This is a genomic window from Methylobacter sp., from assembly GCF_036845245.1.
Lineage (GTDB): Bacteria > Pseudomonadota > Gammaproteobacteria > Methylococcales > Methylomonadaceae > Methylobacter_A.
In genome coordinates this window covers 1-56,578 of record NZ_DAIUEH010000042.1, presented here as the reverse complement: position 1 = coordinate 56,578, position 56,578 = coordinate 1, and the positions used below count along the sequence as shown (strand labels likewise).

Below are 56,578 nucleotides of genomic sequence, written 5' to 3'. Positions count from 1 at the left end.
CGACGGAAGCTGGCTCGGCTTTATCCTTGTACTTCATCATGACTGACTACTAGTAACCATTTTATTGCTGGACTAACATTCTCTGGCATATTTGGGTTATCACTGGAGTTACTTAATTCTTCTATAACATTATGATTCTGCCGGATGAAATTTACAATAGAACGTTCAATTTCTGCAAAATCCTCAACTCTTTTCACCAATGAAAAATAATTCCGCTTGCTAGCTATAAGTTCCTCAAGCTTTTTGTAGCTTGGAGAGTTCTTGTCTCCGCTCGACAATTCAATATATCTATGCCGCAATAAAGTTATAAGCCAATGATCATCCCATCCGAGATAGACTTGATTTAAAAAATTTCGTCCACTAAAGCTCTGGTCCCTAAAAATTTCCCATAACCAAGAGATTTCTTCTGGCTTGCGATCATTAGAGGTTGTAGAGTGGTTCTCGTGTTTGCTCAGATATTCAGTAATCAGTTCCTCTACAGCACCCTGTAAAAATGCGTCAGTTTTCACCACATGATGGTGGAAAATGACATTCCGATAAAGCGTATACCTCGCCTGAAAGAATTCTTCTAAATTTCGCAAGGCCCGAACACTTGGCAAAAACATCGGGACATTTGATGTCGACACTGTTTCTTGCGTTTGCTTTGAATCGACATATTTTAATTGGTAAAGGTATATGAGCCGCTGCAATCCTAAATTGTCGTTTCTAATACCCGAAAGTAAGGAATCACGCTGAATGTAGTCGAGTCTATCTGCATCTAAATCGCTTGCAACTAAATCGTGCAAACTTTTTAAAAGATTCTTTTCTTCTGGCGTGGACGCATTATCTCCGTTGGACAAAATTAACTTCGCGAGCGTCAAAGAAAACCATACGGTAGTCAAAATATCAGGATCCCTATTTTGATCGTTGATCTCGTCAAGAATCTGTTTTTGGAGAGAGTCGAACAAATTTAACGTCAAAAACTCATGAGGTGGGAGGTCTTTGGGTAAATTGTTGGGGCGATTTCCAATGGCTGAAATAAACTCCTCTTCAACAGCGCTGACGGGGCCTTGTTTTTTTTTCTCATTAAGTTTTAGTAAGACCTCATTGAGCGCATGCTCTGTTACATGAGAGAACGGAGGGTGTCCTAGATCATGGACCAATGCTGCAATTCTTACTGCCTGCATTGAAATTAAGAATGCTGCCCCCTCATCCTTATCTTGAATGTTTATTACGTTTTCTCCATGCGCAGTGATCCAAGGTAACCCATTGAGATGGATATATGACTCAGTTACGCTCTGGAAGTTAACTTGCGGCTTGTTGGTTAAGCATCCAAAATTATTTGCTGGAACATATCGCTTTTTTAAACAAGCTGTTAAGTCTTTTAGGAAATTATCTCTATCTTGCCTAGTGGCATTCTGAATACCGAAGGAGAACAACTTACTAGCAATCGCAGCGGCACCGAGAGAGTGACTAAAGCGGACATGATTTAACGCAGGGAAGGTTAAATATGCAGTTGAATTTTGCTTAACACCATGAAGCCTATTAAATACCGTTGTTCCAAGTATCTTCTTCTCCAACCAAGTTAATGAAATCGGGTTCTGGAGAATATCGGCAATAAAAATAGGCTTATATTTTTCTTTATTTTTCTCAACTACTTCTTTCGAGCTAACCATATGATCCTCCGATCAATCTGAAAACCAGCACAATCGGGCAACAGATTTCCGATGTCTGGTATTTAGTACGTTTGATGATGCGGTGGTAGACAAAATCAAAAACCATCGTCATGTTGGAGCATGGAAATGTCGAGTATAAATACTTGACCTTCAAGTTTTTAATTCTTGATTTACTGAAAGTCAGTTAAATCGAGAATTAGAATGACGGGTTCAGTTGTTTATCGCCTATACGCTGGCGGCAAGGCTCTGTCTATCTGTGTTTTTAAAAGCCAAACTATAAAAACTTGAATATTGAGTAAATAGCATGCCTGACTACAAGATTGCATGCTTAATCAAAGCTTTAACCGGTTTTTAGTATACTGGCTTTTGATGCAAATAACTAACGGCTAAAATTAATATCTTTTAGTAGCGGATTTGATAGATAGCTTCATACGGAACCGGTGAGTGAGGCAGAATCAGGATCGTTTACTTAGCAGTCGCCAGATACAGGAAAAATGGTTTTCTTGTGGCGTTAGTTCCATCTCCACATATTTAACATATCTCCTTTCCTTATATTGCGCTTGCAATGCATACTCTTTTTTAAGATCATTCAAGGTTGAGAAAGTACCGCGTGTGCTTACGCTCACCGTGCCGAAGTAAAGCCCCTTTACCCACTAAATCCTGCAAATCGCGGGTAACGGTGACTCTGGGCGCGCCGGTAATGCCGATGTATTTCTCCGCGCTCAATCCGCCTATGAAGCCATCCGGGCCTTCTCGAAACATTCTGGTCAAAACCTTTTCCTGGCGCGGATTGATTTGCCCACGCAGCCGGTCATAGAGCTTGGCTTTCTTAATCAAGAAATCAATCCAGGTTGAGGTATAACTTTGGGCGTTTATCACCGTGTCTGCAAAATAGAGCCGCCACGCAGTTATTTCAGTCTGCTTGTTTGCCTGTTCAAGGGCGCTGTAATAGGTTTTTTTGTCGCGTTCGATTGTGTAGGAGATGGCAATCAGCGTTGGCTGACCCAAACATTGAGAGAGCGCTTTTTCGGCAAGCGCCCGTCCGATTCGGCCGTTGCCGTCTTCGAATGGGTGGATGCTGACAAAATAAAGATGGGCAATAGCAGCGCGTAATAAAGCCGGTAGTGGCGTTTTTCCATTCGATGCGGTGGCGTTAAACCAGTCGATGAAACGCTCCATTTCCGGCATCATTTGCGCTGACGGCGGGGCTTCAAAATGTACTTTTGGGGCATAGATAGCGCCGGATACGATTTGCATCGGTTCGGCATGTGTACGGTATTGACCTATGTCAGCTAGGTCGCGGCGACCGTTAGTCAGCATTTTGTGCCATTCGAACAGCATGGTGTGGGAGAGCGGAGACTCAAAATCCCGATACACATCAACCATCATTTCCGCGATGCCTTGTTCGGCAGGAGGAATTTTGCGGTTGTCAGTGATCAGGCCGAATTGACGGCGAATAGATGACTGAAGGCTATCGCGATCAAGATATTCGCCTTCAATCTCCGATGTTTTTAACGCCTCGTTGCTGATGAGCTCGACTGTTAATTGCTGCTTGTCCCCTTCATTAAGGTGTTTGAATGCGCCGAACACAAGACCAGAACCCAGCAGAAATTGTTTCTCGCTTTCATCAAGCAGGGATTTGTCGTAGCTAAAATAAGGCCAGTCAGGTTGTTGCCAGTTCCAGATCATGAGTTATACGCCATTAGTCTATAACTCATAATATGTTCAATTATGAGTTATAGCAACTTGGTTTATAGCCCATGCCCGCATGCTAAAAACAATTCCAAACCATAGTCGCGCGAAAAGTTAGCTTGACCGAGACAGGAGCGAGCGTGTCAATCCGGCTCATAGCGAATATAAAGCTGCCCGGTAGGGATAAAACGAAAACCAACATTGTCAGCATCAATGACTGGGTTATTTTAGTTAAGCAAGCAGGCAAAAACTGTAATAAGATAGCTGCAGTTTTTATTTTTAATAAGAGTCTCTTTATGCGACGTTTTATCTTACTGAGTTTGCTTGCCTTTCCGGCTTATGCTGTCGATGAGCAACCGCCGAGGCTTGAGGCTGTGCCGGAGGTTCCTGAACCGCCTTTGCCGGTGCAAAACGGTGAAACCATGGAGCCGGATATTACCATTATTCGTAAAGGTAAAGACACGATCCAGGAATACCGGCGCGGCGGCAGGCTTTATATGATAAAAGTCGTGCCCGCTGTCGGCCCGCCTTATTATTTTCTCGATACCAATGGCGACGGCAAAATGGATGTACGCCGCAACGATTTGGATAATGGCTCTGACATTAATATGTGGAAGTTGCTGGAATGGTAAGCGCTTAAATCAGTGTCGGTATTTACTCGCATAACACGCCCGCAACTCGATCAATTCTTTAGCGCTTATACCCTCGGTGAAGTTATCGCTTTTGAGGGTATAACGGACGGCATAGACAATACCAATTATTCGGTCACCACCACGCAGGGCGGTTTCGTTCTGACTCTGTTTGAGTCGTTGGCTGCCGATGATTTGCCGCATTTTGTAAAGCTATTGTCGCATCTGGGCAAAAACAATCTGCCTTGTCCCTGTCCTCAAAACGACCGGCAGGCGAATGCGTTGCGTCAGCTTAACGGCAAACCGGCTGCGGTATTCAGACGTTTGCCGGGCATAGCAACGGCATCGCCCTCGATTTTACATTGTCAGGAAATCGGCTTGCAGCTGGCAAGTTTGCATCGTTGCACGCAGGATTATGTTTTTCCGGTAAAAAATAGTAATGATTTAAACTGGTGCGAAATGGTGTCGAATAAAATAGGCGCTCATTTGTCGGTCACAGATCGTGAGCTGATTAATGATGAGTTGGTTTTTCAGTCTGAAAACAGTCCGGTTAATCTGCCGCTAGGCGTCATTCACGCCGATCTGTTCAAAGATAATGTATTGTTTGTCGATGACCGGCTCAGCGGGCTATTGGATTTTTACAGCGCCTGCACCGATACGTTGCTGCTTGATGTTGCGATAGCGGCTAATGATTGGTGCTGCGATAACGGCATCGTTAATGCCGAAAAGCTCACTGCGTTGTTAGCGGTTTATGAAAGTCTGAGGCCATTGGAAGCGCTGGAAAAAAGACATTGGTCGATTATGCTCAGGGCGGCGGCGTTGCGTTTTTGGCTATCGCGCCTGGAACATCAGTGTTATCCGAGGCCCGGCGAACTAACCCAGCAAAAAGATCCGCTGACTTTTCGACGTATATTGCTGCAACATCGGCAACAGACTTATTTATCGAGTAATGAAAATATTTTTAACCTCAGGAGTACAGCATGATTAAGTCTTTTCACATGATCTTTATTTTATTATCCATCTCCAGTTTTGTCGGCAGGGTTTATCTGGCGGAAAAACGCCCGGAAATGCTGGAGCAGAAATGGATTAAAATCGGGCCGCATATCATCAACAGTTTATTGCTGATTACCGGCTTTACGCTGGTTTTTCAAGGCTCATGGCTGTCGGGCGAGTACGGCTGGATTGTCGCTAAACTAATAGCTTTATTGGGATATATCGGTCTGGGTATTGTTGCTATCAAGAGTCAGGGCGACTTGCGTTGGAAAGCATTTGCAGGCGCTATTGCCTGCTTTATTTATATCGGGATAGTCGCGGTCACCAAGAACGCATTTTTCTTTTTATAGTAGATTGAAAAAACGTTACAAACAAAATTCAACTTTACTGATTTGTTGATCCAGCCAAAACAAGAGATCTTTGCCTTTGCGAAACCGGGTTTCATCAAACTCAAGGGCTTGGTTGTCGGTTAATGTCACCCAGCGGGACAGCTGATTTTTTAGCTGTCCCTGTTCGCTGACCGTAAAATGATAGCGCTGCGTCAGCTGTTCGAATAACTTGGGTTCAGGCACAGTTATTATCTTCGCCAGACGGCTTAATTCAGCCAGTAAGGTTTCAATCGTTGAGACATGGGCGCCTATTAATGCAGCAACCTGCTTGGGTTGGATGTTTTCCGCAGGCGATGCTTCATTATCTGAAATAACTTTGAGGCAGTGGATCAATTCGCCGGACGAAAACCGTACCGCGGTTTCATAAAATGCCGACGCTTCCATATCGCAAAGATGTTGCGAGTCGTAACCAAGCTGCGGCCTTGATACCGTTTGAATGCATGCGGTTGGGCAAGGTGGTGTGAAAACCAGCGGCGGGTAGTAGCTTTTCCGGCTATCGACATCGGTGATTTTGTCGATTAAAAACAGGCGGCCTAAGGCATGGTCAATATGCCCGGCGATACCGATATTAACCAGCACCGGATGTTCAACTGAAGCAAACAAAGCCTGGGTATAAGCCAATCCGGCAGCCATTGCGCTTTTTCCCAAGCCGGTTACCGTCAGGCAAATGTCCTGACTGAAATAAACCGCAAACGGTTGAACTGTCGTATTTTTCTTTAATTTGAAATGCTCGATCAGCGGCTTGGCCTCGCAGGGTAGCGCGGCGTAGATAAAAATTTGGGGCGGCTTTTGTCGCGTCATTCAGAGGGTCAGCAGCATTTTATTAATGATAGGTGGCAAAAAGCGGCAAGGCCGCGCGGCATAAAAGTCGAAACGGTGAGTTATCAGGCGTTCCAATTTCGAACGTAATTATCCATTAAATAAAGCATTGGTAACACAATAATAAAAGCAACATCACCGAGAAATATTAGAGCGGTTAGTGGTTACCGATTCGGGATATCTGCAATTCGGTTCTAATGGATCGTCTTTTTGACTCAAATTATCCATAATAATCGATTGCGCCGTGGCTTCCGCATCGGTGATTTCATCGGTAAAGATATCTGTCTGATACTCCGGTGTAGTCACTGCCGCCAGTGAAGCACTCAGGAGCTGCCCCGATTCCTTGACGTCGATTGAGGTCACGGTGGAGAGTCCCGGGCGAATGGGGTTTTTCAGTATTTCATCTTTCCGTAATGCGATACGTACGGGAATACGTTCTACGATATGAATAAAATTTCCGACTGCGTTATCCGGGGGCAATAACGCGAAGACACTGCCGGTACCGGGTATCAGCCCTTCTACCGTTCCATGATAGATGTAGCTGTTCCCGTAGAGATCGACACTAATCTCTGCCGGCTGGCCGGGCCGTATCCGCCCTATCTCTGTCTCCCGCAAGTTCGCCTCTACCCACAGATGCTCCAAAGGAACAAGGGTCATGAGCTGATCACCCGGTTGAACCCGGTTGCCGACCTGAGCCTTGCGCATGGACACATAGCCGGAGACGGGCGCATGGATTTGCTGCCGCGAATATTCAAGATAGGCGGCAATGAATTTATACTTAGCCGCCTCGACGTCCGGATGCAAAATCTTACTGGTTCCTCCTACTTTCGCTTCTATGGATTTGAGTTCCGCCTCGGCCTCTCGCATCTCGGCTTCGAGGGTCAGCGCCTGATCTTCGGCGTTTTGCATGACCTGCTCGGATACTGAACCGGTTGGAAGTGCTTGCCGAAACCGAATCACATCATGGCGCACACGGGCAAGCCGAGCCGAGCTGGCAATGAGTTTTTGGCATATTTGCCGGTGCGTAGAAAAAACAGCGCCGATCTCGCGCACGGCCTGCCCCAGCTCGCCTTTACGCTGGCCTAAAGCGGTCTGCGCGCGATGCTGATCGAGACTCACCAGCAGATCGCCCTTGTTTACATACTGACTTTCCTCGACCAATACCTGCGTGACGATACCCGTTGCATCCGCTTCCACCGGAATAAGATTGCCGGTAATGAATGCATTATGGCTTACAACCCGGAAACGGCTGCAGTGCCACCAATAAACAGCAAACGTTAAAGCACTTATGACCATTACTAGCAAGACTATCAATAGATAGCGTTTGCGGCGGGTACGAATAATCTTGGAATGAGTTTTCATAGTTATTAATATTGGCAGTACCGGATTTTAATTTCGATTCGAATCTATACTCGCCCAAAGGCTGCGATGACTTACCATGGCAACCAACTGAGCTGTTTTTGTTCGTGTTTCTGCTGGATAGGCTGGAGATCATTGAGGTACCCGCCGCCCAATGCTTCCATCAAATCGACCATCGCAATCAGTTGATCGGATTCCAAATTCTTCAAAGCATATTCCTGGTCCAGCACGGTATGCCGGCGGGCCAACATCGCCCGGCGATCATCCAAACCGCTACGAAAACGCACTTCAGCGAGACTCAGCTTTTCATGTTGCGCAGATAGCAAGCGGCCGTGTGCTTCGAGGATGGCATGTGTCTCCCGCCAACGGCTCAGGCTATCGGCCACCTCCTGTACGGCGCGTAACAAGGTTTCATTGTAAAGCTCCACTGCGCCATCGTATTCCGCTCTTTGCGCCGATAATTCCCCGCGTAGACGTCCGCCTTCAAACCAAGGGAGCCGTAGACCAGGCGCGATCCCGTAAGAGAAGCTGGATCCTGAGAACAGAAGATTGGCGAGAGAACTTGCACCCTTCGTCATTCTGAGAGCGTTCACGCCGGCAAATGCAGTCAGATCGATGGTAGGCAAAAAGCTGGCTTTAGCGACCTTGACCCGTTGCGCCGCCGCCTCGGTTCGGTGAAGGGCGGAAGCGAGATCAGGGCGCTGGCTGAGCAGTTCCAGCGGAAGTTGCAGAGGCAAGCGCACTTTATCCGGGCTAATCGCGGTGTCTGCGAACAGGTTTTGTGTCGAGTCGGGCCCTTTGCCTATCAACCGGGCCAGCAGGTTGCGCTGAATATCCAATTGATCCCGGATACCGGCTTCGCGCTTATTTATCTGCTCTAATTCAATAGTCGCCTGTTTCACCGGATCGGCGGAATCCAAACCCAGCTGCAGCCGGGTCTCGTCCATGCTGAGTAAGTCGCGCCGCAACTTAGCCATGTCATGCGCCAGATCAAGTTGTTGCCGTAGTGCGATTCCATGGATATAAGACCGCGCAATTGCGGTAGTCAACTGAAGCAGAGCTTCGGCCAGTTCCGCTTTCTCGGCTGCCGCTTCGCCCAGCGCCGCTTCCATTGCGGCGCGATTTTTCCCCCAGAAATCGAATTCGTAGCGGAAGTTGAAGGGATTAATTTTGCCGAAGACGATATTCGCTCCCGCCGCCTCTTGGCGGTTGAGCGCGGCAAAAACGCCATTCTCTGAAATACGCGTATTCTCAAACTCCGCTTCAGCATCCAGGAACGGCAACAGCCTTGCGCCTTCTACGCGAACCAGGGCTTGCGCTTGACGCAATCGCGCCGCCGCCATCTTGAGGCCGATGTTATTCTTCAGCGCGGCATCGATCAGGCCGTTCAGCTCTGAGCTGCCGAATTCCCGCCACCAGCGTTCGGGCGGCCAATGCCCTGCAGCAATAAGCGACGGATCGTGACCGGTATCGGATAGCGTATGTTCCATGGGAGGGGATTCCATGAACTCGGCCGATTTCTCTCCTGAAGGTATCCAGGCGCAGCCGGACGTTAACAAGAGCATAAACCCGATAGTGAACCCAAAAAGGAACAATCGATACAGCGTAATTTGACGAATCATGGTTCCACCATAATCTCTTCCGCCCGAATATCCCCTAGTTCTTTCACCGGAGTTGGATGAAGCGGTTGATAGGTCGGATAAGCCAGCCACACCAGTCCGGCCAATCCGGTGAAGAGGAGGCTTGCCAGCAGAAAGGCGTCGTTCAATGCCAGAATGCTTGCATGCTGTTTGATGAGGGTTAGGAGTTTGCCATTGATCATGGCTTTATCAAGGCCGGAGGCCTCCAATCGCGAAGAAAACCCTTGCAGCAAATCAATAGAAGCAAATTTTCGTCCCCCGAAATGATCCGCCAATTGAAGCTGATGAAAAGGAGTGCGCCGAAACAGCACGACGCCTTGTAAGGTAATGCCGAATACACCAGCCACAACCCGCAGAAACCCCGTCTCTTCAGCCGCACGTATTTCGTTGCTTCCAGATAGTCCGTGAAGAGTCAGCCGGGTCAGCGGCGTGAAAAACGAACCCAGAAAAAAGCCGAGCAGCAACATGGGCCAAAAAATTTGATCGAATGAGCCGGGATCATCGAACAAGCCGATCCAATAAAAAGTCAAGGCGAAACCTAGCAGATTCAGGCTGACCAGCAACCGAGCGTCGAGGTTTTTTGGCAGCTTGTGCATCGCTAAAGTCACCGGCAACGCAAGCAGGATCATGGGGAGGTAAGCCATGCCCGCCAAAAATGAAGAATACCCTAGCAATACTTGAAGCTGAACAATGAATACAGAAAGTAGTCCCTGAATTGAAAGAAATCCGGCGGAAAGACAAATCACTCCTATCGTAAAATTACGGTGAGAGAAAAGCCGTATGTTGAACGCCGGGTGGCGTTCATCGAATTCCCAAATAATCAAACAGGGCAACGCTACGATGAGGACGATCAGCATGCTGCACACGAATGGCGAATTAAGCCAGTCAAAATCGTTACCCAGATTCAGCATGGTCTGTATGCTGCCGAGCACCAAAGCGAGGAGAACAAAACCGATGTCATCGAAACGCATGTATTTACGCTCGAAGCCCCGTCCGGCCAACAATGAACCTGTAATCCCGGCGATGACCAAGGCAAGGGGGACATTCAGATAAAACAGGTAGCGCCAACCAAGTTCGTCGGCTATCAGGCCGCCGATCGGAAAGCTGATCGTAAAAGGCATCAGAGTGATAAGCCCCCATATTCCCAGGCCTAATAGTTTCAGTCGGTCGGTATACTCTTTCAATAACAGGGACTGTCCGATATAGAGAGTAATTCCACCCGAAAACCCGAGAAGAATGCGCGCCGGAACAAACAACCACAAGGTTTGGCTGATCGCACATAAATATGAAGCAAAGGCATACACGACAAACGCCGCGATAAACAAACGATAGTCACCATATCTGCCGGATAGCCAACGTGCGATAGGAAAGGCCAACGCCAAGGCAATGATGAAGTATGTCTGACCCCAGGTACCAAAACTCGGGAACACGCCTCCCAGATCACCGGCAACATGAGGCAACAACGCAATATAGGCCCCGACATTGAACAGCACTATTATGTGTCCCAGACCGAGCACGATATTAAACAGGATAAAGCGCCAACCGCGCAGGCGTTTTGCGTAGGCGGTGGTCATGGGGTTAACCTGGCAGCTGCTGATTGGCCGGATGCCTTAAGCGGCAGCCCAAGACGACTTAACCCATCAGCGACCAGTTGTGCGCCCATATCGGCCACCAGCAGCTTGAATTTTTCGGCTTCAGCATTGAGCAGGCTTTCCGGCGAGTTTTCAGCAGAGAAGGTTCTCGCACTGATTCTTCCGATGACTTGCCGGGTATTGGGATCGATCAGTTTGATCAACACCTGCAATGATGTTTGTGCATTAAAAATTCTATAAGCATCGATACCCACTTCTAATACCGCATCGACATGTTCCAATCCATGCTGTCGATAATCAACGGTTGACCTATTCTGGTCGTACCATTGCTCTATGGCATTACGCCAATTACCGAGGTTGGCGGTACGATCCCCGCTTGCAATCGGCAGAGGGTAATAATACTTGCTCAGCATTGCTCTGATTCTTTCGCCATTCAGTTGCGAGACCGCTTTCTCCGCCAATATGAAAGTTGGCATCCAACTCTCTCGAAACGATACTGTCGGTTCCAGGCCGGCGGTTTTTTCCATTGAGGCCGGAGCTTGGGGAATATCGGCTATCGGCACAATGTCATCTTTACTCACCAAGCCGGCGATGAGTACTCCGCCGGGATTCTTGTAGATATTTTCTTTCAGAAACAGATAGTCTGGCATGGATTGGTACTCATATTGACTGTACACGGGAAATCGGGTTTCAATCAGATCAGGAATGACCTCCAGAGGTGGCGATTCCACCGGTACCACAAGCATCGTGTGTATTTCAGCGATTTTGTGGGTCGAAGGTTTGATCGGTACAGCGGTGCAACTACTCAATATAAAAAGTAGTGTAAGTAATACGTCGCAGCGATTCATAGTTGCCAAGGATTGCTGTGCATGAAGCAATTTTTCATATAGCGCGTTACTCTTTTCAGTCCGCCAGGCAGTAAGATTGTTTTGCATCATTTTTTCCTCTAGGCAGCGTTAAGGGCACAAGCATTAAGGAAGCGCTGATTAAATCCTTCGACAGGCTCAGAACGAACGGTAAGTTGTTGATTCTGTTTGTGACAAGCTTGTCGAACCATGAGTGGAATCGATTTGTTCAGTGCTTCCTTAAGAGAAGTGGAATTATTCGTCGGCATTCATTTTCTGCCTTATCGCTTTTCAGGGCGATTAAAGCAGGACTGCTGGAAATTTATTCATCTTCATGCTGCTAATATAAAAACTTCCTGTCGTATAAGACAAACGATATTTATTGGACATTAGTATCGATATATCCGATATTAACGACATGGACATAGATCAGATCAGAACTTTTTTGGGGGTAGTCGCCAATGGCAGTTTTCTGGAAGCGGCCAATAGACTGCATGTCACTCAATCGACCGTGAGTACCCGGATACAGCGGCTGGAATCCTATCTGGGCGTTACCCTGTTTGTGCGCAATCGCTCCGGCGCCGCGTTGACGCCGCCAGGACATCGCTTTTTGCGTCATGCCAAATCCCTGTTATTAACATTGGAGCAGGCGCGACATGACATTGGCTTACCCAGCCGTTTTCGCGCCAGTATCACCGTGGGGGCTCGCATCGCTTTATGGGAAGGACTGTTGCCTCAATGGGTCGGCACACTGCGGGAGCAGGTCCCGGATATTTCCATTCGTAGCGAAATCGGCTTTGAAGAAGATTTAATGCGGGCGCTGATCGAAGGCAGGATGGATGTGGGTTTGATGTACACGCCACAACATAATCCCGGCCTTCAGATTGAGCATTTATTTGATGAGACGCTGGTGCTGCTGACCACCGATCCGGACAAACCCTGGCCGAATGATGATTACATTTATGTAGACTGGGGGGCGGCATTTTACGCGCAGCACAGTATGAGTTACCCTGACCTGGAACGCCCACCTCAGGTGGTCAATATCGGCTGGTTGGGTGTTCAGTTAATCCTCAGCAATGGCGGCTCATGTTTTCTGTCTATGCGTATGGCAGAGCCTTTAATCCAGACCAAAAAGTTGTTTCATGTGCCTGGCAGTCCGCAATTTAAATTACCCGCTTATATGGTTTTTCCGCGCGACAGCGATTCCATTGTATTAGGGCAGGTGCTCGATAGCTTGCGTTCATTGGCCCTTATCGAGCAACAAAAAGCGATGACGAAATAGACTGCATTTGAGGCGGGCGGTTATCCGTTAGTCTCCAACATGCAGGCAACGAATCGATTTCAGTTTTAACGGCCAATCGTTTTAGTAGGCGATGAAAAATGAAGAAAGTGGATAGGTCCCGAATGCTCTTGCGCCAAAGCGTCGGCATTAAAGGCTGCTCTTCGCGTTGCGGCAGATAATGACAAGAACCTTGCGCTTCAGAGATGGCTAATTGAGCGCCTATTTCCAATTCATCGTAGACCCAGCTGCTGAATTGACCGTGGGGCAAGCGGCGAATATGAAATTCCGGGGTGTTCTTGGGTAGCTGGATATTTGCAATCGAATAGCTGCGGGCCAAGCCATCGGGGCGTTTTAAATTAAAACTGAGCGGCGAAAACTGAGTTTCATATTCCAAAACCAAATGTACGATATCGGGCGTTAACAGCTGTTTTTTGATAACGAGGGCTTCAATTGAGGCGCCCTGCCGGTTGGGTAAGGCAACGGTCATAGCTAGCCTGCTGAGCATGACAAATACAAGCCAGAAAATAGTTTAAGGTATCTTTAAGGCCGACTTGAGCCGAGACAGGTGGAGAGTTATCAAGACTGCGTATCATGCAGGCTTGGCAAAGACCTTGGCGGCAACCATTAGGCACCTGTATGTTTTCCCTTAACAGGGTTTGCAATACAGTCTCATTCGGTTGACAGGGAAATGTTGATCCATCAACAGTTATGCTTCGCATGGTCTCCACCTGGAGTTTCAGTTATTTGCCTAAAACATCGTTACGTGTGCTTTCTGCAATGGCGGCAGCTTGAGCGATCAGTTCTTGCGGTACGTTTAATTCGGTTAATGTTGCGCCAAGGTGTTCCATGACGGCATCAAAATGACTTGCATTCAAGCCCATTTTGACAAGACGCGCATGTGCAGAGCGCATATCGGTACCGCTATAATTATTTGGCCCGCCGAATGCCATAGTCAAAAAGGCTTTTTGTTTGGCAATTTGCTTTTCCATGTCGGAATTGTCGAAAAAACGGTTAATGCGATAATCAGCCAATACTTTACGATAAAAAATATCTACAGCGGCATTAACAGCCGCTTCGCCGCCGAGTTGTTCATATAGTGATTGGCTTGAAGTTGTTTCTTGTGAATCGCTCATTATTGTCTCCAGTGTTGTGTAGTGTCATTATTCTTATCTAAGCAAACTTGCTCATAGAGAAGTTTATAACAACAGACGATTTTTTGCTATATAAAACTTTTACAAGTTATATGTGTCATAATGAGTTATTATTACTATATGTTCAACGATAAAGTCATGACAAAAGGATAATCCGCTAATGCTTCAAAAGATAAGTTCCCGCCAACATCAGATACTTGAGCGCTTGCTGGAAAGCAGGAATGGCTTGAGTGTTGATGAGCTGGCTAAAGCGCTGGATATTTCCAGAACGGGTGTGCAGCAGCACTTCGTTGTTCTGGAACGGGATGGTTACATTAAGAAAAGCACGCTCAATAAAACGGCCGGGCGTCCGGTGACTATTTATGTGATAACCGACAAAGGCAATAATTATTTTCCAAAGCAATATGCCTGGTTTTCAGAATTAATTCTTAGCGATTTATTGGAGGAAATAGGCCCTGATCGATTTAAAGCCTATATGCAAAAACTGGGTAGTAAGCTGGCGGATAAACTGCGTAGCAAATTTGAAGGAAAAAATTTGAACGAACGCGTTGATGAGCTGGCTATGGTCATGACCGATCTGGGTTTTCAAGTGAAGTTGGATATAGAGCCCGAAACGGAAAGCCCAAAGATGGAGGCTTATAATTGCATTTATCACGATCTGGCACAAAAACATCATGAGATTTGCGAGTTCGACCTAGCGCTTATGTCCTCATTGCTGGACAAAGAAGTTGAACAGTCAAGTTGTATGGCTAAAGGCGATTGCAACTGTAGTTTTAAAATCAAATAATCTAAACGGCGTCTACTGCATAACGTTTAATCAGTTGTCGGTAATAGTCGGCTTCATCGGTTTTGCCGCGTTTTATAACGCCGTTGAGGTAAATATTCGTCTTCTTTAACAGCATATTGACCGCCGCCTGCCGGTTTTGGTCGGACAATTGCCCTGCATCGATAATTTTCTGTAAGGCTTCGATCCGAAACCGGTCCATGCCCCAGAATGCGTGGGATAGCTGGTCTGCATGGCCGCCATGTTTGTTGATTTGCGGTTGCTCGACCAATAAAACCGGGTAATTGGCGGTGATCCTGAGCCACAGGTCATAATCTTCGCAGGCTGGCAGTTGGGCATCAAACAGGCCAATGTCGGTGAATACCGTGCGATGAATCAACATCGTGGACGGCGACATCGCGCAGAGCGGCAAGCAATGGTTAAATATCCAGCCGCCGGTTTTCGCGTATTTTTGAGGCACGTCGACCTGAATTCCATTTCGCACCCAATTTTCTTCGGTATGGCAAATCTTGTATTCAGGATTGATAGCCAGTGCCGCCTTCTGTTTTGACAGCTTTTCAGGTAGCCATTCGTCATCGGAATCCAGAAAAGCCAGCCAGTCGCCTGTTGCTTGTTGTATGCCAAGATTGCGTGCCGCGCTGACTCCGTGGTTCCGCTGATAGTAATAATTTACCTGAGGAAATTCCTGACGGAGCATGACTTCTGTGCCATCGGTCGAGCCGTCATCGATTACCGCAACTTCGGCCGGTAATAAAGTTTGGGAATATACGGATGACAGCGCCCGTTTGAGTAAATGGCAGCGGTTGTAGCTGGGAATAATAACTGAAATATTTATAAAATTACCTTATTTTTTAATTAATTGTTGCGATTTCATGATAATCGACATAAATTAAAGTCACTAACTCAATATAGGAGGTGCTCATGTCGATTGCAGTGCAAGCTAACCCGGAAAAAAAACAGCAGGCCTATCAACTGATAGCTGAATTACAAAATGAAAGGCAAGAGGTTTGGTCTTCATATTGTCATATTGCCGAGCTAATACCTAAAGCAGCGAATCAGGCGGTAAGGAAGAAGCTGGCCCAATTTTCAGAAATACTGATTGATTATATTTCTCTTGGTCATTTTGGTGTTTGCGAATGTTTGTTCGCAGACGCGGACAGTCAAAATCCTGCGTTATCATCGGTCGCAAAAGAAATTTATCCGGCATTGTCATTTACTACGGAAGCGGCGGTATCGTTTAATGACAAATATGAAAATGATACAACTGCAACTATTTCTGATGACCTGAAACAGGACCTGTCCGCCTTAGGTGAAAGTTTGGCAAAAAGAATCGATTTGGAAGACCGGCTTTGTGAGTTGATGCTGCAATAGGGATTTTGATGCTGATCACAAAAAGACCAGCAGAGCTTCCGCTGGTCTTGCCGCTATTTTGATTTAAGGCTGCGTCGGCGTTACGATTGCTTTGGGGGTTTCCGTTCCGTCGCTTTCGGCGGCGTTTTTGAGATAAATTTGCTTTAAACGGCTAAAAGCCGACCATAAGGTTTTATCCATCACAACCTGATTGCCGATAGAAACGATGACCCGTGTTAATTCGGGTATTTTGTTTTTGGTCGATGCCAGATAAATCGGCTGCACATAAAGGACGGTATTGCCCATCGGCAGGATAATCATCCGTCCCATTTCAACCACCGAGCCATATTGGCCCCATAAGGTGAATTGCGCCGAAATTTCCGGATTTTGGTTAATTAACGCCTCAACCTGCGCGGGCCCGTTAACCTGGACATCCTTACCGAATTTGTAAACGGTAATGCCGGGCTTGTAGTCGGAGCTACAGTTGGTTTTATCCAGCGTCCCCGCAACACCTATCATGCTCAGATTGCTCCTGTTAACCGGTGTCATCGGGTTAATCAATACAAACTCTTCCTTATCATTACAATTGCCGAAGTCCATCGTCTGGTAATAAGGCAAGACCGGTTGCCCGCGGACATTGGCAAACTGCCAGGTTTCGGCCTGTTCGTAGAATAATTCAGGGATTCGTTGATGATATTTTGCGTATACCTTCATTTGCAGATATTGAAGATCGCGAGGATAGCGCAAGTGTTGCTTTAATTCGGCCGGCATTTCATCCAGGTTTTTGAACAATCCGGGATAGGCGTTGCTGTATGCCTTAATAAGCGAATCCGATGGATCGGCAATATAAAAATCAACGTCGCCGTCAAAGGCATCTACAACAACCTTAACCGAGTTGCGGATGTAGTTGAAATCTTGGTGTCCTTCCAGAAAATCATCGTCTGCGGGTTTGGACACCGGATATTTGTTGGATAAAGTGTAGGCATCCACTATCCAGTAGAACCGTTCCTTGGTGATAACCAGATAGGGATCTTTATCCAGATGCAGGAACGGGGTTAACCGATTAATACGCTCGGTTATATTTCTGCGTATCTTGACTTTGCTTTCTGTTGAAATGTTGGTGGAAAAGAATATTTTTTCGTCTTTTAAATAAAAAGAAAATAAGGCTTTTCTGAACAGTGATGGAATAGGAATGCCGCCTTCGCCATGGTAAGCCGCTTCCATGGTGGGATCAGCGGAACCGGCAATGCCTACGACGTTGAGCTTATTCGGGACTATGGCATAGTCGAATTTTTCCTGGCCGTAATAGATGTCAGGGTGTTCGACTTTGAAGCCGACATCTGAATACAGGTTTAAATCGCGTAAATACCAGACCAGAGGGCTATCGGCATCTTGGGCGGCGGGAGTGACGACGGCGCCATAGCCGTGGGTATAGCGCAAATGTATGTTTTCCCAATTTTGCGCTTCAGGCGGTAATTTCGAAACGTTGATTTCCCTGGCGGCCAGATTAACCTGTCTGGTATGGTCAAGAATAAAATAGCGGTCTTCATCGACAGACAGGATTTTGTAATAAGGCCTGATCTCCTGTAGCTGCTTATAGCTGTCAATGATAAATTCCCTGTCCCAAACCGGAATATTCTCAAAATGTTTTTGCGTGCTCCAGGTTTCAATGTCCTTGGCTGCATCCAGTTTAATCGTTGTATCAACCGTTTTAATATTCTTCAAATCGTAAGCATCCAGCGTCGCATCAATGTTGTATTGCATGAACGACTTATTGGTTTTGACCGGATTCGGGTTGACGATATATTTTTGGATTAAATCGGGGATAAATTGGATTTTCGGCAAACCCGCAACGCAAAGGAATAGGGTCAATGAAATTAAGAAGGGCGCTTTGACCCGATGTTTTTCCGAGAAAATAAACAGGCCCGCCGTAATCGCAGTGGCTATGAAGGTAATAATTTCCAGCCAGATCAGCGGCAATTGATAGCGTATTTCTACAAACCCCGGACCATAAAATATCGGCTCGTGCTTGTCGGCATAAAGCAGCGTAAAACGATCCAGCATGAATCCCCAGACCACAAAAGCAACCACAAAGCCGATAAGAACGGTTAAATGAACTTTGGCGCCCAACGGGAATTCCGAACTTTGGTTGGGTATAAAAATATGTTCCAGCCAATATAAGACGCCGACCATACAGAAAATCAGCGAGGCGGTCGTCAGCAGTTCCTGCTGAATCAACATATAGGTCGGATAAGACAGCATATAAAAGCTGACATCCTTGCCGTAAACCGGTTCGGCTACGCCCGAATCGCTGCCGAAAAAATACAGCAGCGTCGTTTCCCACTGATTATAAAAAGGAATAGCGATAAATATGGCCAGTATCAGGGATACCGGCGTGTATATGGTTGCCGAGCCGTTCATAAAGATATCGGCAAAACGCTGGAAGCGTCGGCGTTTATCCAAATTGCTGAGAATTTCATCCGGCGGGTTTAAGCCGAGATAACGCGAGGCCACCCAAAAATGAAAAAAGAAAATGGCAAAGAAGGCCAGCGTGACGCCGCCGGAAAGAAAGAATTTATAGAGCAGTCTAAGCCAGAAATAAGCTTCGAGTTTTAACGATTCGTACCACCATAAGTCGACAAACAAATCGAGAAAGATGAAATAGAAAGCGACGTATAAAATGACAGCGATGACAAGTGTCGCTCCAATTAGCGCGGGTAAAAGCTTCAGGTTCCGCATAGTGTCCTCTTAATAGAAAATGTTTTTTAACGTATTCGTTTTGTGCATTTTTTAGATTACAACTATTCGATCCAACGCACACTCTAACTGTATTCTAGCACCCAATAATGGGTTCGTAATGATTTAGACAGCATCTGATGTTACGCGTGATGCATTACGTCGGTAAAAAAGATAGAGCACAGATTAGGCAGAATCATTGTCAGGAAAAATTCTTGCTCCCTGTCGGGGAATATCCGATGTAGGGCGTGCCGTGCGCGCCTTTAGGATCAGAAGACGCGCACGGCACGCCCCACGCAATATCGGTTGCAGCCCGTTATCTATTGTAAACCGCCTTTTTTCGGCGTTTGAACAGCATGAGCCTTAGGATGCCGACCATAGGGTAGTTACTATGGATATAGAATGCTAATGGCTTTACTGGCCGTTCCGGTAAATCCAGCCCCGGCGGCGCATCCACTTTTCGATTTCCACGACAAAGAACACGACCGAAGAAAGCCCCAGGCAGAACAACAGTTCATTGAGGCTCAAAGCCTCGGTTTTGAAGATAGGCTGCAACACCGGCACATACAACACCGCCATTTGCAGACCAAAAGTCAACAACACTGAACCCAACAGCAGCTTGTTGGAAAACAGTCCCTGAGTGAACAGCGATTCCCGTTCCGACCGGATTGCCAACACATGGCCCATCTGCGATAGGGCAAGCACCGTGAACACCATGCTCTGCCAGTGGTTGGAACCGGTAAAATAAGCCCAGCCTTGGGAGAATAACGAAACGCCGCCCATCAGCAGTCCAATCCACAGGATGTGCTGCCACATGCCTTGCGCAAAAATGTTTTCCTGCGGCGGGCGGGGCGGACGTTGCATGATGCCCCGCTCTTCCGGTTCGACGGCCAGCGCCAGTCCCGGCAAGCCATCGGTGACCAGGTTGATCCAGAGGATATGGATGGGCAGCAACGGGATCGGCAAATCCAGAAAAGGCGCCAGAAACAATGTCCAGATTTCCGCCGAGTTACAGGTCATCGCGTATTTGATGAATTTGCGGATGTTGTCGAAAATCCGCCGCCCCTCGCGCACCGCAGTAACGATGGTGGCGAAATTATCATCCAGCAATACCATATGCGATGCCTCCCGCGCCACGTCCGTGCCGATCTTGCCCATCGCGATGCCGATATTGGCGGCGCGCAAAGCCGGCGCATCGTTGACGCCATCCCCGGTCATCGCTATGAACTCCCCCCTGTCCTGTAGCGCCTTGATGATCTTGATCTTCTGTTCGGGGGCGACGCGGGCATAAATACGAACGTCCTCGACTTCTTTCTCGAATTCCGCAAGACTCATGCGCTCCAATTCGGACCCGGTCAGCACCTTGCAGCCGTCATCGACAATACCGAGCCTGATTGCGATGGCGCGGGCAGTCGCCGGGTGATCGCCGGTGATCATGACCGGCGTGATCCCGGCGGTCTTGCAAAGCGCCACCGCTTCCTTGGCTTCGGGCCGCGGAGGGTCCATCAGTCCCGCCAAGCCCAGAAAACACAGGCCGGTTTCGACAGCGTCGGAGTCCAACGTTTGCGGACGTTCAGGAAATTGCCGGTACGCCAAGGCCAGTACCCGCAGGCCTTCCGCAGCCATTTGGTCGGCGGCGGCCAGTATTTTTTCCTTTTGCAGAGGCTGCGGACCGGTAGTTGTCCATAGACTAACGCAATGGGGCAGCACATTCTCCGGTGCGCCTTTGGTGTAAGCGACAAGTTCGCCATTTTCCTGATGCAGCGTGGTCATCAGTTTGCGTTCCGAATCGAAAGGAATTTCATCCAATCGCGGTATGTTTTTGACGAGATCGGCGCCAACGTAGCCAACGCTTTCGGCGGCTTCGTACAGGGCGATTTCGGTAGGGTCGCCCAGCAGTTGCCCGTCGTGGTCGCGGCGGGCGTCGTTGTTCAGGGCCAGCGCATGTAAAAGCGGGATTGGAAAATAGTCGGCGATGCCTTCATGCAAGCGCTCTTCGACGTAAAACGCTTCGGCATGCATGCGGTTTTGCGTCAGCGTACCGGTCTTGTCCGAGCAGATGAAGGTCACCGAACCCAAGGTTTCCACGGCATGCAGACGGCGGACCAGCGCGTTTTTTGCGACTAAATTGCGCGCGCCTATGGCTAAAGTGACCGTGGCTACGGCGGGCAAGGCTTCCGGGATGGCGGCTACCGCCAGGCTGACAGCGGTCAGAAACATCAACAAAGGCTGTTCGCCGCGCAGCAAACCCACCACGAAAATGATTGCGCAGACCGCCAAAACCAACAGGGCGAGGCGCATGCCGAAGCTGGCAAGACGTAATTGCAGCGGGGTTTTAGTCTCTTTTCCCTGGCGCAGAAGTTCGGCTATTTTACCAAGCTCGGTATCCATGCCCGTGGCGATGACGATGCCGACGCCGCGGCCGTAAGTCGCTACCGTTCCCTTGTAAGCCATGTTAAGCCGGTCGCCGAGCGGCGAATTCAGTTCCCGGATTAACGCGCCCGATTTTTCGACCGGTAGTGATTCGCCGGTCAGCGTGGCCTCTTCCACCTTGAGCCGCGCGACATCCAATAGTTTCAGGTCTGCCGGGACGACATTGCCGGCCTCAAGCATTACCAGATCGCCGGGAACCAGTTCCTTCGCCGCAATGGTTTGGATTTTTCCCTCGCGCAACACTTGCGCAGTGGGACTAGACAAGCGTTTGAGCGCGGCCACGGCTTTTTCCGCGCGATATTCCTGGATGAAGCCGATGATCGCGTTCAGCACGATGATCACGCCGATGGCGACCGTATCCGTCAAGTCGCCGACCAGGCCCGAAACGATGCAGGCCAAAATCAGCACGATGATCATAAAATCGGCGAATTGCCCGAAAAACATCCGTACCGGTCCCCGGCGGCTTTGCTCCTGGATGGCGTTCGGGCCGTAAGTATCAAGACGTTCTTTTGCCTCCTGATGATTGAGGCCCTTTTCTGGATCGACCTTGAGCCACGCGGTGGTCTGCCACGCTTCAAGGAGGTGCCAGGGAGGCGAAGGAGGCTTTTTACTTTGATTCTTTTGGCGCTTGGTCAAGGTTTGATCTCCTGTGAGGCGGACGTTGCAAGTATCTCAATTTATATGATGATTGTAATATCCCTTAAAAAATGAAAATAAGATAGCTTGGGAACTAGAGTAACCAATTAAGCTATTGTTCATTCCGGACTCATCACCCTACTGAACTAATCCGGCTTACTGCGTTAAGGGCTCAAACATTATCTGGAGATTAATTAGGGGTAGACATAACACTTGGTACCGTCGATGCCAATATTTACAAATAACGACAAGTTCAATTAAAAATAAGATATTGGTATATTGTTACGGCATAATGATGCTTCTATATTTAAAGCCATTAAAAATACAACTCTTTTGCAGAATATGTTGATGAAGCAAAGTAATGACGATGTAATTGTTACAACGGATGAAGCTGAGGAAGGCAAAGGTGGACTTTATCCCTATGATCCAACCCAAGCCGACATTGACATCCGTGAGACTCCGCATTCTATCTTTGAAATGATGCGTAAATATGATGATGACCGATTAGTTATCGATCCGGATTTTCAACGTAATTTAGTTTGGAAGCCCGAACAAAAAAGCCGGTTCATCGAATCGGTCATTTTAAATTACCCCCTCCCTCCTTTTTACGTCAATGAAACCCGTGAGGGCAAATACATTATTGTCGATGGCTTACAGCGCACGACGGCATTGCATGAATTTGTAAACAACGAGTTCGAATTGACAGGATTGGAAGCTCTGCCGCATTTAAATAGCAAGCGTTTTTCTGAGTTAAAAGTCATGTCAGGAGCGTATCAAACTAAGATTGAAGATAAAAAAATCACTTTGTATGTGCTGCGGCCTTCTGTACCGATGGAAGTGGTTTATGACTTGTTCAATCGAATTAATACCGGTGGAACCAAGCTGGAACGGCAAGAAGTCCGTAATTGTATTTTCTTAGGCAAAGCAACAAAGTTGTTGAAAGAACTATCGGAGTCAGAAATTTTCCAGAAAGCAATTGATAAGGGTATTTCACCCAAACGTATGAAAGATAGAGAGGCGGTCTTACGTTACCTTTCATTCAAACTGTTTGACTACAAAAAAGATTATCAGGGTGATATGAGCGTTTTTGTTGAACAAGCCATGCGGAAAATCAACAAAATGTCCGACGAGGAGATTTTAGAATTACAAAAGGATTTTGACCGTGTTATGAAATGGACGAGTGCTTTTTTTGGCGAGCGGAATTTTCGTGTGCCTTTTCCTGAAAAAACGACTCGTGGACGCGTCAATATTGCGGTTTTGGAATCGGTCGGATACTTCTTTTCCCAACAAACCGATGCGTTTTTTCGCAACAACAAACAAACCATTATTAAGAATTTTGACCGGCTATTAAAAAACACAAAATATTTAGATGCCGTTCAACAAAGTACAGGCGACAAAAAACGGGTTATGACACGCTTTAATCTTGCGCAAAAAATTCTTGGAGGCGTAAATCATGCTGACGCAGATTAAATTAACTAATTTTAAGTGTTTTAAGGAAGAAACAACGATTCCGTTAAGTCAATTCAACCTGTTTACAGGCGTGAACGGGGCGGGGAAATCGACGGTATTGCAGGCTTTGTTATTGATGCGGCAATCTATTGAGCATAATCCTTATACTACAGAATTAATTTTAAATGGCAGCTGTATCAATTTGGGTAGTTTTGATGATGTAAGAAACCGTGAAATTTCAAAAGAAAATCCAATATTTTTGGAATACTTTTACCGCGATGATAATAATAAAAAAAATATATTATCCATGCATTATTACTTAAAACCCGAAATTGATACGATGAGTTTAACAATCTTGGACGTAACTATTTGCTTGGACTATTTAGATAATGAAAAAAAAGAAACAGTAAAGAAAAATCTTATCTTTTCTGTGCAAGATGGCATACGTTATCTTAAGGGGGATGACTTTGATTTTATAACTAGCACAGATGAAATTAGTCGAGAAGTTTACAGATTAAATAGTCCAGATTTAGGATATATTGCAAAAAGAAAAGTAATAGAAGTAGATGGAAAAAAAATACAAAGCATTCCTGCTCATAATTTTTGTTTTAATTCCGAAATAGATGCTATTCATTTCATTTCTGCCGATAGAATAGGCCCGCAGGAAGTTTATAAAAAGTCGCCCCTATCCGATTTTCCTCATGTGGGCACAAACGGGGAAATGGTCGTCAATTTGTTAAATAAACTATCCGATCACCCTATTAATGAGGCGTTATACCTGGCAGAAACTCCGGGCATTTTAGGCGAAAATCAAGCCACTTTATTGGTACAAACACAAGCTTGGCTAGGAAAAATCCTTAGCCCACTTTCCTTAAAAATAAATCCTCTACGGGTTAATTTATTAGAACTACTTATTGGTGATTCAAAACCCTCTAATGTAGGCTTCGGCTACAGCAGCATCTTGCCGATTATAGTAACCGGCCTTATCGCCAAGCCCGGCGAAAAAATCATCATAGAAAACCCCGAAATCCATCTACACCCCAAAGCCCAGTCCGCATTAATCGAGTTTTTGATTAAAGTCGCCAATACGGGGGTGCAAATCTTCATCGAATCGCATAGTGATCATGTGTTAAACGCGTTACGGCTTGCGGCTAAAAATGGGTTATTAGCACCGGAAGACGTAAACATCTTGTTTTTTGAGCGAGAAAATAACGATACTAAAATCATCAAGCCGACGATTGACTCAAATGGACGGCTCGACCACTGGCCTGAAGATTTTTTTGATGAAACAGCAAAAAGCCTCGCCAGCCTTGCCGCAGGACAACGTCCGCGTATCAAAGCGCCTAAAGCCTAACTCCAGTCATGAAAGCAGATTTAGTGTTTAACGATTTATCAGTGGTTGAAGCAGACTCGACTGATTTGGCGCGTAATTGGTTTACAGAAACGCTAAGCGCTGTTGCTGAGTTGATTGCCCAAAAAATTTGTAATCCCGTGCTATATGCTGAGCAAGATTTATATGAAATATTGCTCACCGATGATTACGGTTTCAACGAGTGGTTAGATGAGCTGGATTACCAAGATGATTTGCGCTTATTAGCTCAGCAACTAATGACAAAAACACCTGTACATGAACACTTGAAAGCGATAGCACAGGATATTGATGATTTTAGTCGTTCCGAATTTCGTCTTAAATCGAATTCCGATCAAATCTGTAATGCTTTGGGCGTTGCGTTAATCACTGATGGTTTTAGCATCAGTTTTCCGTCGCAACCACAATGGTGCGTACCATTTATCGAAGTCGAACAGATTCTGTATGGTGGATTTGATGAACTTGAGCCTGAGCGTACTGTGCAGCATCAAGTTCGCTCTGTGTCCAAAGTCGAACATGTTGATGCGGTTGTTCGTGATTGGCGGTATAGTATCAGTAATCATTGTCTTAATGCTGCTGACTTATTAAACGGCTGGACATTAGCTTTTCCTTATTTGGATTTTTGTCAAGAATATGAAAATAAGATTCTGCCTAACTTACAGGGAGCAACGTTTAAATCAGTAAATAGAAGGTTACGGGAATTAGATGACTGTTGTCATTCTTGGGTTACTAAAAGAGAAATTGATATTTTGTACCCCATGAGTGCGCGCCCAGAAAGCAAAGCTACGATGAACAAAACGGAGTTAGCGGACATGCGTTTGGCAACTTGCCCAAATAATGGCAGAAAACACTTTACTATGCATTGCAATATCGAGCCCAGAGGTTACCGCCTTTATTGGTTTGAAGACAAGCACAAGAAAAGGTTAACAATAGGCTATGTTGGTCCCCACCTAAAGACGGCTGGAGTTAAAGCACAATGACCTCGTTCAGACTCAACGAATCACTGCCAATAAGCGAGCAGCCCGATAGGAGGGAATAAGTCGGTTAGAGCAACGCGAAACTCATCAAGCCTCTTCCCATTGATGTGATGGGTTTTGGCAGCCCGGTAGGACAGAATAAGCCGATTCGAGCGACAGCGAAAACTGGCGTTTCCGGCACCCTTCTCAGATTAGCCGGAAACACCACCTCGCGCTACGCGCTTGGATGGCCTTATTCCGGCCTACTGCTAATGTAGATTTGTCGATAGACAGTCCGCGCAACTTCGACATTTGTCTGTCAAAGTTGTGCGATGATTGACTGCGAATTAAGGCAGATTCTGTCGATAAAAAGTTAAAATTTGAATTTGCGTTCCCTCAATTCTATACAGAATAGAAAATCGCTGATAGCTTAAACGGCGTATGTCTTCGCCATATTCCGGCATTGGTGTTCCAGATTCGGGAAATAATTTGAGGGTATTTTCCAAATATGCTTCTATTTTGCCGATATATTCTCTAACAAAGCGTTTTGATTGTGTTTGTGCATATAGATATTCGGCAAACTCTTCCAGTCGTCGCAGAGCTTTAGGCGATAAGACGATTTCCGGTTCACTCTTCATATTTTCGTTTGACTTGGGTGAACGCATCCGTCAGTTTTATGCTTTCGCCCTGTTCAAGTTGGTGTATGGAAATGCCTATATCGTCTTTAATTCTTGTGGTTTGTATGAATTGACTGAATTCTTTGATCAGGCGGCCGTGATTATTGCCATAGGTTTGTTGCAGTATTTGTTCGATGTCGGGGTTGTCGATAGTGATATTAATCATGGTTCAACTCCTAATGGTTATTTTGCTATTTGAAAATAATAGGTTACGTTTTCTCTTCTTTGCCTAGGCATGCCCGAAACAATCAATAAGCAATGTATAAGTTGATTTATTAGTCCAGGTGAGTTTTGTGGAGAAAATAGCCGGGTAGGCCGGAAAAACGCCTAATCCATTTCTTCAAAAACCTTTCGAAGCTTATTTGGATTACTCCTGCAATCAAGAACACGAAAGACAACAGCTTTGCTATCAATTACCTTGTAATAAATTGCGTAAGGAAAACGCTTTGCCAGCAGGCGATAAAATCCGAAATGAACTGAATGAATTCCTCCGTAGAGTGCCAGTGAGTCTATTTCAGCAAAAAGACTGTCGAAAAAATAGTCGCCTACTCCCGCTTCTTGACGATCATAAAACTTTCGGCCTGCTGCAAGGTCTTTCATAGCTGGCCGGAGAACTTGAACTTTCATTCAAATTGCGAACGCAATTCTTTCTTCGCTTGTTGCCAATCCAGTATTTCGACGTCGCCGGAAAGAAATTTTTTTTCGGTTTCGATGAGTTCGGTTTCATGCCAAGCCGGACTGGGAAGGTTGTTTTCGTCGTTGGCCAAATCTTCCCAAAGCGCCTCAATAATCTTTAATTTTTCTACAGCTGATAACTTATGAAGTTCGGCGATGCTCATGTGGGAAGTACCTCTAGAATGGTTGATACCGAAACGGCTTAACTTTAAATTGCCCTGTGTTAACTTGATGGTCTTGAATAATAAAAAATAGTACAAATCGATCTATTGACTATCCCGAAGCTGGTTTTGAATACCTCAGGCCGAAAGGATAAAACAAGAGGCTAATCCAATAATTCCGCCTGGAACCATTGGATTAGCCTCCTGCCTTGGGTGTTTTGCTTTGCGGCTATATTTGCTTTTATCGCAAAAGGTTTGCGCTTTGTTAAACAGGTGCGCGTACTTCGCGACCGGGTTTTGGTTAGGAACGATTTCCGCTCCTTTTTGATTTTTACGTTTTTTCATCGTTTACCTCTTATAATATGTCAAGTTTGTGTGAACTCACACAGTTGTAATATACCATTTTTTAAGAGTACATAGCGCTAGTGAAATTTAGAAAAGATTTTGATGTCATTGTGGTTGGCGGCGGTCATGCGGGTACGGAAGCAGCGATGGCATCGGCCCGGTGCGGCGCGAATACGCTGCTGTTAACGCAAAATATCGACACGCTGGGACAAATGAGCTGCAATCCTGCGATTGGCGGGATAGGCAAGGGGCATCTGGTTAAGGAAGTCGATGCGTTGGGTGGGGTGATGGCACGGGCAATCGATCTTGGCGGCATTCAGTTTCGCACTCTGAACGCCAGCAAAGGCCCGGCGGTTCGGGCGACCCGCGCTCAGGCGGATCGTCAGCTTTATAAGCAGGCTGTTAGATCTGCGCTGGAAAACCAGCCAAATCTGGCCTTGTTTCAGCAAACCGTGTCCGATTTGATCGTCGAGGGCGGCAGGGTTGCCGGTGTCAAAACGCAAATGGGTTTGAGTTTTAGCGCAAGAGCCGTGGTTTTAACGACCGGTACTTTCTTGGGCGGCAAAATACATATCGGTCTGGAAAACTACAGCGGCGGCCGTGCGGGCGATCCGGCCTCGATTGCGCTGGCCGAGCGTTTAAGGGAATTGCCGTTCAGGATCGACCGCTTAAAAACCGGTACGCCGCCGCGTATCGACGGGCGGACTATCGATTTTAGCAAGCTGGAAGAGCAGCATGGCGACGATCCGGTGCCGGTGTTTTCGTTTATGGGCAAACGCGAGCATCATCCACGGCAGATTCCGTGTCATATCACCCGCACCAACAATAAAACCCACGATATTATCCGTTCCGGCCTGGATAGGTCGCCGTTGTATTCGGGGATCATCGAGGGTATCGGGCCGCGTTATTGTCCGTCGATTGAGGATAAGGTTGTACGCTTTGCCGACCGGGATTCGCACCAGATTTTTGTTGAGCCGGAAGGCTTGAATACCCATGAGATTTATCCGAACGGCATATCGACCAGCCTGCCTTTCGATGTGCAGTATGAGTTCGTGCGCTCAATGCTGGGCTTTGAAAATGCCGAAATCGTGCGTCCCGGTTATGCGATCGAATATGATTTTTTTGATCCGAGAGACCTTAAGTCATCGCTGGAAACCAAGCACATGGATGCGCTGTTTTTTGCCGGGCAAGTCAACGGTACGACCGGTTACGAAGAAGCTGCGGCTCAAGGCTTAATCGCGGGGCTTAATGCGGCGCGTTTGGTTCAGGGACTGGACAGCTGGTGTCCGGGGCGTGATGAGGCTTATATCGGTGTAATGATCGACGACCTGATTACGCGCGGCACACAGGAGCCGTATCGCATGTTTACCAGCCGTGCGGAATACCGCTTGCTGTTGAGAGAAGACAATGCCGATTTGCGTCTGACCGAAAAAGGCCGGGAATTGGGATTGGTTGATGATCAGCGCTGGCAGGCTTTTGAGATCAAGCGAGCTGCGATCTCTCAATTACAGGACGGCCTGAAAAAGAAGTGGGTCAGGACGGAAACGGAAGAAGCTGCTCAGGTTGGGCAATACTGGGGCAAACCGTTATTGCGGGAAGCCAATCTGATGGATTTACTGCGTCGCCCGGAAGTGGATGTTAAGCAGTTATTGTCGTTCATGGACAATGCTGAGGATATGGATCCGCAGGTGGCCGAACAGGTTGAAATTCAGGCTAAATATGCTGGTTATATCGACAGACAGCAAACCGAGATAGACAAGGCTTTGCGCTACGATCACCTGCGTTTGCCTGAAGTTATCGATTACAACGGCGTCCCCGGCCTTTCCAATGAAGTGAGTGAAAAACTAAAAAAACAGCGGCCGGAAACCCTGGGGCAGGCATCGCGAATCCCAGGCATTACTCCAGCCGCTATTTCCCTGTTGCTGGTTTATCTAAAGAAGAAAAGCGCCTGATGGAAGCATGTCGAGAAATCCTGGTAAACGGGATAGCAGCATTAAATTTAAATGTAACTGATGATCAAGTGGATCAGCTGCTTGGTTTTATAAAGCTGATTGAGAAATGGAATAAAGCCTATAATCTGACCGCGATACGGAATCGGGAGGAAATGGCCCGGCTGCATATATTGGACAGTTTGGCGATTGTTCCTCATATTGAAGGCAAGCGGATCATCGATATTGGCACCGGCGCGGGTTTGCCGGGTATTCCATTGGCAATCTGCCTGCCTGAGCTTGATTTCACTTTGCTGGATAGCAATGCAAAAAAAACCCGGTTTGTAAAGCAGGTCGTTTTGGAATTAAAGCTTAAAAATGTCGAGGTTCTTCACAGTCGGGCGGAAGATTATCATCCTGAGCGAGCCTATGATGCCGTTCTTACCAGGGCATTTGCCAGTTTGCCCGATATAGTGAAGCTGACTGCGCACTTGTTGAGCAATGATGGCGTGTTGTTGGCAATGAAAGGGCAGAATCTGGATGCGGAACTGGCAGAGATAACAGCAAGAAAATCCGTCATATCGGTTAACATTCCGGGAGCTGATGTTGAAAGATGTTTGGTACGAATACAATCGCCGGAACAGGCCGAGGTAATCTAGTGGGAAAAGTAATTGCCGTAACCAATCAAAAAGGCGGTGTAGGAAAAACTACGACCAGTGTAAATCTGGCCGCCTCGCTAGCTGCGGCTAACCGGCGCGTGTTGCTGGTGGATCTTGATCCGCAAGGCAATGCGGCAATGGGCTGCGGCATCGATAAGCAGGAAGTCAAATATTCCAGTTATGATTTATTGATGGAAGAAGTGCCTGCGTCGGAAACAGTCATTAAAATGCCTGAGATCGGTTTTTCGGTGATACCCGGTAATTCCGATTTGACAGCGGCTGAAGTGGAATTGATGCACGCAGATCATAAGGAGCGGCGACTCGCCGATGCCTTAATCCCGATAAAAGCGGACTATGATTTTATTTTGGTCGATTGCCCGCCTTCTTTGAATATGCTGACCTTAAATGCGATGGTGGCAGCCAACAGTCTGTTGATACCGATGCAATGCGAGTATTACGCACTTGAAGGGTTATCGGCATTAATGACGACGTTGAAAAATATTCAGGATTCCGTCAACCCTGAGTTGCACTTGGAGGGGATTTTGCGAACCATGTATGACGACAGAAACCGGTTGACCAAAGATGTATCCGAGCAGCTGATTCGATATTTTGGCGATAAGGTGTTTCGAACCTGTATTCCAAGAAACATTCGTTTGGCGGAAGCGCCAAGTCACGGTTTGCCTGTGCTTAGCTACGATAAATCCTCGCGAGGGTCTGTAGCGTATATTGCATTGGCCGGTGAAATGATTAGAAAAGAGAAGCATAGCAGCACATGACTTTAAGAAAACGTGGTTTAGGTCGGGGGCTTGAAGCCTTGCTGGCGGATGATTCCTCTAATGAAGAAAAACACCCGCCGGTTAAAGATGTGCGCAAGGAAGAAACGCAGCCTGCGGTTGTCGCGGAAGTAGATAAGCAAACGGCAATGGTCGTTGCATTTTTTAAAGGCGTTCAAAAAGAGCATCGTACTTTGTTGGAAGAAGCAGAGAATTTAAGGAAATTGATTGAAGACTTTGAATCGATAATCCGTGCTGACTTGTCATAAATTCAGTGGAATAGGCGTAGGCCGGTAAAATGATTAAAAGAGAAAAGTTATGGCTGTAAAAAAACGCGGATTAAATCGAGGGCTGGACGCTTTATTAGGCAATATTTCGGATAAAGAAGAGCAAGCGGAGGCCGGAGAAAGTCATCCGCTGCAAACCCTGCCGATCGAGCATATGCAACGGGGTAAATATCAGCCCAGAAAAGATATGAACCCTGAAAAACTGCAAGAATTGGCTGACTCCATAAAAGTGCAAGGGATCATACAGCCGATTGTGGTGCGTATGATCACCCATGAAAAATACGAGATTGTTGCCGGGGAACGTCGCTGGCGTGCTGCGCAATTGGCGGGTTTGCAGCAAGTGCCTGTGGTCATCAAGGACATAGACGATCGCACAGCAATGGCGATAGCGCTGATTGAAAATATTCAAAGAGAAGACCTTAATCCTTTGGAAGAGGCGGAAGCGTTAAGAAGGTTGCTGGACGAGTTTGAAATGACTCATCAACAAGTTGCCGATGCGGTGGGCAAGTCGCGTACTACGGTGACCAATTTATTACGATTGATCGATTTACACCCGGAAGTCAAAAAGCTATTGATCAACAGGCAGCTGGAGATGGGGCATGCGCGGGCGCTGCTGTCTCTGGATGGTCCAAAACAAGTGGCTGCGGCTAACAAGATTGTCAGAGATGGGTTAACGGTAAGAGCGGCGGAACGTTTGGTTAAAGATAGTCAAGCCGAGCCTAAAGTATCTAAAGTAAAGGAAGTCGATAAGGACACGCTACGATTGCAAGAGGACTTGACCGCAAAGCTGGGGGCGAAGGTGTTGATTGAGCATAAAGAAAACGGTACTGGAAAGCTGGTTATCGCGTATTCTAGCTTAGAAGAGCTGGATGGAATCCTTGAACAGATTAAATAGCATGAGCAGGTAATTGGCGGACAGATGAAAAAAAATAACAATAAAAATTGTAAGTTAAATTTCAATCTTCCTTGATTTAATGAGGGGTGCTATATATAATTCCCGACCTGTTAAGTATGGAGTTGGATGTGACAGATAGACAATACTCTACTGTCAGTAAAGTTATAGCTTATCAAGTTCTCGCGATCATCGTATTGACAGCAGGATTTGCCTTGGTAGAAGGAAGATCTTATGCCGTATCAGCAGTTTTAGGTGGAGCGGCGGCTTTTATTCCAAACCTGTATTTTGCCTTACGGGTATATAAATCTGCAGGGCAGGAAGCAAGAAAGATTGTGAGATCTTTTTATGCGGGAGAATCTGGCAAGTTATTGTTAACGGCAGCGCTGTTTTTCATGATTTTCCAGCTTCCAAACATAGAAATATTACCGCTGCTGGCAGTATATATAGTAGCATTATCGGTTTTTTGGTTTGCGCTGTTGATGCGCTGACATTATTTATATTTAGAGAGGAACGATGGCTACCGAAGCTCATGCCGAAGGTGCAACCGGTTATATTATTCACCATTTAACTTCGCTGACTGTGGGCGAGGGTTTCTGGGCTTTGAATCTGGATACCTTGTTTTTCTCAGCTGTTCTGGGCGGCTTGTTTGTCTGGTTTTTTAAGACGGCGGCAGAAAAGGCTACCGCGGGTGTTCCGGGGTTAGTGCAGAATTTTGTAGAAATGCTGATTGAGTTTGTCGATACCCAAGTTAAAGACAGCTTTCACGGTAAAAACAAATTAATCGCCCCTCTGGCATTGACCATTTTTTGCTGGGTGTTCCTATGGAACTTCATGGATTTATTCCCGGTTGATATTTTGCCGTTGATTGGTTCGATGATGGGTATTGAATATCTGCGGGTCGTTCCAAGTACGGATTTAAATGCAACATTTGCAATGTCTATCTCCGTTTTCTGTTTGATTATTTTCTACAGCATTAAGGTCAAAGGTCCTTGGGGCTTTGCTAAAGAGCTGATGTTTCAACCGTTCGGTCCTTGGTTGTTGCCTTTCAACCTGCTGCTGAAATTAGTAGAAGAAATTGCCAAGCCAATCTCATTGGCGCTTCGTTTATTCGGAAACCTGTATGCGGGTGAGTTGATTTTTATTCTGATTGCGTTATTGCCTTGGTATCTTCAGCCGGTGTTGAGTTTTCCCTGGGCGATCTTTCATATCCTAATTATCACTCTTCAAGCATTTATATTCATGGTACTAACCATTGTGTACCTGAGTATGGCGCACGAAGATCATTAATAATTTTTTTAACTTTTTATAAATTTACTATTCGTTTGGAGGTTTCATGGAAATTGCAAAATTGATTGCTGACGTACAAGGCATGACTGCTATCGCAGTAGGTCTGGTTCTGGGTATGGGCGCTTTAGGAACAGCGATAGGCTTCGGTCTGTTGGGTGGAAAATTCCTGGAAGGCGCAGCGCGTCAACCGGAAATGGTGCCTATGCTGCAAGTAAAAATGTTTGTTGTTGCGGGTCTGTTAGATGCGGTAACAATGATCGGTGTTGGTTTGGCGCTGTTCTTTACCTTTGCTAACCCATTCCTGTCTGCTGTACAAGCGGCGGCAGCGGGTTAATGCCGTTTAACTTTCAATAGCAACAAGAGGAACGCATCGTGAGCATCAATGCTACTCTGATTGGGCAAATGATAACCTTTGCACTTCTGGTATGGTTTACCATGAAGTACATCTGGCCGCCTTTATTTGACTCTTTAGAAGAACGTAAAAAGAAAATTGCTGATGGTTTGGCTGCGGCTGAAAAAGGTCAGGAAGAAATGCACTTGGCAGAGAAAAAAGCCAAAGGCGTTTTAAAAGAAGCCAAAGAGCAGTCTTCAGAGATTGTTAATTTAGCTCAAAAACGTGCCAATGAACTTGTTGAAGCATCAAAAGACACCGCTAAGAAAGAAGGTGAGCGATTGATTCTTGTGGCGAAGGCTCAGATTGAGCAGGAAAAGCAGCAAGCTATAGAAAATTTGCGTAAAGAAGTGTCAGCCTTGGCTTTGCGGGCGGCGGAACAGATTCTGAGTGCTGAAATTGATAAAACCAAGCACCAAGACATCCTGAGCAAAATTTCAAATCAATTAGTAGGATAGGCAGCATAATGAGCGAACTGGCAACATTGGCAAGGCCTTATGCAGCAGCGGTTTTTAAGCGATCCAAAGAAACCGGTACCACTGAACAGTGGTCGAAAAGTTTGGCGTTTATGTCGGCTGTCCTGAAAGATAAAGAAATTTCTGTCGTTGTGGATAACCCCAAAGTAAGTAAAGACAGGTTGTCGGCACTGATGCTTGATGTTTGTCAGGGGCAAGTAGATGAAGAAGGTGCAAATTTTCTGAAATTGCTGGTTCAAAATAACCGGCTAGGCTTAGCACCGACTATTTCTGAGCTATTTGAAGCCTATAAGGCGGAAAATGAAGGTTATGTCGATGTTGAAGTAACAACCGCTTATGCCTTCTCCAAAGAAGAAAAGCAACGATTCAATTCAACGCTGGAAAAAACGCTAAGCAAAAAAGTCCATATGAATGTGACCGTGGATAAATCATTAATCGGTGGCGTATTAGTACGTGCGGGCGACAGAGTGATTGACGGTTCCGTTAAAGGCCAGCTTCAACAATTAGCAAAACGACTCTAAACCAGAGCGAGAAACAGAACATGCAATTAAACCCATCTGAAATAAGTGATCTAATTAAAAAGAAGATCGAAAACTTCGACTTGAGCGCCGAGTCTCATACAGAAGGTACTGTGGTCAGTGTGACTGACGGTATTGTACGTGTACATGGTCTTTCCGACGCGATGCAAGGCGAAATGCTGGAATTCCCCGGCAATACCTTTGGTATGGCGCTTAACCTTGAAAGAGACTCAGTGGGTGTGGTGGTACTAGGTTCATACCAGCATATCTCTGAAGGCGATACCGTAAAATGTACCGGAAAGATTTTGGAAGTACCTGTTGGGGAAGCATTGCTGGGTCGTGTCGTTGACGCACTGGGTAATCCTATCGACGGCAAAGGTGCTATTGAAACTACCGAAACTTCACCGATCGAAAAAATTGCACCCGGTGTAATTGCCCGTCAATCAGTTGATCAGCCCGTGCAGTTGGGCTTGAAATCTATTGATGCGATGATCCCGGTAGGCCGCGGTCAACGCGAGTTGATCATTGGCGACAGACAAACCGGCAAAACGGCTATCGCGGTTGATGCGATCATCAATCAAAAAGGCACGGGTATTAAATGTATCTATGTCGCTATCGGCCAAAAACGCTCATCAATTGCTAACGTAGTACGTAAGCTTGAAGAACATGGTGCAATGGCTCATACGATTGTGGTCTCTGCATCGGCATCTGAATCAGCCGCACTGCAATTTATCGCACCGTATACCGGCTGTTCAATGGGTGAATTCTTCAGGGATCGCGGCGAAGATGCTCTGATCATTTATGATGATTTAACCAAGCAAGCTTGGGCTTATCGTCAGATTTCTCTGCTATTACGTCGTCCACCAGGTCGTGAAGCATATCCAGGAGACGTATTCTATTTGCATTCCCGTTTATTGGAAAGAGCTTCACGTATCAATGCGGACGAAGTTGAGAAATTAACCGACGGTAAAGTGAAAGGAAAGACAGGTTCATTAACTGCATTGCCTATTATTGAAACTCAAGGCGGTGACGTATCGGCTTTCGTACCGACTAACGTAATTTCTATTACCGATGGTCAAATCTTTTTGGAAAGTAATCTGTTTAACTCCGGCATACGTCCGGCAGTGAATGCAGGTTTATCGGTATCGCGTGTAGGTGGTGCAGCTCAAACCAAGATTATCAAGAAATTGGGTGGCGGTACGCGTCTTGATTTGGCGCAATACCGTGAGTTGGCGGCTTTCGCCCAGTTTGCATCCGACTTGGATGAAAACACTCGCAAGCAGATCGAACGCGGTCAACGCGTAACCGAATTGATGAAGCAGAATCAATATTCACCAATGTCGGTCGCGCAAATGGCGGTTTCATTGTTTGCCGCTAATGAAGGGTTTCTTGATAGCGTGGAAGTTAACAAAGTACTTGATTTTGAGGCTGCCTTACAGGCGTACATGACGTCAGAGCATTCTGAATTAATGAACAATATTAATGCAACTGGCGATTTTAATGATGACATAAGAACGGGTATGCTGACTGCAATCCAAACTTTCGTCAAAACTCATAGCTGGTAAAAGGGTTTTAATATGGCTGTTGGTAAAGAAATACGCAGCAAGATCGGGAGTATTAAAAATACTCAAAAGATTACGCGAGCAATGGAAATGGTTGCTGCGAGTAAGATGCGTAAAACAAAAGACAGAATGTTGGCAACACGTCCATACTCCAAAAAAATAGGCCAGATTATCAGACATCTGGCTCAAGCCAATCCTGAGTATAAACACTCTTTTCTCGTTGAGCGTCAGGTTAAACGAGTCGGGATCATTGTTATTAGTTCTGATCGAGGGTTGTGCGGCGGACTGAATTCAAATTTATTCAGAAAGACGCTGACTCAAATGATGCAATGGGACAAAGCAAATATTGAAGTTGATATTTGTACGATTGGTACTAAAGCCTTTGGTTTTTTTGGTAACTTGAAAGCGAATCTGGTAGGTCAGGTTTCTAAATTGGGCGACACTCCGCATCAGCATGACATTATAGGTATCATTAAAATCATGTTGGATGCTTATGCGCAAGGTAGAATCGATGAATTGTATGTAGTAAACAATGAGTTCGTTAATACCATGACCCAAAAGCCTACTATTGAAAAATTACTGCCTGTCGTAGCTGGTGAGCTTGAGAAAACTCTAAACGGTCATTGGGATTATATTTACGAGCCCGATGCCAAGGAAGTTTTGGATCATCTGCTAACCCGATATATTGAGTCCATCGTCTATCAGGGACTGGTTGAAAATAATGCCTGCGAACAGGCTGCCAGAATGGTGGCGATGAAGAGTGCTTCGGATAATGCCGGAAATATTATCAGCGAATTACAACTGATTTATAACAAAGCCAGACAAGCCGCTATCACTCAGGAAATTTCAGAAATTGTTGCCGGTGCCGCAGCTGTTTAAGCCCAAGTTAAAATGACACAACACAAGAGGACAACTCAATGAGTTCGGGTAAAATCGTTCAGATTATCGGCGCGGTCGTTGACGTGGAATTTTCACGTGCAGACTTGCCCAAAGTATATGATGCTTTAAATGTACAAGGTAAAGGCTTGGTGCTGGAAGTTCAGCAGCAATTAGGTGATGGCGTTGTCAGAACTATTGCGATGGGTACTACCGATGGTTTAAGCCGAGGCTTGGAAGTCAGTAATACCAATGCGCCTATTGCTGTACCGGTTGGACAAGAAACCCTAGGTCGCATTATGAATGTCCTGGGTGAGCCCATCGACGAAAAAGGCCCTATCGGCGAAAAAGTAAAATGGGGCATCCATCGTGAGGCGCCAAGTTATGCCGAGCAGGCTGCGGCAACCGAGTTACTGGAAACCGGTATTAAAGTTATCGATTTGGTCTGCCCATTTACCAAGGGTGGAAAAGTGGGATTATTCGGCGGCGCCGGTGTTGGCAAGACTGTTAACATGATGGAACTGATTCGTAATATCGCGATTGAGCACAGTGGTTATTCGGTATTTGCCGGTGTGGGTGAACGTACTCGTGAAGGGAACGACTTTTACCACGAAATGACCGATTCAAACGTAATCGACAAAGTATCGCTGGTTTACGGTCAGATGAACGAGCCGCCAGGAAATAGATTGCGCGTTGCGTTGACCGGTTTAACCATGGCGGAATATTTCCGTGATGAAGGTCGCGATGTTTTATTTTTCGTTGATAACATTTATCGTTATACATTGGCGGGAACTGAAGTATCTGCGCTATTAGGCCGTATGCCTTCAGCGGTAGGTTACCAGCCAACGCTGGCCGAAGAAATGGGTGTATTGCAAGAACGTATTACCTCAACCAAAACAGGTTCAATTACGTCTATTCAGGCCGTTTACGTGCCTGCGGATGACTTGACCGATCCATCACCAGCAACAACCTTTGCTCACTTGGATGCGACCGTTGTATTGTCTCGTCAAATTGCCGAACTGGGTATTTACCCTGCGATTGACCCGCTGGATTCTACCAGCCGTCAGTTGGACCCATTGGTCATTGGTCAAGAGCATTATGATGTGGCGCGTAAGGTTCAGGGCATCCTGCAACGCTATAAAGAATTGCGCGACATTATTGCGATTTTGGGTATGGATGAATTATCTGAAGAAGATAAATTAACCGTATCAAGAGCACGTAAAATGCAACGGTTCTTATCTCAACCTTTCTTCGTTGCCGAGGTATTTACCGGTTCTCCTGGTAAGTATGTGTCGCTGAAAGATACGATTGCCGGATTTAAAGGCATTATCGACGGTGAATACGATGCTATTCCTGAGCAGGCTTTTTATATGGTAGGCACCATAGATGAAGTGCTTGAGAAAGCAAAAGGCATGAAATAAGTCATACAACAGTAGGTATCAACCATGACCATGACCGTACATGTAGACATTGTTAGTGCAGAAAAGGAAATATTTTCCGGGTTAGCGGAAATGGTATTTGCTCCTGCTGAAATGGGTGAAGTAGGTATTTCACCCCGGCATGCGCCATTAATATCAAGACTCAAACCCGGTGAAGTTCGGGTAAAAGTCAGCGATAAGGAAATTTATCCGTTCTATGTGTCAGGAGGTATGCTGGAGATACAACCCCATCTGATTACCATTCTGGCGGATACTGCTATAAGAGCGAAAGATATTGATGAGGCTGCTGCGATAGAAGCCAAAGCTAGAGCTGAAGAGGCATTGGCGGATAAATCAGGAAAAATTGATTATGTCGTAGCCCAGGCACAATTGCAGGAAGCCATTATGCAATTAAGAACTGTAGACAGGCTTAGAAAACGCGGCGGATAGTTTAGAATATAGCATGGTAGGCTTCTACTCTTTTTGATCGAAAAGCCCGATAACGCATTAATTCGTTATCGGGCTTTTTTGGTTTAACTCTCGAAAAAAAACTTTGCAATTAAAAAATCCGAAGCATTGTGATGTGGAGTATTCAGCTCAATAGCAAGCTCATCTAATAGGTAATGGCACTAATTGATTGAAAAAGTATAACGCTTTATCTTATAAACAAACATGCGGAATCAGCAGGTTTTTCTAAGTTTAACGGAACACTAAATGAAAATAACGACCATTATATTAGCTGCGGGCAAAGGAACGCGTATGCGTTCAGAGCTGCCCAAAATTTTACATAAAATTGCCAATAGATCACTTTTACAACATGTTTACGACATGAGCAGGCAATTAGAAAGTAATACTATCAAAATTGTTGTAGGGCACGGGGCTGAACTCGTTACAGAAACTTTAAAGGATTTGGAGGCCGACTGGATAGAGCAAAAGCAGCAGTTGGGTACAGGGCATGCGGTACAACAGACGATTGATCAATTTACCGATTCCGATATTGTTTTGATACTGTACGGTGATGTGCCTTTGTTGAAATTGGCAACCGTCCAACAGCTGATAAGTAATGTCAATGACCAGTCTCTAGCTCTACTTACAGTGAAGCTTGCCAATCCGTCCGGTTACGGAAGAATAGTCAGGAATGATGCGGGTCAGGTAATAAAAATTACCGAAGAAAAAGATGCAACGCCCAATGAAAAGCAGATCAATGAAGTCAATACCGGCATCATGGCCGTGCAAGGCGAACAATTAAAAAAATGGCTAAACCAGTTAGATAACAGCAACGCCCAGGGTGAATACTATCTGACCGATGTGATTGAAATGGCGGTAGCCGATCAAATCAACATCATCACTTGTCAGCCTGAAACCGAGGATGAAGTGCTGGGAGTTAACAACCGTATACAACTCAGTTACTTGGAGCGTATCTACCAGCAAGAGCAAGCGAATAGTTTGATGGAGCGGGGCATTACGCTAAAAGATCCAATGCGCTTTGATCAAAGAGGATCAATAGAAAGTTTGGGGCAAGACATAGAAATCGATATTAATGTGATCCTGGAAGGAAAAAACAGTATCGGTAGCCATGTCAAAATAGGTGCTAATACTCAAATTAAGAATACTATCATTGGTGATCATGTAGAGATCCTGGCAAACTGCGTCATCGAAGATGCAGTAATTGGGCAAGGCAGTCGAATCGGCCCTTTTGCCAGATTAAGACCGGAAAGTGTTTTGGCTAATGATGTCCATATCGGCAATTTTGTAGAAATCAAGAAGTCATCGGTAGCATCGGGCAGTAAAATAAATCACTTAAGTTATATCGGCGACACGACGGTGGGCAGTAAAGTCAATATCGGCGCCGGAACCATTACTTGCAATTATGATGGCGTTAACAAGTTCAGAACCGTTATTGAAGACGGGGCTTTTATAGGTTCGGATACCCAACTGGTCGCCCCGGTTACAATAGGCAGAAACGCTACGATAGGGGCTGGATCAACTATCACCAAAGACAGTCCGGAAAATCAACTGACTTTAAGCAGAGCTAAACAGATGTCCCTTGCCGGATGGCAACGGCCTGTTAAGCAGGAGAAATAGCATGTGTGGAATTGTAGGCGGTGTCGCTCAACGAAATGTAGTACCCATTTTACTGGAAGGTCTGAAGCGGTTGGAATACCGCGGTTATGATTCGGCTGGCCTCGCGGTCATAAACAACCAGCAGATCTACCGAAAGCGAGAGCTGGGCAAAGTAAAAGGCCTGGAAACGCTGCTGGAGGCCGATCCCATTGCAGGTCATATCGGTATAGCCCATACCCGGTGGGCTACTCACGGTAAACCCAGTACGGCTAATGCTCATCCACATGTTTGCAGGAATAACGTTGCCGTAGTCCATAATGGGATTATCGAAAATCATGAACACTTAAGAAAAACGCAGCTGCAACAGGGCTACGAGTTCAGTTCAGAAACCGATACTGAAGTTATCGTGCATGAAGTTTATCACGCGATGGAATCTACAGACGGATTGCTGAGTGCCGTTAAAAAGGCCATCAAAAAATTGGATGGCGCCTATGCGTTGGGGATAATGAGTATTGATTATCCCGATACCCTGATAGCGTGCAGAAAAGGCAGTCCGCTAGTCATCGGTGTCGGGATAGGCGAATATTTTATCGCTTCGGATGTGGCGGCATTGCTTCCGGTCACGCAGCGCTTTATTTTTCTGGAAGATGGGGATATCGCAGAGATTACAATAAAGGGGGTAGCTATTTATGACTCGAACGACAAGGCAGTGAATCGTTCGATCATAGAAAGTCAATTGACAGCGGATGCTGTCGATAAAGGCGACTATCGCCATTACATGTTGAAAGAAATTTACGAACAGCCTTTTGCTGTTTCCCAAACCCTGGAAGGCCGATTCATCAACAACCGTTTACAGGAAAACGCATTCGGGCATAACGCGGCTGAAGTGTTCGATAACATAAAAGCCATCCAAATCTTGGCTTGCGGCACCAGTTATCACGCCGGGTTGGTGGCGCGATACTGGTTTGAGGAACTGGCCCGCGTTCCATGCAATATCGAAGTAGCCAGCGAATTTCGTTACAGAAGCCCGGTCTTAGCGCCGGATACGCTGATTGTCACTATTTCACAATCCGGTGAAACCGCCGACACATTGGCAGCATTGCTGGAAGCCAAGAAGCTGGGGGCAAAATATTCGTTAGCCATTTGTAATGTGCCGGAAAGTTCTCTGGTCAGAGAGTCCGATCTTGTATTAATGACGCGCGCCGGTCCTGAAATTGGCGTTGCCTCAACCAAAGCATTCACCACGCAATTAACAACACTAATGCTATTGGTCATTGCCATTGGCAGACGTTTCCAGCTGAATGAAATAGAGGAGCAAAAAATAACCTCGGAACTATTCAGCTTGCCGGGGAAAATTGAAAAAGCTTTGCAGATGGATGATGAAGTTAAATATCTGTCCGAGCAGTTTGCCGAAAAACAGCACGCCCTGTTTTTAGGTCGGGGCACTCATTATCCGATTGCTATGGAAGGCGCATTAAAGCTAAAAGAAATTTCCTATATTCATGCCGAGGCTTATCCGGCTGGCGAGTTAAAGCATGGCCCGTTGGCATTGATCGATGCCGACATGCCGGTTGTGACCGTCGCGCCAAACAATAGCCTGCTGGAAAAATTGAAGTCTAATATGCAGGAAGTCAGCGCCAGGGGTGGGCAATTGATTGTTTTTATGGATGAAACATTAGCTACCGCAAACGATGAAAATGTACAGATCGTAAAAGTGCCTCAAGTCAGTAATGAGATTTCGCCTATTGTGTATACTATTCCCTTACAACTGTTGGCTTACCATGTCGCAGTTTTAAAAGGTACAGATGTAGATCAACCCAGGAATCTAGCGAAGTCAGTTACGGTGGAATAGTTGTGGCAAAATTATCATTACAAGTGTAGGAGAGTAATAAAGAAATACTCATTCAATTCGTATAATCAAACATAACCAAATAAGCCCTGATCAGTCTGAGTTCAGGGCTTTTTTTTGCAAAAATATTTTTATGTGCTAACTTAAAATGTAATCAAATAATCAAGATGTAGCTTAGCGAACTGATGGATACTGTCAAATTAGTTGCCAAAGTGTTTCGAAGTAATGCCGGCGTGTATGAGGAAATCCCTGTTTTAATGACAGACCAAGGGATCATCAGTTCTCACATGGAATATCTTCTTGATCATGCTCACGCCAGAAGTCAAAGTTGGATGGAGTTACAGATAACTTCCCTGAAGTTATTACTTCGCTATATAAGTGCAAATATAAATTTATTCTCTTCCGCGCAGGAATTGTTTAAAGCTTTTGTTCAACAGCTTTATAGCGGAACAATTGGAACTGATGGTAATGATCCGTCTATGTTGTATTGGTTACCGAAAAATACCACAACTGCAAATGGAATTATTGCGAGTTTGGTCCAGTACTCAGATTGGCTAACGAATAATTATCATATAGAGCCTCTTAACCCAATGAAACAAGCTTGTAGCTATGAACAGATCTTATATTGGTCTGCATGGAATCATAGACATAATAAATCCTTCTTAGGACATACATGGGATAAGAAAAAATCGATTGAAAATTCCTGGTTTGTTAGATCAGTAACGGCAAAAAAGAATTCTAAGCATCTTGGTGCGGTTAAGTATTTTCCCGATAAGCATTTTGGAAACTTATTATTTAACGGATTTACCAATTACGGGTATGAGCATTCCAAAAATTTGGGAGAGAGATTTAATATACGGGATATTTTAATTACCTTATTACTGAATGGTGGAGGACTGCGAATGAGCGAACCATTTCACCTATACTTAAATGATGTAACACTTGATCCTCTGCATAGTGGACGAAATATTGCATATGTTAGGATTTATCACCCAATAAATGGACAAGCTCCAAACGACTGGTTTGATAGAGATGGAAAACCTTACACAGTAAATCGAGAAAGTTATCTTAAAGGAAAATTTGGATTAATACCCCGCAATAAATCAACGAACAGAACATACAGAGCAGGATGGAAAGTCAAAAAGCTCGACAATGAAAAGAGTAATTTCATTACCGTACAATGGTTTCCTTCTATATATGGTGAATTGTTTTATGTTCTATGGAAACTATATTTACGACAGATACGGGACGTAGAAAGAAATCATCCATTTGCATTTATTTCGTTGAGTGGTAGTAATCTAGGGAAGCCATTATCTATATCAGCATATTATCAAAACCACGCTAGAGCTATTAATAAAATTGGTTTCTATCCTTCAAAAGATACAGGCCTTTCACCACATGGTCATAGGCATGCTTATGGTCAAAGATTAAGAAATGCCAAAATAGACCCAGTAGTTCGGCGCAATGCGCTTCATCATTCAAGTTTGGAATCGCAGCTGGTTTATTGTCAGCCACAAATTGAAGAAGTATCTCGAATTTTAAATCATGCTGAAAAAAAGCTTGGCTCTGAAACTCTCTCTAACGCAGATTTCGACGATCTGATGTCAGAAGGTTTTAAAGACGTAGATCCTTATGAGCTTTTGTCAGGTCAGTCTTGGTTGCTAAGGAGCTAATAATGTTCGAACCATATGGTGGAATTACAGAGGACATTTCATTTCAATGGCTAGAGAGTTCGTATGGCCTCCAATATAAGGAGTGGGCTAAATTAACTTCGAATTGGCTATTAAAGCAAGAACGCGGGTTATCAAGTAAAAGAAATAGCCTTAGCCGGTTTTTTCGATCTTTTATAATTCCATACAAGTTACCGTCGAATCCTTTGGTTTTTTTCGATAGAAAAACCGTAGTACCTGATTTTTTTGAAGAGACCATACGGCCTTCAATAAAAAGTTGTGAAGCGATTTCACAAAGACAAGCGGTCACCTATAACAATTATATAAAGGAGTTTTTAGATTATTGTTTGTCGGAGCTTGTTGGCGTTGAAGACGATTATGGCCATATAGTGATACCTCAAAGATATCGAAATCCAATAAAACTTAAAAACCGGTCGGGGATGGTGGTAACAGAAACCGTTTACACCCCGCTACCCTATAAATACATTCTTGAACTTCGCGAAATTCTTTGCCCTCCAAATGCTGAAAATTTCTCTGATTGGAAATGGGCGCATGCTGCGGGAGATTGTAAAGTTAAAACAAAAGGCGATGGCGATTGGTTTGAGGTCGAAATAGACGAAATCGATTTAACTGATCCAAACTGTGTTTGGCGTAAGCGAACAATCCCCAAAGGGCGTTCGTATGATGGCTTAAAACTGCATAAGGATAAAATAGTCTATGAGATGTGGTGTCCTGTCAATGCAGTTGCTTTACTAATTAAATTGGAACTGCCCCTTAGAACAGCCCAAGTCAGGTGGCTTGATTCAGGTGAGGCTGATTATTGGAGGCACATTTCCGGAAAGTGGGAAATTAACGATGGGCCACTAGCACCCGCAACAAAAAATGAAATAAGGAAGTATCAGATTGGCCGTGGGGTATTTAGAAAACACACTGACCTTGAAAGTGAAACTACAGTGCTTTTTGTTAATTCAAACAAAACAGCGGATGTTAATAAACATGGATTATCAAAAGGTTATGTTATTCCGTGGCAACATGAACGTGTCCTTAAATGGTTAGAAGTGTTAAGAAATTGGCAGGAAAAATACAATCCAATTCATAGCCCAACAAGTTGGTTATCTTTAAAAAGAAAACATACAGGGGATTTAAAGAGTAAGCAACAACTGATGGAAATGGGGGAAACCTGTTTTCTGTTTCGAAACCGGGCAGTATTAAGTAACGATGAACATCATTTTCCTATCACAGAGCGTTCGATGTTTAGATTGTGGTATGGGCTGCTGCATCAGCTTGAAAAGAATTGTTCTGCGAGGAATGAAACACTTTCTAATGGAAAGCCTCTTGAATTTGTAAAAAGCCATGAAAGCAAAGTAAGCCATCCAACAAATTATTGGACAACTAATTTTCCACTACATTCTTTACGGGTCTCTCTCATCACCAGTTTTGCGCTTGAAGGTGGCGTGCCAATACCGATTTTGTCAAAGTTAGTGGCTGGTCATAGCAGAATTGTCATGACGTTGTATTACACCAAAATCGGTCAGGCCTACATGCAACAAGTAATGACCGAAGCTGAAAAGAAAATTAGTGTTCAGTCCCAGATTCAATTCAAACAATTTTTAGTTAACGCTGAATACCAAGACCTGCAAGAAATTACCGCAGTTAATCATGTTGCTGCTTTAGATGCACTTAATAAAAAAGCTGAACTGAGCTGGCAAATCATGGATAAAGGTATATGCCCTATCGCTTTTCAGGGGTGTGATAATGGCGGGGAACAGTACGTAAAACTTGGTAATGCACCTATTAGCTATGCTCCAGTTGTCCGGGACTTCCAAGGCAATACAAAAAATTGTGTCCGGTGTAGATGGTTTATTACCGGCCCAGCTTTTTTACCTGGGTTAATTGCTCATTTCAATAATTTGAGCTACGAGACCAGCAATGCGGGTGAACGATACATAGCGATTGAAAATAATTTGGAAAATTTAAGGTTAGAAAATTTTGCATCCGAAGAAAAGGACCAGCCGTTTTTAAAACAACAAGAACTCATTCAGGCTGAGCTTGAATATGAAAGGGAAGCGACTAAGGTTGACTCTATTATGAATGATATGCATGCAACCTATCAGTTAATCAAACGTAGCATTGATATTTGCAAAAATAGTGAAAATGAAGGCGTTAAATTATTAAGTTTGGAATGGCAAACTATTCCAGATCTTCGTTTAGATGAAAAATCTTTATTAATGCAATTGGAGACAGTTTGCCGGAATGCTGAAATATTTCCTTCTTACGATGCAACAAAAGCAAGCTTGCGCCGAGGCCAAGCAATCGATTTGATGTTAAGTGCCAATGGTAAGTCGCCAGTCCTGCTTTGTTTATCTGAAGCGGAGCAGCTTGAAATTGGCAATCAAATTATGATGCTGATAGAAGGGCGTGTGGGTTCTTTCGAAGGGGCAATTAATTTTGTTGAATCAATGGGTAAGCTATCAACGTTAGGTATCACAGATCAGATAGAACAGCTGACTAGCCAGCCCCAACGAAACTCTCTTGATATATCAAATAAACTTCGGCCTTATCTTGGAAAGATGCATGAAAAGTCCTGATGAAGTGTATGAAATGCTATGGACTGGAGCATCATCTCGAAAACAAAGTTCCCTCAAGATAATACAACAGATTTGTGAAGAACAAATGGAACGGAATAGCCATGACTTCTCTATTTCAACTATTGGTAAATTATCACAAAAATCAGGTGGCCCATCAGAGCAAGCTATAAGGAACAAAAATGGCGAAAATTACAGACAATTAATTACTTCTTGGCTTCATAAGAGCGAACAAACTAGAAAAAAATCTAAAGCAATTCCCAAGCAAGAAGATATTCTTCAATTGATAAGTGACCCTGTAATTCGCGCAGAAGTCGGACTGATGCTTGCCGAAATCCGCAATTTAAGAGGTGAAAACCGGCTTTTGAAGTCGTTGACCAAGGATAAAATTGTTATTGACAGATCGGTTCGTATTACGGCAAATACGGGAAACTCTATAGAGCTACTACCAGCAGTACCTTTATCTGTAACGGAAATTAAAGCGCTCGAATCGGCTGTTTCAGATCGGATTTTTAACGAAAACGGATGGAAAAAAAATGATGACGGTTCTGTTCGTAATGAATATGGAAGAAAAATCTATGAGCCAGGATATGTCTTGGCGATTTTAAAAATTCTTGATCAGACTGTTAAATGAATTAGAATAGAAAAAACAAATAGATAATACTGTAAAACATTCACTATAAATTAGCGTACTGTCCAGAGAGACTTTAGAGCTTTGCATCGTTTTCTGGCTTAGAACCAGTTAAACATTAGATATTTTGGCATACCCTTGTCTAATCGGTTATTGTGCCAAAAATCAAGATTTTTGACACAAACTTTCACTGCCATTGACCAATTCCGATATAACCCAAGCCAAATTTTGAATGCCTAATTTCGGCCATGAGCTGTCTGTCGTTACTGACTGATTTATGGCGTTAGAAATAGTTGAATGAAGGTAGGAACTATGCTATTAAATAGCAGCGGGGATAATTATATTGTATATAGTTTTGGCGTGTTGAGCTTTCCATCAGTCATCCGCGACTGGTGGAATTGACTTCAATGTGATCTCTGCCCCTGACGGAATATTGCAACAAAATCTCATTGATCTAATAGGGGAGTATTGTCCATGCGAGCAATCATCGAAAGTAAGTTGAAATTCCTATTCGTCTGCATCGGACAGAACAGTGCATATAATCACACTGAGAAAGGAAGAAAGCGCTCGATGGGAGCAATTATCACACTGGTTACGGTGACATTGGCACTGTACGGATGTTCGCCATACCTCTATCAAAAGGAAGTGGGGAGCTTCAATTCAAGTGTTGCCGCTGTGTCGAATGGAGTGACACAGGGGCTCGACAATCTTGATCAAGATCAGGCGGCGGCAGATCTCGCGCAAGTAATTGGCGCAAGGACGGGGGTGAATCTGAGTGAAGGATGTGGGAAAGAATTAGATAAACTGTGCAGGCCAATGGTACCCTCTAACAATATCCCAAAGACTTCTGCGGCAGACAAGTTTGCCCCCGGCAAACCTGAGATAAAGAGAGTGCTCGCGGCGTTGAAAGGGTATGCGGACGGGTTGGCTGCGGTCACGAATGCCCAAGATCGCAAAGATTACGATGCAGCCGCTTCACAGTTGTCGTCGAATGTTGCAGAACTTGGCACATCGCTTGGCGCCGTATACCCACCAGCTGCGGCTGCCGGGCCAGCACTAAAGGCGGTTGTGACGTTTGCGACTTGGACAGTTGGTATGGGCCTGGATACTGCACGGTACGACACGCTGAAGTCAGCCATCAATGGAGTTGGGACACCCTCCATCGAAACCGAAAAAGGCAAGCATAGCGCGATTCAGATTGTGGTCGATAAGGCAATAACGCCCTTGCTGAAATCGGTGCGGTCCACCCGTATCGAGTTGCTTACCGTTCAACTGAATGCCCGCACGGATCGGATTAATTCCGATCTCGCTGCCCGCATTGATAATGAGAAGTGCGCCGAGAAAGCCAAGAAGGCAAAGAAGATAACATGTCCTGTGAATGTACCACTGGATCGGTACGACACGCCTTTGACGGACTCGACATCGTTGGTCGCGAGTTTGAATGCAATCAAGGGAGTCGATCCGGCGGCACTTGGGCAGAGTCTCGTGAAGGCTCATAACGAAATGCAAACAGCAGTAAACGACAAATCTAGCCAGTTCGAGACTCTCGTGAATGCAATGGCCGATTTCGCCGATAAGGCCGCTGCCGTTGAAAAGGCATTTGCTAAACAGCCGACAGCGACTGCCGCTGCTAAATGAATAAGTAATGGGGGAATAAATCATGGCAACAGAAAAAGACATTACCGATCAGCGTGACAGCGATGTCGAGTTGTTGGATGAAAAAATCGGTGAGGCCATCACAATAAAAAACGGCCTTGACATCGGCGATCCGCAACGGATCACACTTACTACCACTATTAATGATCTAATGTATAGCCGGACAGACTTGCACATTCAGGAACTAATGGCCGATTTGCATAGTGCGCAACTAGTTGCGGCACTGGCCAAGATAACGGCAGCAAGTGACGATCTCAAAAATGAAGCGAAAAAAATGAAAACCGCCACCACATTCATAAACAAGACAAACGCCGTGATTGGAGCGGCGACGAAGGTAACGAAAATCCTAAAGAACGGCGGGTAACCCGACTACACCTTTCGAGACGAACTGTCTAATGTTTTAGAAACCTCGAAAAACCTATTTTTAAAATTTAACCACAACAAAGTCAACAAGTTATATTGCAGGTGTTGGCGAATTTGGATTTTTCGAGGCTCCCTTTTAAATGGCTGCTTTTGCCGTTTGCCATATTACTTGAATGGCCAGTTTTGGGGCACCTAACTACATACGCGAATGGCGGCAACGGGTCGATAGCGCCAGTTCACCGCTCCCCAAAGCAGCCATTTACTGTCCGAAACCGAGCAGTTTCGGACACGCCTTATCAAGGATGTACCAAAGTAGGTGAACTGCATTTCGTACATAGGCTATAATTCGGACATCACTTTCGGACGGAATTTACCTATGTCTCGCGTTTTTGCTTACTGTCGAGTTTCAACGACAGATCAAACTACCCAGAATCAGAGTCTAGAAATCCAGGCGGCAGGCTTCGCTATCGAAGCGCAGCGACTGATTGAAGAGAGTATCAGCGGATCCGTAGCAGCCAAAGAACGTCCTGGTTTTACTAAACTGATCGACCGAATGGAATCCGGCGATATTCTAGTCGTCACCAAGCTCGACCGGCTCGGGCGCAATGCGATGGATGTTAGGGCAACTATCGAGCAGCTTTCCCGTAGCGGGGTGCGCGTCCATTGTCTTGCCCTGGGAGGAGTTGATTTGACCAGTCCCGCCGGAAAAATGACCATGCAGGTGATCGCCGCGGTCGCCGAGTTCGAACGTGACCTGTTAATTGAACGAACGCAGTCAGGGATTAATCGGGCTAAGGCCGCCGGCAAACAATTTGGCAGACCGCCAGCGTTAAATAAGGCGGAACGCGCAGCAGTCATAGAGAGGTTGGCCGCTGGAATGAATGTCACTGAGGTAGCGCGTGAGTTCAAGACGACTCGCCAAACCGTTATGCGAATCAGGGAAGCTGCTTTGACCTCCCCATAAAAATGTTCCCGTCAGTTACTCTCAATAAAATCTATTATGAATAGTAAATGACACCCCATTTTGCTGCGGAGCGGAACTTCACTGTGTTCGGCATCGATCATTGTGAAAATGGAAGGCAAAGTAACATTAATGTCCATCTCCGGAGAGCCGAGGATTTACCTACATTAATTACATGTGGGGACCACTAAGTTTATTGATGTATTTTAGTTATGATCAAAATCGAACGACTTTGTGCTTATTTTATGTTCTACTTTAAACAATATGAGTATAAATCCTTATTGTTTTAAGGTTACTGTATCTTAATAATTATAATTGCTGAATCGTCCGAATATCATAATTGGCTTGCAACAAGTGGGTGGCGAAGGAACGCCTAAAAGTGTGCTCAGAAACCCTTTCAATGATTGCCGCAATAGCATATTGATTAACAACAGGAGAGTGAAGGAGACATATGATGAAATATATAAAACTGATCGTAGCATGTAGCGTGCTTTTCGCAGGATGTACTGCACATGAAACATCCGATACCACATCAACTGAATTTAGTTTAAATAAGCCCGCTATACAAACCATTAGCTGCACGAAAGATAAGGTGCATGGAACCTTTGCTGAATCATGTTACGGCTGCTCTGTGCAACCTAGGGATTGTGTTTCTGGGGATTGTGACAGGCTTGAGTGCACTTGCAAAAGAAGTGGTGGAGCCAATGGAACAGCAATCTATCTCAGGGAATGTGATCAGTGCCAGTTTTGGAATGATCACGGAAATCTGAGGTGTGGGAACGGTTAAATCAACTTAGCTTCGGTTTTGCCAGTTAAATACATCACAGTAGGTATTTAATAACAAAGACTGCTGTTAAATTTTGACGTTCTTTCTAGCAAAATTGGAAGTTTTCCACGTTCTTACTACTGTTTCCAAGGTAATCAATACATGGATAGACCGGTTACGGAATAGAAATCGCGCCGATGCAAACAAACCGTTTCTTAATCAAGAAGCCGTGGCCCGAATTTCTCCATTAACAGACGAAGAACATTAGCGCTTGTATATGCCGCGTATCGTTGATACTCGTCCTTCTTATCTGGATCAGCAAAATCACAAACTGCCTTAAGCGCAAATGGCTTTGGTTGCGGTTTAGAGGCGCTATGTGCCGCAGCGTACATTCCATAGATTTCCATCTCAACGCCGATTAATTCGCGATGTTGAGCTTTGATCTCTTCGATGACCTCCCCGTCTGCAAGTACCGCCGAGCCAGAGGCGACGGGGCCAATAATAACTTGGGGGACATTCCGCTGATTGAGATCGCCCCCATACTCGGAAGCGATCTTTGCTAGCGCCTCTTGGTCCCCACGAATTTGCTCAACATGCGTCCGCACGGAAACATGAGTGGGTAAATGGTGTGGCGCGATCGAGAATTTAGCGTTATCTTTGTCAAGAACTCTTTTCCCACTTTGGAAGTCCCAAGCAGGATCAGCCAAAAGTACGTCACCGTAACCCACTTTGCTTTTGACCCCAGCGCATATACCGCACATAGCTATTAGTCTTGGTCTCAGCATGGAAATAATAGCCGCACTTCGAAGTGCTGTCGAGACCATTCCCATACGCGGTGCAAAAGTGGCACAGACTGTAATCTTTCGCCCTTCAACCATAAAATTACCATCTCGAACAAAGGTTATATCATCAAGAGGTCGAGGAGATGACCAATTCCAGGGAAGCTTCAAAACCTCTTCTAACTCTGGTTTTTCAAGAGCGCAAACAATCGCCAAATCTACATTATGGTCCGGTTGTTTCGTGGCTAGTTTTTTTTCTTCTTCTAAGATATATTTCACACAATTTACTGCACGGTTTATCCATTCGTCGCTGCTTTCCGAGAATTCAACGACACTCCAAGTTCTGCTTGCAAAGATTTCCGAAGCCTCGCTTACAACATTCTTGTCAGCAGTAATGCCTAAAATTCGACCAGGTTTGTGGTATTCATCCTCTTGGTGTAAATCGAAAAGTAGATTAAGTGAATGTGTAATTTCGGATTCGCTATCTGGCCATATGGGCAGCAATATATCGAGAATAAGAAGATCATAATGAGTAGATTGAAGGCGTTCACGTGCATCATTTGCACAAGGCGCCATATTGATCTTGTCACGATCTACACCAATACCAGCAAGTGTTTCAATGAGTCGCCCATAACGACGTGCTTGGTCATCTACGATCAGTATTTTCATTTTCCTTTCTCTGTATAAATATTAAACTCAGCCAGGGCTTTCCCGAGCTCAGTTTTCCATTCATCGTAAGTTGAATTGTAGTGCAGTACCCCTTTAAAGCATCGAGGGAATTCTTCTTCTAGTTCCATGCGGAGCTGTGATAGATCTACGGGCTTACCAGCTTCACGTAGAAAGGCCTCATAACCGGTTATCACAATGGTTGGGCAAACAATTTCGGCTAACGTCATATAACGAAGTATTTCAATTCCTCCTTCTCCCTGCGGTCTGCCGCCGCTTTCACGTTCTCCAACAGAGAAAGTCGGTAGAGACATATCGAGGAGAAGTAGGTCTGGCAAATGCTCATCAAGAACATCAAGTGCGGAATTGACTGACTGTGCGACAGCAATAGTTATCTCTGTACTTAGGCCTTTAAGGAAACGCTCAATATGAGCCCGTTTCGGTGCTTCGTCTTCGACTAATAAAATATATACGCTATTCACGATTGCCTTCTTGCTGATCCGGAGTTAGTACGATCATCGAATAGGTTACCCTTAATTCAAACTGTCCAGTTTCAGTGAAACCAAAATCTATCCGACCTTTAGCAGATTGACGCAACACCACCGCAGCCAGTTTTAAAATACCACTGCCACCTTCGCGGCGAGTGTGCCGCCCAAAATTGCCACTTTCAATCAGTTGACGAATTCTACGAAGCTCCTCATCATGTTGCGCACGATTCTGTACTTTGGCGTCACTTCGTACTTCAATAGTGAGTGTTTCGTTTTCGACATTTGCTTGAATATTTATATTTACCTTAGGTTTCTTGCATTCTGAATGGGCTCGCACGTTATCTAATGCAACGAACAGCACGTCATGAACAAAGACAAGATTGCTCGCCTGCATTTCAATATCGCCTTCTACATGACGTTTAATGTCAGGATCAAAAGCCCTCTGACATTTAAGTGCTGAATCGATAGCGATATTAACGATTTGATCAAGCTTGAAGTGGCGTTTCTGAGTTTCTAGATCGGCATGCGAAAACCATTTTGCAGCTTCGTCTAGCTTGTACTGTACTTCTTTTGAACAATTACCAATCGCTATGTCAAACTCGAGGAAAGCTGGGTCCTGCTCTGCGTGCCTTCGTACAGTAGCACGTAGTTCATTAAACCCATCTGTGATCTCATGCTTTAAGTTCTCAGAGATGAAATACCTTACCTTGGCAAGTGATGGATCAATAGCTGCCCAAAGCACTGCGATGGCGGTGGTAATGAAGTCCGGTAGGGTGGTATCTATCTGGTCAATAGCACGTACGATCGATACCAGTTGAGTTGCAAGTTCCAGATACAATAACCCGCCAGGTCGTTCTAGAGAATGTACGTAGAAACTGTCTTTTGCTACTGTTAGTGTTTCGTCAAAGTTAGCCGCAAATTTTGCGAATGCTTCGTTTAGAGCTTCTTTTGCTTCCGAACTGCTCCAATCGAACTTTTTTAGCCAAAATTCATTTCGGTGATAATCACTAGACTCCGATTCACGCGTAGTGATAAGGCAGGCAGTTTCTAGAGGTCTACGGATCAAGCCTATAAAAGAGTGATGACGAACACGATTACTTAGGTAAAAATCTAAGCCAAGACTCGGATTATACAAAAACTCCTCGCGTATACGATGTAACATGCCAAAGAGTACAGCGTCTGCCTCGTTTTCTGGTATAAAAGTGGAACGTTGAGACGAGGCCGCTGTAGTAAGCTCCTTCAAAACATCGTCAAAGTTCTGGACTGATCCAATATTTACCCCTAACAGATCACGGTAGCGGGCATAGTCTTCTGATAACTCCTTAGCAGCCCATCGAGATAGTGCGTCAGTGTCCACATAAACTCTGGTACGGTCGACAATCCATTGGCCCTCATCTAGAGCCAGTTGATTGGCAATCGATAATACTTCATCTTGGTAGTCATTTGCATTGGCGGAATCAAGCTCACGTAGAGCTAAGCAGATAGCTTGCCGTTCCTCCATCACTTCACGAGAGCCTTTCAAAATCCGACAACTGTCCAGAATATGTGGCAAGCACACTTCTCTTAAGAAATAAACAAGTTGGTGTCTCGGGTATGCTTCAGCTAGCTCAATTAATTTAGAAGGGCGAGCTACTCCAGCTATCCGAAAAAACGAGCCAGTAGCGTAGCGTAGGCTTGATGCGATCTCTTTGTCCTCATTTAAGCTCCACAGGAGGTGTAGCGCTATCGGTGCCGCAAGTGGTGTAGATACGGTTTTGTAATCATGCCAAACATAATTTTCGAGCGAAGGTAGAATAGGAAGCAAACGGCGATTAGCTTCGCTACGCGCCCCTTCATCCGCGATCAGGGTGATCACATTTTGTCGGTAACCTAAGCAGAAGTAAGCATGCAGCAACATTGAAGCCGCTATTGACCTAAGTGGCTCTGATTCGAAGGTCCCGTTCTGAGCGCCGATCATATCCACAACTTGTTGGCACTGTCCATTACGGAGTAGGCTGGCGGATATGAATAATATAAGGGCTGCTTGGCTTACATTGACAGAAACTGATCCTTCGCCCTGGAATAATCGCCATACTGCCTCCGTTGGACTCAGAGTGTGACTTTTTACAGTTTGGACAGAAAGGTCCGATATGGTGGGGGCAGGGACTAAATCTTCCACACCAATGGTTGGACTGTTCATACTGATGAACCAAGGTTGCCAAGGATCATCAGGATATGATCGGCGTAACAACTGGAGCAAGTCGAGAAGACCGGCTGCAGCGGCAAGCCCTCGCAGGTTAATAGCAAGCTTACCCAACTGGATGAACGAATCATTCAGATCGTCACATCGGCTTAAAATTTTACCTAGTATCCGTGAAACATCATTTGGTCGGCGAAGTTCTTTTTCTCTCCGGTGGTTAGCATGCCCAAAGGCTAGTCCTGCATATATGAATTGCCATATATCAATATTATGGGGTGCTCTCAAATATAGTCGAGCAGTTTGCGCCGCAAGTTTCGCATTGCCAAGAAACAAAATATCTGATATCTCGTAGCTCCGATGGTCAAGCGTCCTAGAAACATCGTGCGCTCCTAGCACCAGAGCGACTTTTGCTATGCGAAAATCAGTGATGGGAGCGAGGTTACGCAAACATTGCACCAACACCCTATGAGATTTATGGGAATCTTTGCGACGGGCAATTTCCTGCGCAACGGCGATGAAGGTTTCATAGATATCGATAGACGAGTGGCTTTGCTCTACTCGGAGAATATCAGCTAATCCAGACTCAGAGGCTGGCCATTCTCCTGCCAAGCGGAAGCGAGTGTAAGTCTTAACAAAAGGCTCAAAGTATTGGTGCTTATCAATCCGTACCTTGATGTCATCGCAGAACTTTGCAAGAGTTGTTCTATCTTCGTTCCGTACACTCGTATGATACGCTATGAAATCGAGCAGGCCTCGCTTGTAAGCCCTTCGAACCTCGGCTGTATACCGTTTCTGCTGCTCAAGCCCCCCATCTTGGTGTTCAAGAGCGATGCGAAGCTGGACAGACCAGAGAGAGATTCCAAAATTATCTTGAATGATCTTTAGCCCTTCGATTGCGTCCCTAATTTTACCAGTGAAGACGAGACGCTCGACTTCCTCTACTCCCGTACGAAAAGTGTTAATTCTGTTGGCTTCTGCCTTTATGCGAGATGTGATCCAAAGAAGTTCTCGTTCTAAGGTCGTCACAGGAGCTTCAGTATATATCCCAGCTAGTTCTTCATAGCCGACCATCAGCCGCAAGAAGTCCGCGAGTTGGGTTTCTATCTGATGATTAAGCCATATTTGGAAGTCATCGAACTGAGAAGGATTCAGAACGACCCGTGCATCGAGAAACAGATTCCGGGTAATGGGTCAAATATGTGAATTGCACATATAATATCGAGTATGACCTGTT

The 56,578-nt window shown here is 45.3% G+C and carries 54 protein-coding genes; 32 read left to right on the top strand and 22 right to left on the bottom strand.

Annotated features, from left to right (window positions below):
* Nucleotides 1-20: 20 nt before the first annotated feature.
* Both V7051_RS17545 and V7051_RS17540 read right to left on the bottom strand, forming a co-directional pair.
* The gene (locus V7051_RS17545; protein WP_333877093.1) at nucleotides 21-1,655 is read right to left on the bottom strand and encodes a hypothetical protein; all 1,635 of its coding nucleotides are present in this window, start codon (nucleotides 1,653-1,655) and stop codon (nucleotides 21-23) included.
* Between the two features lie 585 nt (nucleotides 1,656-2,240).
* Nucleotides 2,241-3,344: a Fic family protein gene (locus V7051_RS17540; RefSeq protein ID WP_333877091.1), complete on the bottom strand. Its 1,104-nt coding sequence runs from the start codon at nucleotides 3,342-3,344 to the stop codon at nucleotides 2,241-2,243.
* A gap of 299 nt (nucleotides 3,345-3,643) precedes the next feature.
* On the opposite strand from V7051_RS17540, the gene V7051_RS17535 reads away from it, so the two are divergent.
* From V7051_RS17535 to V7051_RS17525, 3 genes are read left to right on the top strand one after another with little or no spacing between them, the layout of a single operon-like run.
* On the top strand, nucleotides 3,644-3,979 hold the full coding sequence (locus V7051_RS17535; RefSeq protein WP_333877089.1) for a DUF2782 domain-containing protein: 336 nt from the start codon (nucleotides 3,644-3,646) through the stop codon (nucleotides 3,977-3,979).
* 12 nt (nucleotides 3,980-3,991) lie between these two features.
* Nucleotides 3,992-4,960: a homoserine kinase gene (locus V7051_RS17530; RefSeq protein WP_333877087.1), complete on the top strand. Its 969-nt coding sequence runs from the start codon at nucleotides 3,992-3,994 to the stop codon at nucleotides 4,958-4,960.
* Nucleotides 4,957-5,319, top strand: coding sequence for a SirB2 family protein (locus V7051_RS17525; protein ID WP_333877085.1), 363 nt, complete (start codon nucleotides 4,957-4,959; stop codon nucleotides 5,317-5,319). The genes V7051_RS17530 and V7051_RS17525 overlap by 4 nt, the downstream gene beginning before the upstream one ends.
* Nucleotides 5,320-5,334: 15 nt before the next feature.
* On the opposite strand, the gene V7051_RS17520 is transcribed toward V7051_RS17525, so the two are convergent.
* The 5 genes from V7051_RS17520 to V7051_RS17500 all read right to left on the bottom strand — a co-directional run bounded on the left by V7051_RS17520 (nucleotide 5,335) and on the right by V7051_RS17500 (nucleotide 11,706).
* Nucleotides 5,335-6,159, bottom strand: coding sequence for a phosphorylase family protein (locus V7051_RS17520; RefSeq protein ID WP_333877083.1), 825 nt, complete (start codon nucleotides 6,157-6,159; stop codon nucleotides 5,335-5,337).
* Nucleotides 6,160-6,312: 153 nt separating this feature from the next.
* Complete coding sequence (locus V7051_RS17515) at nucleotides 6,313-7,539, bottom strand: HlyD family secretion protein (protein ID WP_333877082.1); 1,227 nt, start codon at nucleotides 7,537-7,539, stop codon at nucleotides 6,313-6,315.
* Nucleotides 7,540-7,610: 71 nt separating this feature from the next.
* Nucleotides 7,611-9,158: an efflux transporter outer membrane subunit gene (locus tag V7051_RS17510; RefSeq protein ID WP_333877080.1), complete on the bottom strand. Its 1,548-nt coding sequence runs from the start codon at nucleotides 9,156-9,158 to the stop codon at nucleotides 7,611-7,613.
* Nucleotides 9,155-10,750: an MFS transporter gene (locus V7051_RS17505; RefSeq protein WP_333877079.1), complete on the bottom strand. Its 1,596-nt coding sequence runs from the start codon at nucleotides 10,748-10,750 to the stop codon at nucleotides 9,155-9,157. The genes V7051_RS17510 and V7051_RS17505 overlap by 4 nt, the downstream gene beginning before the upstream one ends.
* Nucleotides 10,747-11,706, bottom strand: coding sequence for a hypothetical protein (locus V7051_RS17500; protein ID WP_333877077.1), 960 nt, complete (start codon nucleotides 11,704-11,706; stop codon nucleotides 10,747-10,749). Before V7051_RS17500 ends, V7051_RS17505 begins: the two co-directional genes overlap by 4 nt.
* 289 nt (nucleotides 11,707-11,995) lie before the next feature.
* On the opposite strand from V7051_RS17500, the gene V7051_RS17495 reads away from it, so the two are divergent.
* Nucleotides 11,996-12,895, top strand: a complete 900-nt coding sequence (locus V7051_RS17495; RefSeq protein ID WP_333877075.1) for a LysR family transcriptional regulator — start codon at nucleotides 11,996-11,998, stop codon at nucleotides 12,893-12,895.
* Here the strand turns inward: V7051_RS17495 and V7051_RS17490 are convergent.
* The 3 genes from V7051_RS17490 to V7051_RS17480 are packed head-to-tail and all read right to left on the bottom strand — an operon-like array spanning nucleotide 12,864 to nucleotide 14,028.
* Nucleotides 12,864-13,382, bottom strand: a complete 519-nt coding sequence (locus V7051_RS17490; protein ID WP_333877073.1) for an FAD-binding oxidoreductase — start codon at nucleotides 13,380-13,382, stop codon at nucleotides 12,864-12,866. The two genes, V7051_RS17495 and V7051_RS17490, sit on opposite strands and share 32 nt — an antisense overlap.
* Nucleotides 13,342-13,614, bottom strand: a complete 273-nt coding sequence (locus tag V7051_RS17485; protein WP_333877071.1) for a 2Fe-2S iron-sulfur cluster-binding protein — start codon at nucleotides 13,612-13,614, stop codon at nucleotides 13,342-13,344. The genes V7051_RS17490 and V7051_RS17485 overlap by 41 nt, the downstream gene beginning before the upstream one ends.
* Before the next feature lie 21 nt (nucleotides 13,615-13,635).
* The gene (locus V7051_RS17480) at nucleotides 13,636-14,028 is read right to left on the bottom strand and encodes a group I truncated hemoglobin (protein WP_333877069.1); all 393 of its coding nucleotides are present in this window, start codon (nucleotides 14,026-14,028) and stop codon (nucleotides 13,636-13,638) included.
* Between the two features lie 178 nt (nucleotides 14,029-14,206).
* Here V7051_RS17480 and V7051_RS17475 point away from each other — a divergent pair, with 178 nt between their 5' ends.
* On the top strand, nucleotides 14,207-14,833 hold the full coding sequence (locus tag V7051_RS17475; RefSeq protein WP_333877068.1) for a helix-turn-helix transcriptional regulator: 627 nt from the start codon (nucleotides 14,207-14,209) through the stop codon (nucleotides 14,831-14,833).
* A 1-nt stretch (nucleotide 14,834) separates the two neighbouring features.
* Here V7051_RS17475 and V7051_RS17470 read toward each other — a convergent pair whose 3' ends face one another.
* Nucleotides 14,835-15,608, bottom strand: a complete 774-nt coding sequence (locus V7051_RS17470) for a glycosyltransferase family 2 protein (RefSeq protein ID WP_333877097.1) — start codon at nucleotides 15,606-15,608, stop codon at nucleotides 14,835-14,837.
* A gap of 143 nt (nucleotides 15,609-15,751) precedes the next feature.
* Between V7051_RS17470 and V7051_RS17465 the strand changes: the two genes are divergently transcribed.
* Nucleotides 15,752-16,201, top strand: coding sequence for an Rsd/AlgQ family anti-sigma factor (locus tag V7051_RS17465; protein ID WP_333877066.1), 450 nt, complete (start codon nucleotides 15,752-15,754; stop codon nucleotides 16,199-16,201).
* Between the two features lie 63 nt (nucleotides 16,202-16,264).
* Here the strand turns inward: V7051_RS17465 and V7051_RS17460 are convergent, their stop codons facing one another.
* Both V7051_RS17460 and V7051_RS17455 read right to left on the bottom strand, forming a co-directional pair.
* A complete protein-coding gene (locus tag V7051_RS17460; RefSeq protein WP_333877064.1) occupies nucleotides 16,265-18,919 on the bottom strand; it encodes a UPF0182 family protein in 2,655 nt (884 codons plus the stop codon).
* A 411-nt stretch (nucleotides 18,920-19,330) separates the two neighbouring features.
* Nucleotides 19,331-21,985, bottom strand: a complete 2,655-nt coding sequence (locus V7051_RS17455; RefSeq protein ID WP_333877062.1) for a cation-translocating P-type ATPase — start codon at nucleotides 21,983-21,985, stop codon at nucleotides 19,331-19,333.
* 348 nt (nucleotides 21,986-22,333) lie between these two features.
* Between V7051_RS17455 and V7051_RS17450 the strand changes: the two genes are divergently transcribed.
* From V7051_RS17450 to V7051_RS17440, 3 genes are read left to right on the top strand one after another with little or no spacing between them, the layout of a single operon-like run.
* Nucleotides 22,334-23,455 (top strand): DUF262 domain-containing protein, encoded by a 1,122-nt coding sequence (locus V7051_RS17450; protein ID WP_333877060.1) that lies wholly within the window; start codon nucleotides 22,334-22,336, stop codon nucleotides 23,453-23,455.
* On the top strand, nucleotides 23,439-24,788 hold the full coding sequence (locus V7051_RS17445; RefSeq protein WP_333877059.1) for a DUF3696 domain-containing protein: 1,350 nt from the start codon (nucleotides 23,439-23,441) through the stop codon (nucleotides 24,786-24,788). Before V7051_RS17450 ends, V7051_RS17445 begins: the two co-directional genes overlap by 17 nt.
* 8 nt (nucleotides 24,789-24,796) lie before the next feature.
* A complete protein-coding gene (locus V7051_RS17440; RefSeq protein WP_333877057.1) occupies nucleotides 24,797-25,783 on the top strand; it encodes a hypothetical protein in 987 nt (328 codons plus the stop codon).
* Nucleotides 25,784-26,106: 323 nt separating this feature from the next.
* Here the strand turns inward: V7051_RS17440 and V7051_RS17435 are convergent, their stop codons facing one another.
* The 5 genes from V7051_RS17435 to V7051_RS17415 all read right to left on the bottom strand — a co-directional run bounded on the left by V7051_RS17435 (nucleotide 26,107) and on the right by V7051_RS17415 (nucleotide 27,617).
* Complete coding sequence (locus tag V7051_RS17435; protein ID WP_333877055.1) at nucleotides 26,107-26,397, bottom strand: type II toxin-antitoxin system RelE/ParE family toxin; 291 nt, start codon at nucleotides 26,395-26,397, stop codon at nucleotides 26,107-26,109.
* Complete coding sequence (locus V7051_RS17430) at nucleotides 26,387-26,602, bottom strand: hypothetical protein (RefSeq protein ID WP_333877053.1); 216 nt, start codon at nucleotides 26,600-26,602, stop codon at nucleotides 26,387-26,389. Before V7051_RS17430 ends, V7051_RS17435 begins: the two co-directional genes overlap by 11 nt.
* A gap of 161 nt (nucleotides 26,603-26,763) precedes the next feature.
* Nucleotides 26,764-27,063 carry a type II toxin-antitoxin system RelE/ParE family toxin gene (locus V7051_RS17425; RefSeq protein ID WP_333877052.1) on the bottom strand — a complete coding sequence of 100 codons (300 nt, stop codon included), beginning with the start codon at nucleotides 27,061-27,063 and terminating at the stop codon, nucleotides 26,764-26,766.
* Nucleotides 27,060-27,275, bottom strand: a complete 216-nt coding sequence (locus V7051_RS17420; RefSeq protein WP_333877050.1) for an addiction module protein — start codon at nucleotides 27,273-27,275, stop codon at nucleotides 27,060-27,062. The genes V7051_RS17425 and V7051_RS17420 overlap by 4 nt, the downstream gene beginning before the upstream one ends.
* A gap of 135 nt (nucleotides 27,276-27,410) precedes the next feature.
* On the bottom strand, nucleotides 27,411-27,617 hold the full coding sequence (locus tag V7051_RS17415; protein WP_333877047.1) for a DUF7230 family protein: 207 nt from the start codon (nucleotides 27,615-27,617) through the stop codon (nucleotides 27,411-27,413).
* Nucleotides 27,618-27,697: 80 nt separating this feature from the next.
* Here V7051_RS17415 and mnmG point away from each other — a divergent pair, with 80 nt between their 5' ends.
* From mnmG to V7051_RS17305, 22 genes are all read left to right on the top strand, one after another.
* Nucleotides 27,698-29,569, top strand: coding sequence for a tRNA uridine-5-carboxymethylaminomethyl(34) synthesis enzyme MnmG (gene mnmG / locus V7051_RS17410; RefSeq protein WP_333877045.1), 1,872 nt, complete (start codon nucleotides 27,698-27,700; stop codon nucleotides 29,567-29,569).
* Nucleotides 29,569-30,204: a 16S rRNA (guanine(527)-N(7))-methyltransferase RsmG gene (gene rsmG / locus V7051_RS17405; RefSeq protein WP_333877044.1), complete on the top strand. Its 636-nt coding sequence runs from the start codon at nucleotides 29,569-29,571 to the stop codon at nucleotides 30,202-30,204. The genes mnmG and rsmG overlap by 1 nt, the downstream gene beginning before the upstream one ends.
* Complete coding sequence (locus V7051_RS17400; protein ID WP_333877042.1) at nucleotides 30,204-30,980, top strand: ParA family protein; 777 nt, start codon at nucleotides 30,204-30,206, stop codon at nucleotides 30,978-30,980. The genes rsmG and V7051_RS17400 overlap by 1 nt, the downstream gene beginning before the upstream one ends.
* Nucleotides 30,977-31,246, top strand: coding sequence for a hypothetical protein (locus tag V7051_RS17395; RefSeq protein WP_333877040.1), 270 nt, complete (start codon nucleotides 30,977-30,979; stop codon nucleotides 31,244-31,246). The genes V7051_RS17400 and V7051_RS17395 overlap by 4 nt, the downstream gene beginning before the upstream one ends.
* A 49-nt stretch (nucleotides 31,247-31,295) precedes the next feature.
* Complete coding sequence (locus V7051_RS17390; RefSeq protein WP_333877038.1) at nucleotides 31,296-32,159, top strand: ParB/RepB/Spo0J family partition protein; 864 nt, start codon at nucleotides 31,296-31,298, stop codon at nucleotides 32,157-32,159.
* A 128-nt stretch (nucleotides 32,160-32,287) separates the two neighbouring features.
* Nucleotides 32,288-32,647, top strand: coding sequence for an ATP synthase subunit I (locus tag V7051_RS17385; protein WP_333877036.1), 360 nt, complete (start codon nucleotides 32,288-32,290; stop codon nucleotides 32,645-32,647).
* Between the two features lie 25 nt (nucleotides 32,648-32,672).
* A complete protein-coding gene (gene atpB / locus V7051_RS17380; protein WP_333877033.1) occupies nucleotides 32,673-33,446 on the top strand; it encodes a F0F1 ATP synthase subunit A in 774 nt (257 codons plus the stop codon).
* Nucleotides 33,447-33,492: 46 nt separating this feature from the next.
* A complete protein-coding gene (atpE, locus tag V7051_RS17375; protein ID WP_027148646.1) occupies nucleotides 33,493-33,780 on the top strand; it encodes a F0F1 ATP synthase subunit C in 288 nt (95 codons plus the stop codon).
* A 38-nt stretch (nucleotides 33,781-33,818) separates the two neighbouring features.
* A complete protein-coding gene (locus tag V7051_RS17370; RefSeq protein ID WP_333877031.1) occupies nucleotides 33,819-34,295 on the top strand; it encodes a F0F1 ATP synthase subunit B in 477 nt (158 codons plus the stop codon).
* Between the two features lie 8 nt (nucleotides 34,296-34,303).
* Nucleotides 34,304-34,834, top strand: a complete 531-nt coding sequence (locus V7051_RS17365) for a F0F1 ATP synthase subunit delta (protein ID WP_333877030.1) — start codon at nucleotides 34,304-34,306, stop codon at nucleotides 34,832-34,834.
* Between the two features lie 20 nt (nucleotides 34,835-34,854).
* Nucleotides 34,855-36,396, top strand: coding sequence for a F0F1 ATP synthase subunit alpha (gene atpA, locus V7051_RS17360; RefSeq protein WP_333877028.1), 1,542 nt, complete (start codon nucleotides 34,855-34,857; stop codon nucleotides 36,394-36,396).
* A gap of 12 nt (nucleotides 36,397-36,408) precedes the next feature.
* Nucleotides 36,409-37,272: a F0F1 ATP synthase subunit gamma gene (atpG, locus tag V7051_RS17355; RefSeq protein WP_333877027.1), complete on the top strand. Its 864-nt coding sequence runs from the start codon at nucleotides 36,409-36,411 to the stop codon at nucleotides 37,270-37,272.
* A gap of 38 nt (nucleotides 37,273-37,310) precedes the next feature.
* Nucleotides 37,311-38,690 carry a F0F1 ATP synthase subunit beta gene (atpD, locus tag V7051_RS17350; protein WP_333877025.1) on the top strand — a complete coding sequence of 460 codons (1,380 nt, stop codon included), beginning with the start codon at nucleotides 37,311-37,313 and terminating at the stop codon, nucleotides 38,688-38,690.
* A 24-nt stretch (nucleotides 38,691-38,714) separates the two neighbouring features.
* On the top strand, nucleotides 38,715-39,137 hold the full coding sequence (locus V7051_RS17345) for a F0F1 ATP synthase subunit epsilon (RefSeq protein ID WP_333877024.1): 423 nt from the start codon (nucleotides 38,715-38,717) through the stop codon (nucleotides 39,135-39,137).
* 264 nt (nucleotides 39,138-39,401) lie between these two features.
* Entirely contained in the window at nucleotides 39,402-40,772 is a 1,371-nt protein-coding gene (glmU, locus tag V7051_RS17340; protein ID WP_333877021.1) for a bifunctional UDP-N-acetylglucosamine diphosphorylase/glucosamine-1-phosphate N-acetyltransferase GlmU, read from the top strand.
* Between the two features lies 1 nt (nucleotide 40,773).
* Nucleotides 40,774-42,603, top strand: a complete 1,830-nt coding sequence (gene glmS / locus V7051_RS17335; RefSeq protein ID WP_333877019.1) for a glutamine--fructose-6-phosphate transaminase (isomerizing) — start codon at nucleotides 40,774-40,776, stop codon at nucleotides 42,601-42,603.
* A gap of 182 nt (nucleotides 42,604-42,785) precedes the next feature.
* On the top strand, nucleotides 42,786-44,273 hold the full coding sequence (gene gmtY, locus V7051_RS17330; protein ID WP_333877017.1) for a gamma-mobile-trio recombinase GmtY: 1,488 nt from the start codon (nucleotides 42,786-42,788) through the stop codon (nucleotides 44,271-44,273).
* Nucleotides 44,274-44,275: 2 nt separating this feature from the next.
* Nucleotides 44,276-46,858 (top strand): gamma-mobile-trio integrase GmtZ, encoded by a 2,583-nt coding sequence (gene gmtZ / locus V7051_RS17325; protein ID WP_333877015.1) that lies wholly within the window; start codon nucleotides 44,276-44,278, stop codon nucleotides 46,856-46,858.
* Nucleotides 46,845-47,489 carry a gamma-mobile-trio protein GmtX gene (gene gmtX, locus V7051_RS17320; protein WP_333877013.1) on the top strand — a complete coding sequence of 215 codons (645 nt, stop codon included), beginning with the start codon at nucleotides 46,845-46,847 and terminating at the stop codon, nucleotides 47,487-47,489. Before gmtZ ends, gmtX begins: the two co-directional genes overlap by 14 nt.
* A 471-nt stretch (nucleotides 47,490-47,960) precedes the next feature.
* On the top strand, nucleotides 47,961-49,124 hold the full coding sequence (locus V7051_RS17315) for a hypothetical protein (protein WP_333877011.1): 1,164 nt from the start codon (nucleotides 47,961-47,963) through the stop codon (nucleotides 49,122-49,124).
* 22 nt (nucleotides 49,125-49,146) lie between these two features.
* Nucleotides 49,147-49,506: a hypothetical protein gene (locus V7051_RS17310; protein WP_333877009.1), complete on the top strand. Its 360-nt coding sequence runs from the start codon at nucleotides 49,147-49,149 to the stop codon at nucleotides 49,504-49,506.
* A gap of 375 nt (nucleotides 49,507-49,881) precedes the next feature.
* Complete coding sequence (locus V7051_RS17305; protein WP_333877007.1) at nucleotides 49,882-50,469, top strand: recombinase family protein; 588 nt, start codon at nucleotides 49,882-49,884, stop codon at nucleotides 50,467-50,469.
* A gap of 306 nt (nucleotides 50,470-50,775) precedes the next feature.
* Here the strand turns inward: V7051_RS17305 and V7051_RS17300 are convergent, their stop codons facing one another.
* Nucleotides 50,776-51,039 (bottom strand): tyrosine-type recombinase/integrase, encoded by a 264-nt coding sequence (locus tag V7051_RS17300; protein ID WP_333877005.1) that lies wholly within the window; start codon nucleotides 51,037-51,039, stop codon nucleotides 50,776-50,778.
* A gap of 23 nt (nucleotides 51,040-51,062) precedes the next feature.
* On the opposite strand from V7051_RS17300, the gene V7051_RS17295 reads away from it, so the two are divergent.
* Nucleotides 51,063-51,236, top strand: a complete 174-nt coding sequence (locus V7051_RS17295) for a hypothetical protein (protein ID WP_333877004.1) — start codon at nucleotides 51,063-51,065, stop codon at nucleotides 51,234-51,236.
* Nucleotides 51,237-51,447: 211 nt separating this feature from the next.
* Here the strand turns inward: V7051_RS17295 and V7051_RS17290 are convergent, their stop codons facing one another.
* The 3 genes from V7051_RS17290 to V7051_RS17280 are packed head-to-tail and all read right to left on the bottom strand — an operon-like array spanning nucleotide 51,448 to nucleotide 56,415.
* Complete coding sequence (locus V7051_RS17290) at nucleotides 51,448-52,680, bottom strand: 5'-methylthioadenosine/S-adenosylhomocysteine nucleosidase family protein (RefSeq protein WP_333877003.1); 1,233 nt, start codon at nucleotides 52,678-52,680, stop codon at nucleotides 51,448-51,450.
* Nucleotides 52,677-53,159, bottom strand: coding sequence for a response regulator (locus tag V7051_RS17285; protein WP_333877002.1), 483 nt, complete (start codon nucleotides 53,157-53,159; stop codon nucleotides 52,677-52,679). The genes V7051_RS17290 and V7051_RS17285 overlap by 4 nt, the downstream gene beginning before the upstream one ends.
* On the bottom strand, nucleotides 53,152-56,415 hold the full coding sequence (locus V7051_RS17280; RefSeq protein ID WP_333877001.1) for a hypothetical protein: 3,264 nt from the start codon (nucleotides 56,413-56,415) through the stop codon (nucleotides 53,152-53,154). Before V7051_RS17280 ends, V7051_RS17285 begins: the two co-directional genes overlap by 8 nt.
* Between the last annotated feature and the right edge of the window lie 163 nt (nucleotides 56,416-56,578).

Excerpts from the sequence above, each read along its gene's own strand:
- gmtZ (WP_333877015.1), top strand. The coding sequence starts at position 44,276 with ATGTTCGAACCATATGGTGGAATTACAGAGGACATTTCATTTCAATGG.
- V7051_RS17305 (WP_333877007.1), top strand. The coding sequence starts at position 49,882 with ATGTCTCGCGTTTTTGCTTACTGTCGAGTTTCAACGACAGATCAAACT.
- V7051_RS17480 (WP_333877069.1), bottom strand. The coding sequence starts at position 14,028 with ATGAGCGATTCACAAGAAACAACTTCAAGCCAATCACTATATGAACAA.
- glmU (WP_333877021.1), top strand. The coding sequence starts at position 39,402 with ATGAAAATAACGACCATTATATTAGCTGCGGGCAAAGGAACGCGTATG.
- rsmG (WP_333877044.1), top strand. The coding sequence starts at position 29,569 with ATGGAAGCATGTCGAGAAATCCTGGTAAACGGGATAGCAGCATTAAAT.
- V7051_RS17485 (WP_333877071.1), bottom strand. The coding sequence starts at position 13,614 with ATGCGAAGCATAACTGTTGATGGATCAACATTTCCCTGTCAACCGAAT.
- V7051_RS17395 (WP_333877040.1), top strand. The coding sequence starts at position 30,977 with ATGACTTTAAGAAAACGTGGTTTAGGTCGGGGGCTTGAAGCCTTGCTG.
- gmtX (WP_333877013.1), top strand. The coding sequence starts at position 46,845 with ATGAAAAGTCCTGATGAAGTGTATGAAATGCTATGGACTGGAGCATCA.
- V7051_RS17475 (WP_333877068.1), top strand. The coding sequence starts at position 14,207 with ATGCTTCAAAAGATAAGTTCCCGCCAACATCAGATACTTGAGCGCTTG.
- V7051_RS17300 (WP_333877005.1), bottom strand. The coding sequence starts at position 51,039 with ATGGTTTGTATAGCGGGCTTATTTAAACTAAATTCAGTTGATGTGGTA.
- V7051_RS17465 (WP_333877066.1), top strand. The coding sequence starts at position 15,752 with ATGTCGATTGCAGTGCAAGCTAACCCGGAAAAAAAACAGCAGGCCTAT.
- V7051_RS17290 (WP_333877003.1), bottom strand. The coding sequence starts at position 52,680 with ATGAAAATACTGATCGTAGATGACCAAGCACGTCGTTATGGGCGACTC.
- atpB (WP_333877033.1), top strand. The coding sequence starts at position 32,673 with ATGGCTACCGAAGCTCATGCCGAAGGTGCAACCGGTTATATTATTCAC.
- V7051_RS17500 (WP_333877077.1), bottom strand. The coding sequence starts at position 11,706 with ATGATGCAAAACAATCTTACTGCCTGGCGGACTGAAAAGAGTAACGCG.
- atpE (WP_027148646.1), top strand. The coding sequence starts at position 33,493 with ATGGAAATTGCAAAATTGATTGCTGACGTACAAGGCATGACTGCTATC.
- V7051_RS17535 (WP_333877089.1), top strand. The coding sequence starts at position 3,644 with ATGCGACGTTTTATCTTACTGAGTTTGCTTGCCTTTCCGGCTTATGCT.
- V7051_RS17525 (WP_333877085.1), top strand. The coding sequence starts at position 4,957 with ATGATTAAGTCTTTTCACATGATCTTTATTTTATTATCCATCTCCAGT.
- V7051_RS17460 (WP_333877064.1), bottom strand. The coding sequence starts at position 18,919 with ATGCGGAACCTGAAGCTTTTACCCGCGCTAATTGGAGCGACACTTGTC.
- atpG (WP_333877027.1), top strand. The coding sequence starts at position 36,409 with ATGGCTGTTGGTAAAGAAATACGCAGCAAGATCGGGAGTATTAAAAAT.
- V7051_RS17540 (WP_333877091.1), bottom strand. The coding sequence starts at position 3,344 with ATGATCTGGAACTGGCAACAACCTGACTGGCCTTATTTTAGCTACGAC.
- V7051_RS17315 (WP_333877011.1), top strand. The coding sequence starts at position 47,961 with ATGCGAGCAATCATCGAAAGTAAGTTGAAATTCCTATTCGTCTGCATC.
- V7051_RS17310 (WP_333877009.1), top strand. The coding sequence starts at position 49,147 with ATGGCAACAGAAAAAGACATTACCGATCAGCGTGACAGCGATGTCGAG.
- V7051_RS17490 (WP_333877073.1), bottom strand. The coding sequence starts at position 13,382 with ATGACCGTTGCCTTACCCAACCGGCAGGGCGCCTCAATTGAAGCCCTC.
- V7051_RS17390 (WP_333877038.1), top strand. The coding sequence starts at position 31,296 with ATGGCTGTAAAAAAACGCGGATTAAATCGAGGGCTGGACGCTTTATTA.
- V7051_RS17505 (WP_333877079.1), bottom strand. The coding sequence starts at position 10,750 with ATGACCACCGCCTACGCAAAACGCCTGCGCGGTTGGCGCTTTATCCTG.
- V7051_RS17420 (WP_333877050.1), bottom strand. The coding sequence starts at position 27,275 with ATGAGCATCGCCGAACTTCATAAGTTATCAGCTGTAGAAAAATTAAAG.
- V7051_RS17345 (WP_333877024.1), top strand. The coding sequence starts at position 38,715 with ATGACCATGACCGTACATGTAGACATTGTTAGTGCAGAAAAGGAAATA.
- V7051_RS17430 (WP_333877053.1), bottom strand. The coding sequence starts at position 26,602 with ATGATTAATATCACTATCGACAACCCCGACATCGAACAAATACTGCAA.
- V7051_RS17520 (WP_333877083.1), bottom strand. The coding sequence starts at position 6,159 with ATGACGCGACAAAAGCCGCCCCAAATTTTTATCTACGCCGCGCTACCC.
- glmS (WP_333877019.1), top strand. The coding sequence starts at position 40,774 with ATGTGTGGAATTGTAGGCGGTGTCGCTCAACGAAATGTAGTACCCATT.
- V7051_RS17445 (WP_333877059.1), top strand. The coding sequence starts at position 23,439 with ATGCTGACGCAGATTAAATTAACTAATTTTAAGTGTTTTAAGGAAGAA.
- V7051_RS17450 (WP_333877060.1), top strand. The coding sequence starts at position 22,334 with ATGAAGCAAAGTAATGACGATGTAATTGTTACAACGGATGAAGCTGAG.
- V7051_RS17425 (WP_333877052.1), bottom strand. The coding sequence starts at position 27,063 with ATGAAAGTTCAAGTTCTCCGGCCAGCTATGAAAGACCTTGCAGCAGGC.
- V7051_RS17365 (WP_333877030.1), top strand. The coding sequence starts at position 34,304 with ATGAGCGAACTGGCAACATTGGCAAGGCCTTATGCAGCAGCGGTTTTT.
- V7051_RS17415 (WP_333877047.1), bottom strand. The coding sequence starts at position 27,617 with ATGAAAAAACGTAAAAATCAAAAAGGAGCGGAAATCGTTCCTAACCAA.
- V7051_RS17510 (WP_333877080.1), bottom strand. The coding sequence starts at position 9,158 with ATGATTCGTCAAATTACGCTGTATCGATTGTTCCTTTTTGGGTTCACT.
- V7051_RS17440 (WP_333877057.1), top strand. The coding sequence starts at position 24,797 with ATGAAAGCAGATTTAGTGTTTAACGATTTATCAGTGGTTGAAGCAGAC.
- V7051_RS17545 (WP_333877093.1), bottom strand. The coding sequence starts at position 1,655 with ATGGTTAGCTCGAAAGAAGTAGTTGAGAAAAATAAAGAAAAATATAAG.
- gmtY (WP_333877017.1), top strand. The coding sequence starts at position 42,786 with ATGGATACTGTCAAATTAGTTGCCAAAGTGTTTCGAAGTAATGCCGGC.
- V7051_RS17280 (WP_333877001.1), bottom strand. The coding sequence starts at position 56,415 with ATGGTCGGCTATGAAGAACTAGCTGGGATATATACTGAAGCTCCTGTG.
- V7051_RS17295 (WP_333877004.1), top strand. The coding sequence starts at position 51,063 with ATGGAACCTTTGCTGAATCATGTTACGGCTGCTCTGTGCAACCTAGGG.
- atpA (WP_333877028.1), top strand. The coding sequence starts at position 34,855 with ATGCAATTAAACCCATCTGAAATAAGTGATCTAATTAAAAAGAAGATC.
- atpD (WP_333877025.1), top strand. The coding sequence starts at position 37,311 with ATGAGTTCGGGTAAAATCGTTCAGATTATCGGCGCGGTCGTTGACGTG.
- V7051_RS17435 (WP_333877055.1), bottom strand. The coding sequence starts at position 26,397 with ATGAAGAGTGAACCGGAAATCGTCTTATCGCCTAAAGCTCTGCGACGA.
- V7051_RS17515 (WP_333877082.1), bottom strand. The coding sequence starts at position 7,539 with ATGAAAACTCATTCCAAGATTATTCGTACCCGCCGCAAACGCTATCTA.